General features: G+C 70.2%; 48 protein-coding genes and 1 pseudogene (2 of these 49 running past the window's edge). 18 read left to right on the forward strand and 31 right to left on the reverse strand.

What is annotated here, in order from left to right; genetic code table 11:
- Positions 1-328, forward strand: partial view of a ZIP family metal transporter gene (locus ACWD3H_RS28355; protein ID WP_451957131.1) — the 3' end only. 833 nt of this gene lie to the left of the window's left edge; the window shows 328 of its 1,161 coding nt (coding positions 834-1,161); its start codon lies beyond the left edge, outside the window; the stop codon is at positions 326-328.
- A 155-nt stretch (positions 329-483) separates the two neighbouring features.
- Here ACWD3H_RS28355 and ACWD3H_RS28360 read toward each other — a convergent pair whose 3' ends face one another.
- The 3 genes from ACWD3H_RS28360 to ACWD3H_RS28370 are packed head-to-tail and all read right to left on the reverse strand — an operon-like array spanning position 484 to position 1,301.
- Positions 484-684 (reverse strand): hypothetical protein, encoded by a 201-nt coding sequence (locus ACWD3H_RS28360; RefSeq protein WP_451957132.1) that lies wholly within the window; start codon positions 682-684, stop codon positions 484-486.
- On the reverse strand, positions 681-956 hold the full coding sequence (locus tag ACWD3H_RS28365) for a hypothetical protein (RefSeq protein ID WP_451957133.1): 276 nt from the start codon (positions 954-956) through the stop codon (positions 681-683). Before ACWD3H_RS28365 ends, ACWD3H_RS28360 begins: the two co-directional genes overlap by 4 nt.
- A gap of 27 nt (positions 957-983) precedes the next feature.
- A complete protein-coding gene (locus ACWD3H_RS28370) occupies positions 984-1,301 on the reverse strand; it encodes a hypothetical protein (protein WP_451957134.1) in 318 nt (105 codons plus the stop codon).
- A 370-nt stretch (positions 1,302-1,671) separates the two neighbouring features.
- On the opposite strand from ACWD3H_RS28370, the gene ACWD3H_RS28375 reads away from it, so the two are divergent.
- Together ACWD3H_RS28375 and ACWD3H_RS28380 are read left to right on the forward strand one after the other, a co-directional pair.
- The gene (locus ACWD3H_RS28375) at positions 1,672-1,848 is read left to right on the forward strand and encodes a hypothetical protein (RefSeq protein ID WP_451957135.1); all 177 of its coding nucleotides are present in this window, start codon (positions 1,672-1,674) and stop codon (positions 1,846-1,848) included.
- A gap of 205 nt (positions 1,849-2,053) precedes the next feature.
- On the forward strand, positions 2,054-2,584 hold the full coding sequence (locus ACWD3H_RS28380) for a pyridoxamine 5'-phosphate oxidase family protein (RefSeq protein WP_451957136.1): 531 nt from the start codon (positions 2,054-2,056) through the stop codon (positions 2,582-2,584).
- Positions 2,585-2,933: 349 nt separating this feature from the next.
- Here ACWD3H_RS28380 and tgmC read toward each other — a convergent pair whose 3' ends face one another.
- The 5 genes from tgmC to ACWD3H_RS28405 are packed head-to-tail and all read right to left on the reverse strand — an operon-like array spanning position 2,934 to position 6,635.
- Positions 2,934-4,061, reverse strand: coding sequence for an ATP-grasp peptide maturase system methyltransferase (gene tgmC, locus ACWD3H_RS28385; protein WP_451957137.1), 1,128 nt, complete (start codon positions 4,059-4,061; stop codon positions 2,934-2,936).
- Positions 4,058-5,047 carry an ATP-grasp ribosomal peptide maturase gene (tgmB, locus tag ACWD3H_RS28390; protein WP_451957138.1) on the reverse strand — a complete coding sequence of 330 codons (990 nt, stop codon included), beginning with the start codon at positions 5,045-5,047 and terminating at the stop codon, positions 4,058-4,060. The genes tgmC and tgmB overlap by 4 nt, the downstream gene beginning before the upstream one ends.
- Before the next feature lie 4 nt (positions 5,048-5,051).
- Positions 5,052-5,549 carry a putative ATP-grasp-modified RiPP gene (gene tgmA / locus ACWD3H_RS28395; RefSeq protein ID WP_451957139.1) on the reverse strand — a complete coding sequence of 166 codons (498 nt, stop codon included), beginning with the start codon at positions 5,547-5,549 and terminating at the stop codon, positions 5,052-5,054.
- Positions 5,550-5,562: 13 nt separating this feature from the next.
- Positions 5,563-5,775, reverse strand: a complete 213-nt coding sequence (locus tag ACWD3H_RS28400) for a DUF397 domain-containing protein (protein ID WP_451957140.1) — start codon at positions 5,773-5,775, stop codon at positions 5,563-5,565.
- A complete protein-coding gene (locus tag ACWD3H_RS28405) occupies positions 5,763-6,635 on the reverse strand; it encodes a helix-turn-helix domain-containing protein (RefSeq protein WP_451957141.1) in 873 nt (290 codons plus the stop codon). Before ACWD3H_RS28405 ends, ACWD3H_RS28400 begins: the two co-directional genes overlap by 13 nt.
- Positions 6,636-6,890: 255 nt before the next feature.
- Between ACWD3H_RS28405 and ACWD3H_RS28410 the strand changes: the two genes are divergently transcribed.
- Positions 6,891-7,415, forward strand: coding sequence for an ATP-binding protein (locus tag ACWD3H_RS28410; RefSeq protein ID WP_451957142.1), 525 nt, complete (start codon positions 6,891-6,893; stop codon positions 7,413-7,415).
- A gap of 302 nt (positions 7,416-7,717) precedes the next feature.
- Here ACWD3H_RS28410 and ACWD3H_RS28415 read toward each other — a convergent pair whose 3' ends face one another.
- From ACWD3H_RS28415 to ACWD3H_RS28425, 3 genes are all read right to left on the reverse strand, one after another.
- Positions 7,718-8,092, reverse strand: coding sequence for a nuclear transport factor 2 family protein (locus ACWD3H_RS28415; protein ID WP_355623772.1), 375 nt, complete (start codon positions 8,090-8,092; stop codon positions 7,718-7,720).
- Positions 8,093-8,313: 221 nt separating this feature from the next.
- Entirely contained in the window at positions 8,314-8,901 is a 588-nt protein-coding gene (locus ACWD3H_RS28420; RefSeq protein ID WP_451957143.1) for a hypothetical protein, read from the reverse strand.
- Positions 8,902-9,347: 446 nt separating this feature from the next.
- Complete coding sequence (locus ACWD3H_RS28425) at positions 9,348-10,262, reverse strand: LysR family transcriptional regulator (protein WP_451957144.1); 915 nt, start codon at positions 10,260-10,262, stop codon at positions 9,348-9,350.
- 240 nt (positions 10,263-10,502) lie between these two features.
- Between ACWD3H_RS28425 and ACWD3H_RS28430 the strand changes: the two genes are divergently transcribed.
- Complete coding sequence (locus tag ACWD3H_RS28430; RefSeq protein ID WP_451957145.1) at positions 10,503-10,898, forward strand: VOC family protein; 396 nt, start codon at positions 10,503-10,505, stop codon at positions 10,896-10,898.
- 26 nt (positions 10,899-10,924) lie between these two features.
- On the opposite strand, the pseudogene ACWD3H_RS28435 reads toward ACWD3H_RS28430, so the two are convergent.
- From ACWD3H_RS28435 to tdh, 3 genes and pseudogenes are all read right to left on the reverse strand, one after another.
- Positions 10,925-11,062, reverse strand: a pseudogene (locus ACWD3H_RS28435) (response regulator transcription factor); the annotation flags it as partial.
- A gap of 95 nt (positions 11,063-11,157) precedes the next feature.
- Entirely contained in the window at positions 11,158-12,330 is a 1,173-nt protein-coding gene (locus ACWD3H_RS28440) for a glycine C-acetyltransferase (protein ID WP_355557469.1), read from the reverse strand.
- A 76-nt stretch (positions 12,331-12,406) separates the two neighbouring features.
- Positions 12,407-13,435, reverse strand: coding sequence for an L-threonine 3-dehydrogenase (gene tdh, locus ACWD3H_RS28445; protein WP_451957146.1), 1,029 nt, complete (start codon positions 13,433-13,435; stop codon positions 12,407-12,409).
- Between the two features lie 338 nt (positions 13,436-13,773).
- On the opposite strand from tdh, the gene ACWD3H_RS28450 reads away from it, so the two are divergent.
- The gene (locus ACWD3H_RS28450; RefSeq protein WP_451957147.1) at positions 13,774-14,523 is read left to right on the forward strand and encodes a hypothetical protein; all 750 of its coding nucleotides are present in this window, start codon (positions 13,774-13,776) and stop codon (positions 14,521-14,523) included.
- Positions 14,524-14,738: 215 nt separating this feature from the next.
- Here the strand turns inward: ACWD3H_RS28450 and ACWD3H_RS28455 are convergent, their stop codons facing one another.
- The 7 genes from ACWD3H_RS28455 to ACWD3H_RS28485 form a co-directional block, all read right to left on the reverse strand.
- On the reverse strand, positions 14,739-15,815 hold the full coding sequence (locus tag ACWD3H_RS28455) for an SPFH domain-containing protein (RefSeq protein ID WP_355619963.1): 1,077 nt from the start codon (positions 15,813-15,815) through the stop codon (positions 14,739-14,741).
- Between the two features lie 3 nt (positions 15,816-15,818).
- Positions 15,819-16,256, reverse strand: a complete 438-nt coding sequence (locus tag ACWD3H_RS28460; RefSeq protein WP_350955183.1) for an NfeD family protein — start codon at positions 16,254-16,256, stop codon at positions 15,819-15,821.
- Positions 16,257-16,338: 82 nt separating this feature from the next.
- Positions 16,339-17,496 carry a fumarylacetoacetase gene (fahA, locus tag ACWD3H_RS28465; RefSeq protein WP_451957148.1) on the reverse strand — a complete coding sequence of 386 codons (1,158 nt, stop codon included), beginning with the start codon at positions 17,494-17,496 and terminating at the stop codon, positions 16,339-16,341.
- Complete coding sequence (locus tag ACWD3H_RS28470; protein ID WP_451957149.1) at positions 17,496-18,335, reverse strand: hypothetical protein; 840 nt, start codon at positions 18,333-18,335, stop codon at positions 17,496-17,498. The genes fahA and ACWD3H_RS28470 overlap by 1 nt, the downstream gene beginning before the upstream one ends.
- Positions 18,336-18,477: 142 nt before the next feature.
- Positions 18,478-19,647, reverse strand: a complete 1,170-nt coding sequence (locus ACWD3H_RS28475; RefSeq protein ID WP_350955240.1) for a homogentisate 1,2-dioxygenase — start codon at positions 19,645-19,647, stop codon at positions 18,478-18,480.
- A 319-nt stretch (positions 19,648-19,966) separates the two neighbouring features.
- Positions 19,967-20,794 carry an SAM-dependent methyltransferase gene (locus tag ACWD3H_RS28480; protein WP_451957150.1) on the reverse strand — a complete coding sequence of 276 codons (828 nt, stop codon included), beginning with the start codon at positions 20,792-20,794 and terminating at the stop codon, positions 19,967-19,969.
- Between the two features lie 244 nt (positions 20,795-21,038).
- Positions 21,039-21,671, reverse strand: a complete 633-nt coding sequence (locus ACWD3H_RS28485) for an IclR family transcriptional regulator (protein ID WP_451957151.1) — start codon at positions 21,669-21,671, stop codon at positions 21,039-21,041.
- A 384-nt stretch (positions 21,672-22,055) separates the two neighbouring features.
- Between ACWD3H_RS28485 and ACWD3H_RS28490 the strand changes: the two genes are divergently transcribed.
- From ACWD3H_RS28490 to ACWD3H_RS28510, 5 genes are all read left to right on the forward strand, one after another.
- Entirely contained in the window at positions 22,056-23,852 is a 1,797-nt protein-coding gene (locus ACWD3H_RS28490) for a fatty acyl-AMP ligase (protein ID WP_451957152.1), read from the forward strand.
- Positions 23,852-27,532: an MMPL family transporter gene (locus ACWD3H_RS28495; protein ID WP_451957153.1), complete on the forward strand. Its 3,681-nt coding sequence runs from the start codon at positions 23,852-23,854 to the stop codon at positions 27,530-27,532. The genes ACWD3H_RS28490 and ACWD3H_RS28495 overlap by 1 nt, the downstream gene beginning before the upstream one ends.
- 128 nt (positions 27,533-27,660) lie before the next feature.
- Positions 27,661-28,971, forward strand: coding sequence for an MFS transporter (locus ACWD3H_RS28500; protein WP_355557442.1), 1,311 nt, complete (start codon positions 27,661-27,663; stop codon positions 28,969-28,971).
- 49 nt (positions 28,972-29,020) lie between these two features.
- A complete protein-coding gene (locus tag ACWD3H_RS28505; RefSeq protein WP_451957154.1) occupies positions 29,021-30,238 on the forward strand; it encodes a glycosyltransferase in 1,218 nt (405 codons plus the stop codon).
- 171 nt (positions 30,239-30,409) lie between these two features.
- Entirely contained in the window at positions 30,410-30,802 is a 393-nt protein-coding gene (locus tag ACWD3H_RS28510; protein ID WP_451957155.1) for a response regulator transcription factor, read from the forward strand.
- A 122-nt stretch (positions 30,803-30,924) separates the two neighbouring features.
- Here ACWD3H_RS28510 and ACWD3H_RS28515 read toward each other — a convergent pair whose 3' ends face one another.
- Positions 30,925-31,590: a response regulator gene (locus ACWD3H_RS28515; protein ID WP_451957156.1), complete on the reverse strand. Its 666-nt coding sequence runs from the start codon at positions 31,588-31,590 to the stop codon at positions 30,925-30,927.
- Between the two features lie 167 nt (positions 31,591-31,757).
- On the opposite strand from ACWD3H_RS28515, the gene ACWD3H_RS28520 reads away from it, so the two are divergent.
- Positions 31,758-33,605 carry a sensor histidine kinase gene (locus tag ACWD3H_RS28520; protein WP_451957157.1) on the forward strand — a complete coding sequence of 616 codons (1,848 nt, stop codon included), beginning with the start codon at positions 31,758-31,760 and terminating at the stop codon, positions 33,603-33,605.
- A 196-nt stretch (positions 33,606-33,801) separates the two neighbouring features.
- Here ACWD3H_RS28520 and ACWD3H_RS28525 read toward each other — a convergent pair whose 3' ends face one another.
- Positions 33,802-34,626: a sensor histidine kinase gene (locus ACWD3H_RS28525; RefSeq protein ID WP_451957158.1), complete on the reverse strand. Its 825-nt coding sequence runs from the start codon at positions 34,624-34,626 to the stop codon at positions 33,802-33,804.
- Between the two features lie 360 nt (positions 34,627-34,986).
- Here ACWD3H_RS28525 and ACWD3H_RS28530 point away from each other — a divergent pair, with 360 nt between their 5' ends.
- Positions 34,987-36,297 carry a hypothetical protein gene (locus tag ACWD3H_RS28530; RefSeq protein ID WP_451957159.1) on the forward strand — a complete coding sequence of 437 codons (1,311 nt, stop codon included), beginning with the start codon at positions 34,987-34,989 and terminating at the stop codon, positions 36,295-36,297.
- A 152-nt stretch (positions 36,298-36,449) separates the two neighbouring features.
- On the opposite strand, the gene ACWD3H_RS28535 is transcribed toward ACWD3H_RS28530, so the two are convergent.
- On the reverse strand, positions 36,450-38,126 hold the full coding sequence (locus ACWD3H_RS28535) for a tRNA ligase subunit PheS family protein (RefSeq protein ID WP_451957160.1): 1,677 nt from the start codon (positions 38,124-38,126) through the stop codon (positions 36,450-36,452).
- Positions 38,127-38,558: 432 nt separating this feature from the next.
- On the reverse strand, positions 38,559-39,839 hold the full coding sequence (locus ACWD3H_RS28540; RefSeq protein WP_451957161.1) for an alpha/beta hydrolase-fold protein: 1,281 nt from the start codon (positions 39,837-39,839) through the stop codon (positions 38,559-38,561).
- A gap of 253 nt (positions 39,840-40,092) precedes the next feature.
- On the opposite strand from ACWD3H_RS28540, the gene ACWD3H_RS28545 reads away from it, so the two are divergent.
- Positions 40,093-46,437 carry an SDR family NAD(P)-dependent oxidoreductase gene (locus ACWD3H_RS28545; protein ID WP_451957162.1) on the forward strand — a complete coding sequence of 2,115 codons (6,345 nt, stop codon included), beginning with the start codon at positions 40,093-40,095 and terminating at the stop codon, positions 46,435-46,437.
- Positions 46,434-47,747: a crotonyl-CoA carboxylase/reductase gene (gene ccrA, locus ACWD3H_RS28550; RefSeq protein WP_355566561.1), complete on the forward strand. Its 1,314-nt coding sequence runs from the start codon at positions 46,434-46,436 to the stop codon at positions 47,745-47,747. The genes ACWD3H_RS28545 and ccrA overlap by 4 nt, the downstream gene beginning before the upstream one ends.
- Here ccrA and ACWD3H_RS28555 read toward each other — a convergent pair.
- Positions 47,725-48,171, reverse strand: a complete 447-nt coding sequence (locus ACWD3H_RS28555) for a DUF6223 family protein (RefSeq protein ID WP_451957163.1) — start codon at positions 48,169-48,171, stop codon at positions 47,725-47,727. The two genes, ccrA and ACWD3H_RS28555, sit on opposite strands and share 23 nt — an antisense overlap.
- A 218-nt stretch (positions 48,172-48,389) precedes the next feature.
- Here ACWD3H_RS28555 and ACWD3H_RS28560 point away from each other — a divergent pair, with 218 nt between their 5' ends.
- Positions 48,390-49,517 (forward strand): sensor histidine kinase, encoded by a 1,128-nt coding sequence (locus ACWD3H_RS28560; protein WP_451957164.1) that lies wholly within the window; start codon positions 48,390-48,392, stop codon positions 49,515-49,517.
- Complete coding sequence (locus tag ACWD3H_RS28565; RefSeq protein ID WP_350915792.1) at positions 49,514-50,176, forward strand: response regulator transcription factor; 663 nt, start codon at positions 49,514-49,516, stop codon at positions 50,174-50,176. Before ACWD3H_RS28560 ends, ACWD3H_RS28565 begins: the two co-directional genes overlap by 4 nt.
- Positions 50,177-50,395: 219 nt before the next feature.
- Here the strand turns inward: ACWD3H_RS28565 and ACWD3H_RS28570 are convergent, their stop codons facing one another.
- The 5 genes from ACWD3H_RS28570 to ACWD3H_RS28590 form a co-directional block, all read right to left on the reverse strand.
- Positions 50,396-51,649 (reverse strand): PucR family transcriptional regulator, encoded by a 1,254-nt coding sequence (locus ACWD3H_RS28570; RefSeq protein WP_451957165.1) that lies wholly within the window; start codon positions 51,647-51,649, stop codon positions 50,396-50,398.
- Positions 51,650-51,956: 307 nt separating this feature from the next.
- Positions 51,957-52,169 carry an EF-hand domain-containing protein gene (locus tag ACWD3H_RS28575; protein ID WP_355566567.1) on the reverse strand — a complete coding sequence of 71 codons (213 nt, stop codon included), beginning with the start codon at positions 52,167-52,169 and terminating at the stop codon, positions 51,957-51,959.
- A 204-nt stretch (positions 52,170-52,373) separates the two neighbouring features.
- Positions 52,374-52,730, reverse strand: coding sequence for a four-helix bundle copper-binding protein (locus ACWD3H_RS28580; RefSeq protein WP_355566570.1), 357 nt, complete (start codon positions 52,728-52,730; stop codon positions 52,374-52,376).
- Positions 52,731-52,988: 258 nt separating this feature from the next.
- Complete coding sequence (gene secD / locus ACWD3H_RS28585) at positions 52,989-55,265, reverse strand: protein translocase subunit SecD (RefSeq protein WP_451957166.1); 2,277 nt, start codon at positions 55,263-55,265, stop codon at positions 52,989-52,991.
- 197 nt (positions 55,266-55,462) lie between these two features.
- A complete protein-coding gene (locus ACWD3H_RS28590) occupies positions 55,463-55,846 on the reverse strand; it encodes a hypothetical protein (protein WP_451957167.1) in 384 nt (127 codons plus the stop codon).
- A gap of 120 nt (positions 55,847-55,966) precedes the next feature.
- On the opposite strand from ACWD3H_RS28590, the gene ACWD3H_RS28595 reads away from it, so the two are divergent.
- Positions 55,967-57,199: the 5' portion of an alpha-amylase family protein gene (locus tag ACWD3H_RS28595; RefSeq protein WP_451957168.1), read on the forward strand. Its footprint extends 426 nt past the window's final position; only the first 1,233 of its 1,659 coding nucleotides appear in the window; its start codon is at positions 55,967-55,969; its stop codon lies off the right edge, out of view.

The raw sequence follows: 57,199 nt of genomic DNA on the forward strand, positions 1-57,199 counted from the left end.
CGTCGTGGGCTTCGCGATCCACAACACTACCGAGGGCCTCGCCATCGTCGCGCCGGTCAGCGAAGAGCGCACCTCGCCGCTCCGGCTCTCCTTCCTGGGCCTGGTCGCTGGCGCCCCAGCCATCCTGGGCGCCTGGTTCGGCGCGGCCACCACCCAGCCCGCGCTCGCCGCGCTGCTGCTCGGGCTCGGCGTGGGCGCGATCGCGCAGGTCATCATCCAGATCGCCCCGTCGGTACGGGACCACGGGGGACGGCTGCTGCATCCGCTCGGCATCACCGGCATCCTCGCCGGAATGCTCCTCATGTACGCCACCGGGCTCCTGACCTGATTTCAGGCGCGTTCCGGGCCCTCGAGGGACGGCCCGGGACGCGACGGGTCCCGTTCAGGCGACGACAGGGCGCTTGTCCTTCGGCAGCGCCTCGATATGTCCACCCCCGCCAGGGGAGTGGCGATCGGCAGCTCCCGTTGGGTGACCTCGCGGGTTCAGCCGCCCCGCTCGACCCGGGTGTGCGCCATGGAGAAGGAGAACTTCATGTTGGGCACGGTGCCGTGGTCGGTCTCCGGCGGCGTGAGCAGGTCCGAATTCTGGAGATCAAGCTCGATGTTCCGGGGACCGGTGTCGGTGCCGCCCTGGCCGTCCCGCTGCGGGTGCGGGATGCGCTGCTGGGTGGGCTTCTCGGTCATATGAGATCTTCCTTCCGGATCGTGTCAGGTGGAAAGGGCCGCGGCGGCAGCAGGAAGAGCGCGCGTACGGCTGCCGGGCCACCCAGCACCGCCACGGCGGGCGGTATGGCGACACTCGTGAGGATCAGCACCAACGTGATCCATTCCGGAGAATCGGAAACCAACGCCAGTACGGCCAGCAGGATGAGGGCGAGCAGCTTGACGCGCGTGCCCGACACCGAGATCGGGAGGGGGATCCCGTGCTCCGAGCCAAGGTCGTCCAGTTTGCGCATCGGGAGGTCTCCTCAGGCATGGCTCGGTCACCCGAGCGGGGTGAGCGGGAGAGAACAGGCCGGCAGTGCGACCACCGTGCCGGCGTCGGCCGCGATCGCGGTGGTGAGCGGGGCGTTCATCAGCGGGCCCATGAGCGTGCGGTCCCGGCAGAAGCCGACGAGCAGGAACAGCACGACAACCCACACCAGCGTGTAGCCGAGGGGGGCACCGGCCGTGAGGTTGGTGGCGACGTTCCCCGGGTCCACGTACGCGATGGCGGCGACGAAGGCGGGCCCGAGCATGGGCGCGACCCGGGGCGGCCGGGTGACGCGTGTGGTGTACTGATCTGTGCTACGAACAGTCACTGACTTCCCTAGAATTACTCCAATGACATAGATCAGAGCATTTAAAGCTTGCTGCACCGGAGTTGCGATACACGACTATAAATACCCCTGTAAAGAGCGCCATGAAACGCGGGTTCCGCCATAACTTCCAGAGAAAGACTTATATCGAAAAACAGCTATCAATCATCACAAGACCACGTCATTCACATTTCCCACAAACTGGGACATTGCGGGCGCACGGCATGAACTATTCGTGATCCCACCCAGTGACCAGGGGGGCGTTCTGCTGAGAATCGAGCAGGAGCTTCCGGATGGCGGCGCACACCCGGTCGACGGCGACCCTTTCGAGCACCACGGGGGCCTTCACCGCGACCTCACGGGGAGCCCTGAGATGCCCCTGACCGAGATCCTGTTTCTGCTGCCGGCCCTGTCCACCGCGCTCAACATCGCGATCGCCGCCGGGCTGATCGCTCGCGCCGCCGGCGCGAGCACCGCCTGGGCGACCCTCACCGGCGCGGGCGCCATCAGCCTCGCCCTCTACTTCGCCGCCGTGGGCGCCTACCACTGATCCGGACCACACGCCGATCACCGATAAGAAACCGGCCCGCCCATCGCCGTCGCCGGGTGTGGCGTCCGCCTAGGCGGCCCGCCGCGGTCCGCGAGACGGGTGAAGAAATACGACACAAGGTGTCGGGTTTTGGGTCGAGCATGGTTTCATCGGTCGGCGTCGATGGCGGGCGTGGACCGGGCCCTATGGATAGATAAGGACTTCAATGCGCGAAACGCCAGAAGAGCTCAAAGAGCTCCAGGCCCTCCTCGACGCCTCCCTCTCCCGCTCCAACTCGCACCTCCGCTCGATCATCAACAGCGAGCGCACCCTGACCGCAGAGCAGCTCACCCAGGTCCTCACCGGCATGTGCACCCTCGCCCTGTCCACCGTGACGGCGAAGGGCGAGCCGCGGATCAGTGGTGTGGACGGGCACTTCCTGCACGGAAAGTGGCACTTCGGCACGGCGCGCGGCGCCGCCAAGGCCCGTCACCTCGCCGCCCGGCCCGCCGTCAGCGCCGCGCACATGCGCGGTGAGGAGCTGGGCGTGTTCACGCACGGCACGGTGGAGATCCTCAACCCCCAGGACGGCGAGTCGGCCGCGGACTGGCCGGACCTGCTCGCGTACTTCAAGGACTTCTACGGCGACGACTCCTTCGACTGGGACAACGACGTGGTCTACTACCGGCTGCATCCGCACTGGACGACCGTCTACGCCTCCGATGTCGCGAGGCTCACTGCGGCGTCCCGGTCCTGATCCGCAGCACAGCCCCTAGCGGGACCATGCCCCCTGTGTCCGAACGGGCCGGGTTGCCGACGGGGCCACCCTGAACCTCCGTCGCTAACGAGTCATCAGATTGGGCCGGCGGGAAACAGCACACGCGGTCCAGATCTAGCCGGGTGACCGGCGCCTGGTCCGGCGGTATCAGCTGATCACCCAGGTACCGTCCTGGCGCACCGTGTGGGTGATGTACGGGGAGATGGTGGCCAGGTGTCGGCGTCGGGTGAAAGGTCCGTCCACCCCGCGATTATGTCGGCCTCGCCCCGGCCTGACCGGGTCGAATCGCAAGAACAACGCCACCGCTCCCCAAGGGAGTTCTCAGTGACTAAGCGGGAAGATCCCAGCTTGGTCCGTCAGGCTCGCCCAGCCATACATGTTGGCGGTCTCTGGTAACCGTGAGCCCGAACGCCGACTGGTGTGGTGATCCGGCGTTTTGCCAGAGCAGGATGGCGTCCTCGACCGCATCCCACAGCCGCAGGGGGCCGTGCTGGTGCACGATCCAGCCTCCACCCGGGCTCGGCTTGGTGTCGGCCCGCGACCCGGTGCCGACATCCAACAGGATCGTCATGTCCTCACCCGATGCCCGCTGGGCGGCCGGCGCGGCGAGCTGGGCGACGAACAGGGCTGCCTCGTCATCCAGGATCGCCGGATCGATCCTGCTCTCCCTGGCATCTCCGATGCCGGTCACAACGGGTGGCCGCGGTGGAGGCAGGTGGGAGCGGGCGCGCATGAAGTAGAGGTCGTCCTTCAGGAGTCGTCCGCTCGCCTCGCCCTCGTCGGCGAGGGTGAGGTGTGCAAACGCGACTCCGCCCATCCAACCCCACATGGGAGTGGTGATGGTCCCTCCGGCGCGTAACTGGTCCAGCCATGCCGGGGGAATGGTCCGTACCGAGCAGGTGCCGATCAGCCTGTCGTAGTCGGCGTTTTCGTAGTAGCCATGCAGGCCGTCACCCACAACCAGAGTCGGTGTGTGCCCGGCTTTGGTGATGGCCTTCCTGGCGCGCTCGGCCACGGCAGGGTCGTACTCGACCGAGGTGACCGTACCGCTGCCGAGGCGCTGACACATCAGCGCGGTCGAGTAGCCGGTACCCGTGCCGATCTCCAGCACTCTGTCACCCTTACCGATCTCCGCTGCCTCCAGCATCCGCACGACCAGGCTCGGGGCCGTGGACGACGAGCTGGGCGATCCCATCACCGTCCCCGTCGTCTCTTCGGCCAGAACCCCGTCCACCTGGGTCACCCACGTCTCGTCGGTATAGACCAGGGCCAGCCAGCCGTCCTCACCTACCTCGGCGCGCCGGACGGGCATCCACAGATCACCTCGGGTCGTGTCAGCCAGGTAGACGGCATCTCCCACGAACAGCTCACGAGGCACCTCCTCCAGTGCCTCGCGCCAGCCGGGCGACCCCACGGTGTCCGCCAATGCATGGCGGAGCTTCATGGCCGCGGTCACGGCCACCACCCTTCCAGTAGTACGTCAGCGAAGGCGTGCGCCATCGCGGTGGCGTCAGGTAGCCAGGCCCATTGCCCGTTCGGGTTGCATTCGATGAAGGTCCAGGATTCGGAACTTCGCCCGCCGGTGGCTTCGAGCGCGAAGTCGAAACAGCCGAATACCAGCCCAAAATGGTCGAGGTAGGCGCGTAGGGCGCGTCTGATCGGTTCGGGCACGTCGATTGGATCGTGGGTTAGTTGCTCCCAGTCGCCACTGCGCCAGTCGAGAGCGTCATCGGGGGTGGTGATTCTGCTTGCGAACACACTTTTCCCGATTACGGTCACTCTGGCATCAGCAGCCTTATTCACCTCCTGCTGAAACAGGTGGGCAGTCACCGAAACCGAGTCGTCCAGATCTTCTGGGTTAACCCGCTGCGTCCAGATCGCAGCAACGCGACCATCCGGAGCGCGTGGGGCACCTCGGAAGGACTTGTAGATGATCGGACCGTGCTCAGCGGCAAACTTGCGCGCCTGTTCCACGTCATTGGTGATCAGGGTCGACGGGACGGTCAGTCCAAGCTGAGCGGCCGTCTGGAGCTGGGAGGGCTTGTAGTCGGCGCGGTTGTTCGCCGCAGGGTGGTTGACGTACACCGCGCCGTGTAGGTGGTTCAGGATGCCACCGAGCCCATGCTGAGCTTCAACCGCAGCGAATTTCCGATCCAGGGCGGGCAGGTGGGCGAATCGGGCGGAGAATGGGGCGGGGCGGTGGTAGTACACCGCCCCAACCTCCTCCAGTGCGATGTCACGACTCGGCGTACGAAGCCGGCCCGCCCACTCCTTTCGGCGGTCATCGCCGAGGTAAGCGCTGAATACCGGTTCGGCGCCGATATCGCCGGGATCGACGCGGGCGATCTGCACCTGGCGCTCGTTCAAAACCTCGATGACCAGGTTGGCAGTGACGTCCTCTGCCGATGTGACGACCAGAACGGTCTGTGGCGAGGGCCGCATGCCCCTACCCGTCGTTGTTGCTGTCGTCCGCTACCGAGGAACTTCCGCTTGAGCCATCGCTCCCGCCGCCTCTGGACTTGGTGACGGTGACCTTCTTACCCATGTCCACGATGGCGCCGGCCCCGTCGTAGAAGTGAGTGAGCTGAGTTACGGGATCTAATTCAGCCGTTTCGTACAACGACGGTTCCTCGGGAAGAGGCTCCGTCATCCGGCTAAGCCCCCAGGGAGTGACTGCTGTCATAGCGCCCTTCTTTCTTTTGCCGGTGCGGGGGTGAGTGGTGGTGCGGCCCTGGCAGGGAGAGCAGAGAGGATTACCTGCTGCGGGCACAGAGAGCCAGGCTCCTGAATCAGTGAACCCGAGAGACATGGGAGCATGATAATCCGCAATGGTCTCACCTGCTGAAATGTTGATTTGATCTGCCGCGTCGTCTCTTTTGTCATGTTGGGAGGCTTGTGTCGAGATGACGCATCCACTCGGAGGGTTTGCCGGATAGAAGGCCATATGAACGTTTTGGTCAGAGGAGGTCGCCGTTCTTGATAGTGGTGATGAAGGTGGCCCACTGGCGGGGGGTTAGGAGGAGGGTGGGGCCGGTGGGGTTTTTGCTGTCGCGGATGGCTCGGTGGTTGTTGGAGAGGTTGGCGATTTCGACGCAGTTGCTTGCGTCGTCGCCGGAGAGGGTGGATTTGCGCCAGTGGGCGGTGTGGAGTTCCCGGGTCAGGTCGTCCATCGCTGGATCGCCTCCTTGATCATGTCGCGTGAATCGCTCCGGGATAGAGCGTCCGCGCGGATCAGGTCGTATCTGAATTCTAGCCTTTTTACCTCTTCGGCCCGCTCGCTTACCCGATCCTCGGTGCTCTGGGAATCGATGTAGGCCACCGAAGGTGCGCTTCCTGGCATGTCGGCGATGGTGAAGCCCCCCAGCAGGCCGAGCACGTTGCGCGCGGTGTGGGGGAGCACCTGAAGAGAGAGCCATGGGCTCTTTGATATCTCCAGAAGATAGCGGAGTTGGCCCCTCATCACCTCTGGATCGGCGATGGGACGGTGCAGGACGCCTTCGTCCAGGATGGCCCAGAGCATCGGGGGGTCGAGTCGGTGAAGAATGTTCTTCCGGTCCATTCGGGCCACGACATTCTCCTTCACCTGCTCGGGGGTAACGCCGGGGTTGTGGCTGAGGATGGTTTCCGCGTACTGCTCGGTCTGGAGGAGGCCAGGCACCATCAGGGGTTCCCAGATGCGCTGGGAGACCGACAGGGGCTCGAACTCCAGCCAGGAGCGGAACCAGCGGGGGACCTGTGTGGCGATGCGGTCCAGGCGGTCCAGTAGGTCGACGAGCGTTGTGCCCAGGTCGAGGGCCTCGTCCAGCTGGTGGGCCAGTTTCCTGGTGGGAGCCCTGTGACCGTTCTCCAACATGCTCAGATGGCTTATGGCGATGGGGACCGCGATGCAGAGTTGCCTCTGGGTAAGTCCGGACAAAATCCGGTATTTCCGTAGCTCTCTGCCGAATTGAACGCGCGTGGATTCGTATGAATGCGTATCAAACTCTAGATCCGAGTCTGGCTCCGGCTCCGGCTCCGGGACGATGCTCATTTCGGTCTCCTCTCGTTGCCTCTTTAGGAGTCTCCTTCATTTTCATTGCCGAGGGAATGGATGCGAAGTTTTCGTGGGTTCACAGTGTTGCGAACTTACTTCGCAAACTGTGAACCCATGGTAAACGCGGGATTGGCTTCCGCTGTGCTCCGGTGTTTGGGACCGTGTGCCTGTCGAGCTATAGCTGTCACGGGATGTCAGTTAATGGCTCCGGTGACGGCAGGTCGGCTTAATTCGGTCGGAAGGGGCAATTCCATGAAACCGGAGACGTTCAGCGAGATATTTCTGACCAGTGGTCCCGAGGCCGCATCGAGCGCGCGGGAGGAGGTTCGTAAATGGCTGGGAGAGAGTCATCCGGCCTATGAGAACGCGCGGCTGGCCGTGTCCGAGCTGGTGACCAATGCCGTCCAGCACGCCCGGCACGGGGTCACCGGGCAGGCCGGGGCCGCCAATAACGATCCGCTGGTTCTGCGGCTGCTGGCGTACGGCGGGCTGCTGCGCGTCGAGGTCGTGGACGCGGGCCTGGGCGCCGAGGAACCCCGCCTCCGGGCGGCCCCGGCATGCCTTCTGATGGAGAACGGCCGAGGGCTGGCCATCGTCGGCATGCTCTCCGGCGGAAACTGGGGCTACCGCTCCCACGGCCGCGAACCCGGCCGGACCGTCTGGTGTGAGCTTCCCGCGAATCCGCCGCGCTCTGACGAGGGTCTCACCGAGCGATCAGCCCCGCCGTCTCCGGATGATCTCCTCCCCGGAGCGCCGACCTCCGCTCAGCCGGGGTGACGCGCCGCTCCCGGCACCCGCTGGGAGCCGACGAACCACCCCCGGCGGGTGGCGGCACACGGATTCGTCCCCCACGAAAGAACCTGCGTGCCGCTCCGGCTCCACCTCCCCCGTTGGAGCACCCCGCCGGGGGTCTCTCGTCCCAATGCCGGAGCCTGCTCACGAGCCTCGCCGCAGGGGAACGATGGCTGCCACGACGCTTCGTACAGACCGAACGCATCTTCGGTCATACCGAAGACCTTGCGGAGACGGGGCGCAACGCGGTCTGCCGGAGCGCGTCCAGCACTCGGGCGAGCCGGAACTCACTCCGGAGGGTCAGCGAAGATCACTATTTCGTCGATGTCGCCCTCGACGGTGACGTGCACCACGTCCATCCCGGTCAGCAGGCTCCGGCCGGAGGCGTCCTCGTAGCGCCACCCGAAACGCGCCCACTCTCCCGGTGCGTCCACCCGGGTGGTACGGACCATCAGGCAGGGGCCCGACGGGTGCCCCTGCACCACCTCGGTGATGAAGTCCTCGACCGCCTTGCGCCCGACACCTCGGCCCAGCGGCCCCCAGAAGACGACGTCGCCGGTAAGGGCACGGCTCAGCAGCGTGGCCCGCCGCGCCGGGTCATCGGCATTGGTCGCCGCGATGAAGGCGTCAATGGCGTGGTCATGGAGGGCGTCATCCGTCACGTCGCGATACTAGCCAGCGGATCTGCGTCGCGAAGATGCGAAGTCACCCAGATCATGGAAGTCACCGTTGCCGACTTCGTTTGACTGCCGATGCCTTCGGATCTTGGCACTTTCAGAACAGGCCAAGGTGGTCGAGGAGCTTGCCGGTGGCGTCGATCAGCGCGCGTGCGGCCGCTATCGCGCGGTCCGCTTCCACCGTGTCATGGGGCGGGTTTCTCCGATCAGGTGTGGATTTCGGCGGTCAGGTCGATCACGGGGGCTGACTTGATCTGCCTGATGAGGGCATCGGCCTCCGCGTTCCAGCGGTGGGTGGAGGCGAGGACGGGATTGACCGGCATGCCGATGCGCTCCTGAGCACGGTCGGCGGCGGCATAGAGGGCAGCCCGATCGACCTCACCGACGACGAGTACGTCAATGTCGTGGGGGACGGGTCCTGGATTTCCAGCATGACGGGCGGCCCACGAGCCGAAGATGAGCAGGCGCTCGGTGCCGGGGATACCGGCGAACTCCTCGCTGATGATCGTGTGAGGGCCGTACATGTAGTTCAGGATCTCGGTCACGGGCCGGAACAGCGGGTGGTCGGGATTGGCATGCAGGACCTGGGAGCGTCCGATCTCGACCGTAGTGATCAGCTGTGCGTCGATGAGGCGATGTACCTCGGCATGCAGGGTGGAAGGTGCCATGTCCAACTCTCGGGCGAGAGAGGCAAGGGTCCAGTTCCGCCGAGGCCGCAGATAGACGGCGGCCAGGATCTCCGCCTGCGTTCGGGTTTTGAAGATGGGAACGATGGGCGCCGCAACGCTTCGCATAGACCGAATATATCTTCGGTTATACCGAATGCCAATCCAGCGAAGACGGGGTCGGGGTCGTGTCGTTCTCCGGGTGGGCTCGGCAGGTCTCCTCGTGGAGAACGGGCTCGGGCGGAACCCGGTGTGGCCGGCTGGTGCGGGCTTCTCGGGGCTCTACGCCCCTGAACGGACACCTTGCCTGAGTGGAGATCGTCGGGGCTTCCCGTTCCAGCGGCCGGGCCCGGTTGGGTAAAGCTTTCTCGGCAAAACGCCCGCTCACGCGTCTGTCGGCCCTCCGGTTGTCGAAGAAGTCGTCAAATGGGACTTTTCGAGCAGGCGACAGGTATAGATCTTGTGTTTCATGCGGTGATCATAGGGATAGCCGCCACGGTCGCCTTGATGGCGACGGTCGGGGGCCGTTACTGGCATCGTCGGCGACGCCGTCGGTCCCGGCAGGGAAGAGCCCGCTAGGGTGACGAGGTCCGGTCCAGGGCCGTCGCGGTGTGCCGGAGGGCGTCCAGCAGGGGGATGAGCAGGGGGTGTCGTTCCGCGCCCCGGCGTACGGCGGTGAAGACCCGGCGTTCCGGACCCGCGACCCGGCGGATCTCGACGCCGGACAGGTCGGTGCCGCGCAGGGCCAGGCGGGGCACCATCGCCACCCCGGCCCCGGCGGCGGCCAGCGCGACCACCGCGCTGAAGTCGTCCGAGGAGTGGGCGAACTCGGGGGCGAAGCCCGCGTGCTCGCAGGCCAGTGCGATCACGTCGTGGCAGGGGTTGCCCGGATAGGGGCCGATCCAGGTCTCCCCGGCCAGATCCGCGACCGTCACCTCGCGCTCCGCGAGGGCGTGGTCCCGGGGGAGCACCACGTCGAACGGTTCGGAGTAGAGCGGGATGCGCGACAGGCGCCGGTCGTCCTCGGCGGGGGCTCCGCGATACTCCACGGCCACGGCCGCGTCCACCGCGCCGTCCAGGACCATGGTGAGGCTCTGGTCGCCCTCGGCGTCCAGGACCCGTACCCGGATGCCGGGCGCCTTTCCGTGGAGTACGCCGACGGCCGGGGCCACCAGGAGCCCGATCGCGGTGGCGAACGAGGCCACCTTCACCTCACCCGCCGTACCGGTCGTGTAGGCGGCGATGTCGGCCTCGGCCCGCTCAAGCTGGGCGAGGATCTCGTTGGTGTGGCCCAGGAGGATGCGGCCGACGGCGGTCAGCCGTACGCCCCGGCCGTCGCGGTCGAGCAGCCGGTGGCCCACCTCGTGTTCCAGGGCGGCGAGCTGCTGGGAGACCGCCGAGGGGGTCAGGTGCAGCGCGGCGGCGGCCGCGGTGACCGTGCGGTGGTCGGCCACCGCCCGCAGGGTCCTGAGCCGCCGTGTCTCTATCACCTCCATATTCTCGCCGAGGTCGTTCGTACGCAGTGCCTCCGGGGTCGCGCTCCCATCCCCTGACCGCGTCCGTTTCCTACAAGACCGCGGCGGGGAGGCAGGGCTAGGTTGAGCCGTACCAGGGGGGATCCACGGTTCGGTGTGCAGGCCGGTCACGCATGTCTCGCCGAGCTGAGGGCGGTCCGCGCCCCAGGACCCCTCACAACATCCCACCGCGAACCCGCGATCGGAGAATTCGATATGAAAGCCCAACTGGACGTCATCGGCATGGTCGTCGAGGACATGGGCCGCTCGCTGGCCTTCTACCGGCTGCTCGGCCTGGAGGTGCCGTCGGAGGCCGACGGGCAGCCGCACGTCGAGGCGGTCCTGCCCGGCGGCCTGCGCCTCGCCTGGGACACGGTCGAGACGATCCGCTCGTTCTACCCCGACTGGCGGCCCGGGAACGGGCAGGGGGTCTCGCTGGCGTTCCGGTTCGACACCCCGGCCGAGGTGGACGAGGCGTACGAGCAGCTGGTCCTTCTCGGGTACGAAGGGGACAAGGAGCCGTGGGACGCGTTCTGGGGGCAGCGGTACGCGGTGATCCACGACCCGGACGGCAACAGCGTCGACCTGTTCGCTCCGAACGCGGAGAGCTGACCGGAGGGCGGACGGCGCGCGGGTCGGTCTCGCGCGTCGTGGGCGAGCACGGCCAGCTGGATCCGGTTGTTCAGCCCGAGCTTGGTCAGCGCGCCGGAGATGTGCGCTTTCACCGCGCCCACCGACATGTACAGGCGTTCGGCTATCTCGGCGTTCGAGAGTCCCTTCGCCCTGCACCTGTCGCGGATCGCGGGCCGCTCCGAGTCTCGGTGATCCGCCGCGGCGATCCCGTCACGGCGACGGGGGCCGTGACGGGTGCTCAGCCGCGGGCGGTGGCGAACGCCGCCAGGGCTCGGTCCACGTCTTCGGTGGAGTGGGCCGCCGAGAGCTGGACCCGGATGCGGGCCTGGCCGTGCGGGACGACGGGGTAGGAGAAGCCGATCACGTAGACGCCCAGCTCCAGCAGGCGTTCGGCCATCGCGGCGGCCTCGGCGGCGTCGCCGATCATCACCGGGACGATGGGGTGGTCGCCGGGCAGGATGTCGAACCCGGCCTTGGTCATCTGAGTGCGGAACCGCTCGGTGTTGGCGCGCAGCCGCCGGCGGGCCTCGTCCGAGCCGCTGATCAGGTCGAGGACGCGCAGCGACGCGGCGGCGATCACCGGGGCCAGGGAGTTGGAGAACAGGTAGGGGCGTGAGCGCTGGCGGAGCAGCTCGCAGATCTCCTTGCGGGCCGCGACGTAGCCGCCGCTGGCCCCGCCGAGCGCCTTGCCGAGCGTGCCGGTGAGGATGTCGACCCGATCCCGCACCCCGTGCAGCTCGGGGGTGCCGCCGCCGTGCTCGCCGACGAAGCCGACGGCGTGCGAGTCGTCGACCATCACCATGGCCCCGTACCGTTCCGCCAGGTCACAGATCTCCCTCAGCGGCGCGACGTAGCCGTCCATGGAGAAGACGCCGTCGGTGACGATCAGCCTGCGCCGGGCGTCGGCGGACTCCTTGAGCCGTGCCTCCAGCTCGGCCAGGTCGCGGTTGGCGTAGCGCAGGCGCCGGGCCTTGGACAGGCGGATGCCGTCGATGACGCTCGCGTGGTTGAGCGCGTCGGAGATCACCGCGTCCCGGTCGTCGAGCAGGGTCTCGAAGACACCGCCGTTGGCGTCGAAGCACGAGCTGTAGAGAACGGTGTCCTCCTGGCCGAGGAAGGCCGACAGCCGCGCCTCCAGCTCCTTGTGCACCTCCTGGGTGCCGCAGATGAAGCGGACCGAGGCCATTCCGAAGCCCCAGCGGTCGAGGGCCTCCTTGGCGGCGGCGATCACCTCGGGGTGGTCGGCCAGGCCCAGGTAGTTGTTGGCGCAGAAGTTCAGCACCTCACCGCCGCCGGCCACGGCGATGTCGGCGCGCTGCGGGGTGGTGATGACCCGCTCCGGCTTGAGCAGCCCGGCGGATGCGATCTCGTTCAGGGTGGTACGGAAGTCGTCGCGGACGTTGTCGAACATCAGGCGGTCCAATCCAAGGTGATCTTGTCGATTCCGCCGCCGTCGGCGGTGTAGAAGTCGCGGTAGGAGCCGGACATCAGGCGGTCCAGTCCAGGATGACCTTGCCGGTCCTGCCGCCGGCGGCGGTGTCGAAGGCCGCGTCGAAGTCGCGGTAGGAGAAGCGGTCGGTGATCACGGGGGAGAGGTCGAGGCCCTTCTCCAGGAGCACGGACATGGCGTACCAGGTCTCGTACATCTCCCGGCCGTAGATGCCCTTGATGGTGATCATCGAGGTCACGATGGTCGCGAAGTCGACGGCGAACTCCTCGGCGGGCAGCCCGAGCATGGCGATCTTCCCGCCGTGCGACATGTTGGCGATCATGTCGCGGAGCGCCTGCGGGTTCCCGGACATCTCAAGACCCACGTCGAAGCCCTCCCGCATGCCGAGTTCACGCAGGCCGTCGGCGACGGACTTCTCGGCGACGTTCAGCGCCAGGGTGACGCCCAGCTTGTTCGCGATGGCCAGCCGTTCGTGGCTGACGTCGGTGATGACCACGTTGCGGGCGCCCACGTGGGTGGCCACCGCGGCGGCCATCAGCCCGATCGGCCCGGCCCCGGTGATCAGCACGTCCTCGCCGACCATCGGGAACGTCAGGGCGGTGTGCACCGCGTTGCCGAACGGGTCGAAGATCGCCGCCACGTCGAGGTCCACCGGGACCCGGTGCACCCAGACGTTGGAGGCGGGGAGCGTCAGGTACTCGGCGAAGGCGCCGTTCCGGTTGACCCCCAGCCCGATCGTGCTGTGGCACAGGTGCCGCCGTCCGGCCATGCAGTTGCGGCACTTGCCGCAGACCAGGTGCCCCTCGCCGCTGACCAGATCACCGGGGGCGATGTCCTCCACGCCCGGCGCCACCTCGACGACCTCGCCGCAGAACTCGTGCCCGACGACGAGCGGCGTCCGCAGGGTCTGCCGGGCCCAGGCGTCGAAGCTCCGGATGTGCAGATCCGTCCCGCAGATCCCGGTCCGCAGCACCCTGATCAGCACCTCTCCGGCGCCGACCGACGGCTCCGGTACGTCGATCAGCCACAGGCCGGGTTCGGCCCTCTCCTTGACCAGCGCTTTCATCGCGGATCCCCCTCAACTCCGAACCCTACGCACTGTGCCCGGCCGCCTTCGGGGGTGTCCATCGCGGTTTTCTTAACCCTGCCCACAGCGTTGCTTCACACCCGGCCCCCGAGAACTAACGATGTACCCGGGCATTTGACCTTAAATCGGACAGATGTCCAGCCTCTGTCGTCCGACGGGCGCTCCCGCCCCGGCGGTCGGCGACCGCCGAAGCCGGGAATTCGGCGCCCCTTTCTGGGCGATGCCTTTTCACTGGTTGCAGGCGGAATATATCGCTCGGTAATCGGTCGTACATCGCTCGCGCGGATGCTTGTGCGAACCACAGGGAAAGGCACGCCATGACCGATCAGCCGCACGTCGCCCTGCCCACGGTGGGCGACCAGGTTCCCACCACAGGCGTCAAGAAATGGGCTTTCGACGCCCGGACGCTGCTGGACGGATTCTTCAGGAAGATGACGATCCTGAACATGGAGAAGGACGGCGTCGAGCTTCTGATGAAGAGGCTGTCACGTCTGGAGCTTGCGATCATCGAGGGCACGAGCGAGGCGAGCGCGCGGGCGGCGTTCATCGACTGGGTGGAGGAGAACGACGGGGGCGGCTGGACCTACTACCTGACCAAGAAGGCCGAGGTGGACCGCCAGGAGGCCGAGACGCAGGCGAAGAGACGGCACGAGACGATCATCGCCAGTGCCCGGGAGGAGGCCGTCAGCCTGCGCAAGAAGTACCCCGGAGGGAAGGGGGCCACGGTCGGCACGGTGATCGTGGGCCTCGCCGACACGATCACGGGCAAGACCTACACCGGCACCAGTGGCACCTACGTCCACGCGGACAAGCAGCATTCGGTCATGGAGGAACTGCTGGCCGGCGTGCCCCAGGTGGAGGACTGGCCGGTGAACGCCTGCGCGGAGGTCGATGCCATGAACAAGCTCCTCATCGCCAGGAAAATCACGAAAAAGTCTGAAATCCAGGCGGAAACCCTCTACTTCCACGCCGAGACCTGGAACAGCACGGCCGGGAAATGGCAGGCGCGCAGCGCCTGTAAGAACTGTGGCGTGTGGTTGAAGAAGATCGGCGCCTGCCACATCTGAGGTTCGGCGTCCCCACCCGGACCGGAACTCTCACCGGCCCCGCGCCCAGCGACGATCGTCGCCGGAGGCACGGGGCCGGGCCGGTACCCGCCTGCGCCTGCCCGAACGGCCGAACGGTCGGCTGTTCGGGCGGGAGCGGGGCCCAGGGGGTGGTGTGGTGTTGCTCCCCGTACAGGCCAACGGCGTCAAACGCGGCCGCCCACCGGGAGCGGGACTCAGGGAGTGGTGCGGTGGTGCTCCTCCTGGGGGACCGAGAGGCCGTCGGTGGGCAGGGGGGACGGGGCCGCGTTGAGCTGGCGGGGACCCAGATCGGCCTCGGCGGCCTCGGCGACCGCCTCGGCGGCGGCCTGCTCGGCCTGGGCCGTCTCCCTGGCGGTGTCCTCGCTGATCGCGGGGGCCTCGCGGGTGGCGGCCGACTGCGGCAGCGCCTCGGTGAACGCCTTGGAGACGCCCTGGATGGCCGAGGTGACCTCGCTGGGGATCACCCAGAAGGTGTTGTTCGGGCCCTTGGCCAACTCCGGCAGCACCTGGAGATACTGGTACGCCAGCAGCTTGGGGTCGGGGTCGTTGCGGTGTACGGCCTGGAAGACCTCGTCGATGGCCTGGGACTGGCCCTGGGCCTTGAGGATCGCGGCGCTCCGGTCACCCTCGGCCCGCAGGATCGCGCTCTGCTTGTCACCCTCGGCGGTGAGGATCTGCGACTGCCGCTGGCCCTCGGCGTTGAGGATCGCCGCGCGCTTGTCGCGCTCGGCGCGCATCTGCTTCTCCATCGCCTCCTTGATGCTCTTCGGCGGGTCGATGGCCTTGATCTCCACCCGGTTGACCCGGATGCCCCACTTGCCGGTCGCCTCGTCGAGCACACCGCGGAGCTGGCTGTTGATCGTGTCGCGCGAGGTCAGCGTCATCTCCAGGTCCAGCGAGCCGACGACGTTGCGCAGCGTGGTGACCGTGAGCTGCTCGACGGCCTGGATGTAGTTGGCGATCTCGTACGCCGCCGCCCGGGGGTCGGTGACCTGGAAGTACAGGACCGTGTCGATCTCGACGACCAGGTTGTCCTCAGTGATCACCGGCTGGGGCTGGAAGGAGACGACCTGCTCGCGCAGGTCGATCATCGGATAGACCCGGTCGATGTACGGGATCACGAAGTTGAGGCCGGGCTTGAGCGTGCTGTGGTAGCGGCCGAGCCGCTCCACGTTGCGGGCCCGTGCCTGCGGGACGATGCGCACCGAGCGAACCACGGTGAACACCGCCAGCAGGACGATGAGAAGCCCGGCTATGAGCAGAGCGTCCATGAGTCACTCCCGGGGATACACGAGAGCGGTCGCGCCCTCGATCTCGATGACGTCGACGGTAGCCCCGGCGGGTATCACCAGGGTCTCGTCGTAGGCTCTGGCGGACCACTCCTCGCCGCCGATCCGCACCCGGCCGTCCTGACCGGTCACCTCGCGCAGCACGTACGCGGATTTGCCGACGATCGCCTGGATCCCGAACCGCTGGCTCCGGGGCTGCAGCCCCTTGAGATGGCGCCTGGCGATGGGCCGGATCGCGACCACCCCCGCGCCCAGGGAGGCGACGAAGACCAGGAACTGGAGCGGGAGCGGCAGTCCGAGGCCGGCGGCGACGGAGGCGATGAGGGCGGCACCCCCGAGCAGGCCGAGAGCGGTGGTCAGGGTGAAGATCTCGGCGACTACCAGCACGACCGCCAGAATCAGCCAGATGACCCAGTAATCCATGCTCCGGCCCTCCTGCCTTGTTCAACGGGTCGGACGTCGGGGAGGTTCCTTTCCCTACCGTATGTCTTCTGCTCGACACCTGTCAGGATCGATCACGATGCTCCTGCCTCGCGGGTGCGATCCTGCCCGACACCTCGCCCAGAGTGATCACGGTTCCGCCGGGCCCCGGAGCCGTCGCGGTGATCGTAACGGTGTCCCCGTCCTCCAGGAACGACCTGGTGGAGCCGTCGGGCAGCTTGAGCGGCTCGGTCCCGTTCCAGGTCAGCTCGATCAGCGAGCCGCGCTCGCCCGGCCCGGTGCCGGAGATCGTGCCGCTGGCGTAGAGATCGCCGGTGCGCAGCGCGGCGCCGTTGACGGTCATGTGGGCGAGCATCTGGTCCGGCGTCCAGTACATGTCCCGGTACGGGGGACGGGAGACGACCTCGCCGTTCACCGCGACCTCCAGCCGCAGGTCGAGCCCCCAGGGCTCCTCGCGGCGCAGGTAGCCGAGCGGCTCGGGATCCTGCGCCCTGCCCTCGACGCGGGCCTCGGACAGGGCGGCGAGCGGGGTGATCCACGGTGAGATCGAGGTGGCGAAGGACTTGCCGAGGAACGGGCCGAGCGGGACGTACTCCCAGGCCTGGATGTCGCGGGCGCTCCAGTCGTTCACCAGGGTCACGCCGAACACGTGGTCTTCGAAGCGTCCGGCCCGGTCGCCGAGGGCCGTCGGCGTGCCGACGACGAACCCCAGCTCCGCCTCGATGTCCAGCCTGACGGACGGGCCGAAGACCCCCGCGCCGCGCTGCCCGGACGGCCGGGTGATCGGGGTGCCGGAGGCGACGACGGTCCCGGCCCTGCCGTGGTAGCCGACCGGCAGGTGCCGCCAGTTCGGCTTGAGCGGCTCCTCGTCGGGGCGGAACATCCGGCCCAGGTTGGAGGCGTGCTCCAGCGAGCAGTAGAAGTCGACGTAGTCGGCCACCTCGATCGGCAGGTGCAGCGTCACCTCCTCCAGCGGGACGAGGTGCGGCTCGACCACCGGCAGGTCGGTGCGGAGCTTGTTCTGGATCAGGGTGCGGGTGTCGCGCCAGGCGACCGGGCCCCTGGCCATGAAGGCGTTGAGCGAACCGGTGGCGAACACCTCGTCGTGCAGGGCCCCGGCCAGGTCGACGATCTGATCGCCGTACCGGACGCCGACGCGAGGGGTCTCCCCCTCGTGGCGGGAGAAGACTCCGTAGGGCAGGTTCTCCAGGCCCCAAGCCATCACTTGCTCTCCTTCGTTGTGCGGGTGGTCGCGCTCGGGCGCCGGGCGACGAGGCCCAGGGCCGTCAGGTCCTCGATCGGGGTGCTCGTGCTGCATGATCCGTACGAGACCAGCAGCTTCCTGGCGCGCGTCGCGGTCTCCTGGGGCACGGCCCGCGCGAGCCGCACCAACTCGCCGACGTCCGTCAGCTTCAGCACCGGCACCGGATCGCGGCCTTCCGCGGCCGCGCAGACCGCGAGGACCAGGTTGAGGAAGCCGTGCCGGTCCACGCCCAGCGCGGAGTCGAAGTGGCGGACCGCGTTGTGCAGGCCCGCGGTCGCCTTGAACGGCACGCCGTACTCCGCGCAGTGCGCGATGAGGGCGCCCAGGTCGACGGCGCCGGGAAAGGCGTCGGCGGTCAGTCCGCCGCAGCGGAACTTCAGGCCGGGCCCCGAGCCGTCGCGCGGCAGGGGCCCACGGCCGTCGAGGGGCACCTCGACGAAGAGCCTGGCCCCGGCGGGCAGCCCGTCGGCCAGCCGCTCCGACACGGCCTGAGGCGTCTCGTCCGGCGCCTGCCGCACCTCGACCAGCTCGACGGCGAGGCCGTCGAGTGGCGGGAGGGCGGGGGTGTCCATGATCAGGCCGAGCCGGATCGGGAAGGTCAGGTGGTCGCGGAGCTCCGCCAGGCGGCCGGCCGGGCAGAGGAACCGGTGGGTGAGCACCGGATCGTTGCCGGCCAGGTCGTTCCTGTGCCGCTCCAGGGCCTCGGTCATCGGCAGCCCGGTCGGCGGGAACAGCCCGGCGTCGTCGACGAGCCCGCGGAAGAGCGTCGCCGTTCCCATTCCCAGGTCCGTGTTCATGTCTGTACCCATGGCCCTGCCCATACCCAGTGGCGATCCCGTGACCGTGCCCGCCCCGCACCTGTAACCGGGGTGGCCGAGGAGGCGGGGTCCGTGCTCGGGCCGACCGTGGCAGCCGAACCCGCCGCCGGGCACCCGCCCGTCAACGGGCCCACGTCCACGCGTAGCCGGGGTCCTCCACCGACAGGCCGGCGGGGCCGAGGTCGAGGGGACGGAAGGTGTCGACCATCACGGCCAGCTCGCTCGTCTGGGTGTGGCCCTGCCCGACCGCCTCGATGACCGCCTCGACGGCGCCCGGCTGCGGGCCGTGGGTGAACCCGGCCGGATGCAGCGAGACCGAGCCGACGTCGATGCCCGAGCCCCTGCGCGCGGTGTAGTCGCCGCCCGCGTAGAACATCAGCTCGTCGGAGTCGACGTTGTGGTGGTTGTACGGGATCGGGACCGCGTCGGGGTGGAAGTCGAGCGGCCGGGGGCAGAACGAGCAGATCACGAAGTTCGGACCCTCGAAGGTCTGGTGCACCGGCGGCGGGGCGTGGGTGCGCTTCACGATGGGCTCGAAGTCGTTGATGTTGAACGCGTACGGGTAGAGGCAGCCGTCCCAGCCGACCACGTCGAACGGGTGGTTGCGGTAGACCAGCCGGGTCAGCCCGCCGCGGGTGCGGACCAGCACCGGCACCTCCTCGCCCTCGACGATGAGGGGCTCGCCGGGGGAGCGCAGGTCGCGCTCGCAGTAGGGGGCGTGCTCCAGGAACTGGCCGTGGGTGGACAGGTAGCGCTTGGGAGGGCGGATGTGCCCCGCGGCCTCGATGGTGAACGCCGTGACGCGGCCCTGCGGCACCCAGCGGTGGATGGTCCCGGTGGGGATGACGACGTAGTCGCCCTCCCCGGCCTCGATCACCCCGTACGTCGACTCGAACCTGACCCGTCCGCTCGCGATGTAGACGCACTCGTCGCCCATGGAGTTGCGGTAGAGCTCGCTGGGCGTCTCGCTCGCGGCGTACGACATGCGGACGTCGGCGTTGCCGGCGAGCAGCCCGCGCCCGGTGACCAGGTCGCCTCCGACCGGCAGGTCCTGGGTGCGCAGGTGACGGGGGGAGAGAGGCAGGTTGGGGACGAGCCTGCCGGCCTCGGTGGGCTCGACGGCCTCGGCCTTGAGGATCGCCGTGGGGAGATGGCGGTGGTAGAGCAGCGACGAGTCGCTGGAGAACCCCTCCTCACCCATCAGCTCCTCGGCGTACAGCCCGCCGTCGGGCCGCCGGAACTGCACGTGCCGCTTGCGAGGTATCTCCCCCACGACCCGGTAGTACGGCATCCGCTTCTCCCGCTCTGTCCGTTTATCGGACACTCATGTCCTTTATACGAACAACCATCTGTCAGGGCGGGATGGATGTCAAACGTCGTCCGCCGGTTCCCGGCGTGCCGGACGGCTTGACGGCCGGGCGTAACGGCGGTGGAGAAGGAGAGCCCGGGGCCGCCGCGCGAGGGATCGGTGTTCCGCCGGCCGGTGCGGGGCCTGGAGAACCGCACCTCGGCCGTCAGGCGCGCGGCCCTGGGGGAGGCCGAACATGAAAGAAGGGCCCGCTGAGGAAGCGGGCCCCGGTTGCTCCGGCGACAGAGCGCCTCTCAGCGCATCAGGGCTTGCGGCCGACGGCGCAGAACTCGTCCACCTCGCGGAGGCCGCCGACGATCGACGGTCCGGGACGCCAGAGCGGGCACGAGACCACGCCGGGCTCCACCAGCTCCAGACCCTCGAAGTAGCTCGCGATCTGCTCGGGGCTGCGCAGGATGTACGGGACCGAGCCGGCCTCGTTCCAGATGGCGATGGCCTTCTCGAACTCCTCGCCGTTGATGACGTTGGTGCCGTCGGCGACCGCCAGGTAGCTGCCGGAGGGCAGGGCGGCCAGCAGGTGGCGCGCGATGGAGCGGCCCTCGTCGATGTCGGGGATGTGCCCCAGGATGTTCATCAGCATGAGCCCGACGGGCCTGTCGAAGTCCAGGGTGGCCTGGGCCGCCTTCAGGATCCTGTCGGGGTCGCGCAGGTCGGAGTCGATGTACTCGGTCGCGCCCTCGGCGGTGCCGGTCAGCAGGGCGCGGGCGTGCGTCAGCACCATGGGGTCGTTGTCGACGTAGACGATGCGCGCGTCCGGGGCCACCCGCTGGGCGACCTGGTGGGTGTTGTCGACGGTGGGCAGCCCGGTGCCGATGTCGAGGAACTGGCGGATCCCGCCCTCACCGGCCATGTACTCGACAGCGCGGGAGAGGAACGCTCTGGACGAGCGGGCAATATCCACGATTTCAGGAAATATCCCGACGAATTGGTCGCCGATCTCACGGTCGATGGCGTAGTTGTCCTTGCCGCCGAGCCAGTAGTTCCAGATTCGGGCGGAGTGGGCCACACCGGAGTCGATCGGGGTCGCCGACCGCCGGTCGGAGGCGTGCGGGGAGGTCTCGTCGGACACGGAGGCTCTTTCTCTGGCGTCAGTGGGGGAAGATCTCTATTTTGCCATCTTGTCGGTCCTATGCCGCTCTCGTCATTGTTTGTCGTTTATCGCCGTATTTAATATGCGGAACCGTCAGGTCAACAGGGGCGGACGGCTCGGGATGATGGATCTCGGGGCGAGGGGAAGGGGACCACGCCCACCGAACCGCCGGGCACATGGGCCGGACGGGGCGGAGCGGAAAGGGATCACGCCCGTCGGATCGTCAGGCGAGCGAGCCGGACAGTTCGGCGGCGGCGGCGGCCACCCGGGGGCCGACGGAGTCCTGGTCGAGGGGGGTGAAGGCGATCACGCCCACCGATGCCTCCAGCCAGGGGACGCCGGGCACCGGGGCGGCGACGCCCCGGGCGCCCTCCTGGAGCTGCCCCTCGGAGACCTGGTAGCCGGTGCGGCCCTCGCGCAGGGCGAGGATGGCCAGCCCGGCGGCGCCCCGGGTCAGCGGGTGGCGGGACCCCTCGCGGTAGGCGACGTGCATGTTCGTCCAGGAGGGCTCGACCACCGCCACCGCCAGGCCCTCGTCGCCCTCGGCCACCGTCAGGTGCGCGGTCGCGCCCACCTCCTCGGCCAGCCCGCGCAGGGTGGGCAGGGCGCCCTCCCGGAGCAGCGGCTGCACGGCACGGGCCAGGACGAGAACCCCGAAGCCCAGGTGGACCCGCCCGGCACTGTCCCGGCGGACGAAGCCCTCGCCCTGCAGGGTGGTGAGCAGGCGGTACACCGCCGGGCGGCTCAGCTCCAGCTCGGTCGCCAGCTCCGTGGGAGTACGCCCCCGGCGCCCGTCGGCGAGCAGGCGGAGCAGCCGCAGGCCGCGCTCCAGGGTCTGCGAGGATTCGGCCGGCATCTAGGACACCCACTGGGCTGGAACCATGCCCCGATTATCGCCGCCGCCCCGGCACCGGCCGGTACGTCCCCTGCCGAAGGCGGGCACGCTCCGGCCCCGGCGGAGTACGTCGCGGAGATCCTCGACGGCGCCGGGGAGCCCGAGCCCCGCTTCGGCCTGCACGAGCGGGTCCCCGCCAGGGGCCTGCGTTCGAGCGGTCGGACGGATCTGTGACAGGGGACCCGGGGTCCGGCCCGGTTCGCACGAGCGGTCAGATCGATTGGTGATCAGTTGTCATGCCGGTAATAACCGGCAGCCGGGAATGTGGAGTGCTTTGGCAAGAATTGCGAGATACCCCTGACGTAAGTTGCTAGGTCCCTGTACCTCGGCGAGGGGACCTTGAGCATGAGCGAGACGCTGATCGCCCAGGTTGAGCGGTGGGCACGGGAGATCCCTGACGCTCCGGCCTACACCTTTCTTGACTACTCCGCCGGGCGCGACGGGGTGCGGCACACGCTCTCCTGGGCGAAGGCCGACCTGCGGGCACGGGCGCTGGCCGTACGGCTGCGAGAGGTGATGCACCCGGGCGAGCGGGTGGCGATCCTGGCGCCGCAGGGGCTTGAGTACGTGGTCGCGATGCTCGGGGCGATGTACGCCCGGGTGATCGCGGTACCGCTCTTCGCGCCGGACCTGCCCGGTCACGCCGACCGGCTGATCCGCGCCTACGCCGACGCCGACCCGGTGTGCGTGCTCACCACGACGCCCGCCCTGGAGGGGGTGCACGCCTTCCTGGACGGCCGCTCCGCGCCCCGGCCCAAGCGGATCATCACCCTGGACACGGTCTCCGACCTGCTGGCCGACGAGTGGGACCCCGAACCGATCGGCCCCGACGACCTGGCGTACCTGCAGTACACCTCCGGCTCGACCCGTGCCCCGGCGGGGGTCGAGATCGGCCATGGCAACTTCACGGCCAACGCCAGGCAGTTGTGGACCGCGTTCCGTGCCACCCCCAGGGTGTCCACGGCCGCGCTCTGGCTGCCGCTCTTCCACGACATGGGCCTGATCGCCACCATCGCCGCGCCGATCGTGGGCGGCAACCAGTCGATGTTCATGGACCCGGTGGCGTTCGTCATGCACCCGGTGCGCTGGCTGCGGATGCTCTCCGGGCAGGAGGACGTGTTCACCGGCGGCCCCAACTTCGCCTACGAGTACACGGCGAGCCGGGTCACCGAGGCGGAGAAGGCCACGCTCGACCTGTCCGGGGTGTCGATCATGCTCAACGGCGCCGAGCCGCTCCGGGGCGGCACGATCGACCGTTTCTCCGAGGCGTTCGCCAGGTGCGGGCTGCGGCCCGAGGCGCACACCCCCGGCTACGGCCTGGCCGAGGCGACGGTGTTCGTCACCGCGATGGACCGGGACCTGCCCGCCCGCGTCACCCTGTTCGACCGCGACGCGCTGACCGCGGGGCGCGCGGTGCCGCACACGGGACGGGGCCGGGTCAGCGACCTCGTCTCCTGCGGGGTGCCGACAGGCCAGCGGGTGGTCATCGCCTCCGTGTCCGGCACGACGTCCGACACGACGTTCGATACGACGTCCGGCACGGCCAGACCTGACGGCGAGGTCGGCGAGATCTGGGTGCGGGGGCCCAACGTGGCGCGGGCCTACTGGCGGGACGCCGAGCGCAGCGCCGAGGTCTTCGGCAACGTCCTCGAAGGGGAGGAGGGCACCTGGCTGCGCACCGGTGACCTGGGCGTCATGCACGAGGGCGAGCTCTACATCACCGGACGGATCAAGGACCTGATCATCGTCGACGGGCGCAATCACTATCCACAGGATGTGGAGGTGACCGTGCAGGAGGCCGAGGAGGCCATCCGCAGGGACCATGTGGCCGCGTTCGCGGTGCCGGGGGAGGAGACCGAGCGGCTGGTGGTGGTGGCCGAGCGGTCACGGAAGGCCGACGGGCGGGACATCGACGAGATCGCGGCCAACGTCCGCGCCGCTGTCACGAAAAATCATGATCTGCGGCTGCATGACTTCGTACTGGTCGAGGCGGGGGCCGTGCCGCGCACGTCCAGCGGGAAGATCGCCAGACGTGCCTGTGCGCGGGCCTACCTGGACGGCGAGTTCCCGCCCGGCGCCTTCCCTGCCGACGGGCTTCCGGCCGATGGGTTCTCGGCCGATGGGCAAGGTGCCGACGTCTGATGTTCGAGTCGCTTGGGCGGGCCGTCTACCGAGGGCGCTGGTCCCTGCTGGTCCTGGGGACGGTGTTCGCGGTCCTCGCCGGCTACTTCGGGCTGGGGCTGTTCGGCAGGATGTCCGACGGCGGCTTCGAGGACCCGGGGGCCGAGTCGACCTCGGCCGCCGAGTGGAGCCAGAAGTGGTTCGGCGGCAACTCACCCGACGTGGTGGCCCTCTACACGCATCCCAGGTACGAGGCCGCCGACGAGCGGTTCGAAAAGGACGTGCGGGAAGCGCTCCGCGCACTGCCCGCCGAGCAGGTCGCGAGCACCACCACCTACTGGTCGACCAAGGCCGGGGAACTCGTCTCCGAGGACGGGCACTCCACCTACGCGCTGATCACCCTGCGCGGCGGGCAGCTGACCAAGCAGAGCGGGTACGAGAAGATCAGGGACGAGCTCCGCAGGGCGCCCGCCGGATACACGGTCAAGATCGGCGGCAGGATCCCGCTGCTCAAGGACCTCAACGCGCAGACCGGCGCCGACCTGCAGCAGGCCGAGGCCATCTCGATGCCGGTACTGCTCGTCCTGCTCGTCATGGTCTTCGGCAGCCTGGTGGCGGCGGGCCTGCCACTGGTCGTCGGGCTGCTCTCGGTGGCCGGGGCGCTGTTGCTGCTGAGGCTGCTCACCGAGGTCACGGACGTCTCGGTGTTCTCGCTGAACGTCGTGACGATGCTCGGGCTCGGCCTGGCCATCGACTACTCGCTCTTCGTGCTGAACGCCTTCAGGGAGGAGATCCACCGGGGGGCGTCCACCGAGGCGGCGGTCGTGCGGACCATCGCCACCGCCGGACGCACCGTCGCCTTCTCCGGGCTGACCGTGGCGACCTCGCTCAGCGGGCTGCTGCTCTTCCCGCAGATGTTCCTGCGGTCGATAGGGCTGGGCGCGGCGGCGGTGGTGCTGGTCGCGATGGTGTCCGCGATCGTGGTACTGCCCGCGCTGCTGGCCGTGCTCGGGCCGAAGGTGGACGCGATCAAGGTCATGCCCGACTTCGGCAGTCGCAGGGGCGGGACCTGGCACGCCATCGCGTCCAGCGTGATGCGCCGCCCGGTCGCGTACCTCCTCGGGGTCGGGCTGCTCCTCGTCGCGCTGGCCGCGCCCTTCGCGCACGCGCGGTTCGGCAGCGTGGACCATCGCGTACTGCCGGAGGGGTTCGAGAGCCGCCAGGTGGCCGAGGAGATCAACGCGAGGTTCGCCAAGAACGCCCTCGCGCCGATCGAGGTCATCGTGCTCGTCGAGCGCGACCTGGTCGGGCCGATGACCGCGTCGGCGCCCGGCGCGCTCACCTCCGAGGTCGGTACCCAGCGCGGCCCCATCGGCGTCGGAAACTCGGGGATCACCCCGGTCACCCCGGTCGGCCCGCTGGACGTCAAGGTCTTCGCCGAGCGGCTGGAGGCGCTCGACCACGTCACCGGCGTCGACGTCACCGGCGTCTCCCAGAACAGCGGCGCCGTGCGGCTGGCGGTCCGCTACGACAGGGACCCGATGTCGGACGAGGCCCGCGCGCTGGTCGACAGGATCCGCGAGCTGCCGCCCGAGCCGAACTTCCAGGACGTCGTCGTCGGCGGCCCCACCGCGGCTCAGCTGGACCTCCAGGCCAGCCTGCGGGCCACCCTGCCGTGGACCGCACTGGTGGTCTGTCTCATGACGGGCCTGCTGCTGTTCGCCGCGTTCGGCTCGATCCTGCTGCCGGTCAAGGCGATCCTGATGAACGTCGTGTCGCTGGGGGCGTCGTTCGGCGTGATCGTCTGGGCCTTCCAGGACGGCCACCTCGCGAGCGTCCTGGGCTTCACCCCGACGGGGAGCATCGAGGCGACGATCACGGTGCTGATCCTGGCCGTGGTGTTCGGGCTCTCCATGGACTACGAGCTGTTCCTGCTCAGCAGGGTCCGTGCGGAGTGGCTCAGAACCGGCGACAACACCGTGGCCGTGGCGGTCGGGCTGGAGCGGACCGGAGGGGTCATCACCAGCGCGGCCCTGCTGCTGCTGGTCGTCATCGGGGCGTTCTCCACGGCCGGGATCACGATCGTCAAGATGCTCGGCGTCGGCATGTTCGTGGCCATCGTGGTGGACGCCACCCTGGTCAGGGCGCTGCTGGTGCCCGCGACGATGCGACTGATGGGCGAGGCCAACTGGTGGCTGCCGAGCTTCCTGCGCGGCTTCCACCGGCGGATCGAGATCCGCGAGCACGCCACGGGCGAGCTTCCCGCCACGTACGTGATGGTGGAGCGCGCGGGTGCCCCCGGTGCCCACCGTGCCGCTCCCGCGCGCCGCCTCGCCCACTTCCCGCGGCTCCCGCAGATCGCCGCCGGAACCTCCCCTCAGGTTCCCGCCGGGCCTCCCCCGCCACCTCCCGCCGAACCGCTGCCGATCGCCCCCGCCGTTCCGGTACGCGTGATCAGGACCGGCCGGGACGGCGACTGGCAGTGGGCCGAGGAGTTTCCCCCGCCCCCCGCCTCACCTCTGGACCCGCATGTCCCGGTGCCGGATGTCCATGTGGCAGAGGGGGGATCCTGGGACTCGCCCATGGACCCGCAGGTCCCGGCGCCGGGTGTTCGCGCCACGGGGGAGGGGCCCTGGGGCGTACACCTGGACCCGCATGTTCCGGTGCCGGAGGTTCGCGCTGCGGGAGAGGAGTCCTGGGGGGCGCCCGTGGACCCGTATGTCCACGCTGCGGGGGCGCCTGCGGGCCCGCATGTCCCGGTGTCGAACGCCCGTGCGGCGCGGGAGGAGACCCGGGGCTCGCGCCCGGACCCGGCGGTACCGCGCAACGGGTCCCGCACCCCGTCTCCCGAGCCCGGTACGGCACGTCCCTGGCGGTCCCGGATCTCGGATGCCTCCTTCCGGCAGAACCGGTCGAATCCCTACCCCATGCCCGGGCTCGACACCGAGCCGCCCCCGCCCCCTCCCGCCCGGCCGGCGGCCAGGCCCGCCGCCGCGTCCACCGCACCGCCGGCGTCCGGACCCGGGCCGGCCGGGGGGAGGACCAGGAAGGTCATCAAGCCGAACCTGGACGGTCCCGGCTGGCACTGGGCCGAGGAGCAGGAGAAGCCGTCCCCGCCGGAGCCCCTGCTGACCGTGCGGGACGCGATGGAACAGTCTCCCCGTCACCCGGCCCCGGCGCCCGTACCTGAGGAGGTGGGGAGGCCGGAACCCGGGGAGGGGGCGGAGGACGCGTGCCGCGTACCGAGCCTGCCGCCGGTCAGCAGCCATCTGATCGACCAGTTGGAGCCACTGGTACGGCCGGTGGCCAGGGCGATCGAGCCGGGCCCTCCGGCGCTCCGGCAGGCGATCCCGGCATCCCCGCAGGCTCCCCCCTCCCCGCCTGCGGTTCCGCAGACCTCGACCCCGTCACCGTCGTCGCTTCCGGTCTCCCAGGTTCCGGCCTCCCAGGTTCCGGTACACCAGCTTCCGGCCTCCCAGGTTCCGCGACCTCCGGCGGGGGTGCAGCGGAGGGCGACGGTCCCCGCTTCCCCGCCCGCTGCCGTACCGCGTGGTGAGGGGGAGCACGTGGGCAGGGCGCCCGCGAGACGGGAGGCGGAGGAACCGACGGGAGGCTGGGTCGCCGTGGGCACCAGGACCACGCGGGTCGTACGCCCCAAGGCCGACGGATCCGGCTGGGAGTGGACAGAGGTGGACGAGTGAGCGATCGGGCCGTACCGGGCGCGCGGCCCAGGCCGGACGCACAGGTCGTACCGGCTCCGTCCGCCGCGTCGCCGTCAGGGGCGCCGTCAGGGGCGCCGGCGGGAGCGCCGGCAGCGCGGCGAGGGCTGTTGCTGCTGGTCATCGGGCTGGCTGGATTCGTGACGACCCTGGACAACACCGTCGTGACGGTCGCGCTGCCCACCCTGCAGGCGGAGCTGGGCGCGTCGCTGGCGGCGCTCGAATGGGTCGTCACCGGCTACGTCCTCACCTTCTCGGGCTTCATGCTCGCCGGTGGCAGGCTGGCCGACGTCTACGGCCGTCGCAGGGTGCTCGTCGCGGGACTGGCCGTCTTCACGGCGGCGTCCCTCGCGGCGGGGCTGGCCACCTCGGTGGGCGCGCTCGTCGCCGCCAGGCTGGTGCAGGGTTCCGGGTCGGCCCTGATCCTGCCCGCGATGCTGGCGATCGTCGCGGTCGGCAACGACGAGCGGCAGCGGTCCGCCGGGGTCGCCGTCTGGATGGCGTCAGGGGCGGGCGCGCTCGCCCTGGGGCCGGTCGTCGGCGGCTATCTCACCCAGCACTTCCACTGGAGCTGGATCTTCCTGCTCAATGTCCCGCTCGGCGTCCTCATCATCGCGCTCGCGACCGTCGCGATCCCGGAGTCGCGCGACGAGCGGGCCGCCCGGGTGGACGTCCCAGGGGTCGCGTCGTCGGTGGTCGTCCTGTCGGCGGGTACCTTCGCCCTGACCTTCGGGGCCGAGCTGGGCTGGACCTCGCCGCCGATCCTGGTCGCGGTGCTGTTCGCGGTGGCCGCCGCCCTGGTCTTCGCCGTCGCCGAGAGGCTCGGCGAGGACCCGATGGTGGACCTCGCGCTGTTCCGGTCGCGAACCTTCACCGGCGGGGTGATCGCCCAGGTGCTCTGGGGACTCGGGGTCAACGGGGTCTTCTTCTTCACCGCGCTGTTTTTGCAGGGCGTGCTCGGTTTCAGCCCCACCGCGTCCGGGCTGGCGTTCGTGCCGCTGGCGCTGCTGGTCGTCGTGGTCACGCCGCTGGTGCCGTTCGCGGAACGCCGGATCGGCGCCGCGCGCACCGTGGCGCTGGGGCTCGTCCTCGTCGCCGCGGGCATGGCCGCCGTCGCGTTCCTGCGCCCGGGGGACGGCTGGGCCGAACTGCTGCCATCGGTATGCGTGATCGGGATCGGCTCGGCGCTGACCATGCCGCTGGGGTCGGCGGTGCTGGGTGCCGTACCCGAGTCCAGGGCAGGGGTGGCCGGGGGTGTGTTCAGCGTGGCCCGGGAGATGTCGGGGCTGTTCGGCATCGCGATCATCGGAGTGATCGTCAACGGTTCCGCGAGCTTCACGGCCGGCTACTCGACGGGCCTGCTGGTGGCCGCGGGGCTGGTCGTCACGGGGGCGGCCATCAGCCTGGTGACGCTCCGATGAGCCGCCGGACCGGTGAGTTCCGGCGGGCAGTCGGTTCTGGGAGGCTCCGGTGAGGATCGCGGTCCTGGCGTTCGGCTCGCGGGGTGACACCCAGCCGTGCGTCGCGCTCGGCGCCGGGCTCGCCCGGCGGGGGCACCAGGTCATGATCGTGGCGGCGGGCCGCTACGGCGGGCTGGTCGAGGAGGCGGGGCTGGAGTTCAGCTCGATCAGCGTGGACCCGCTGAAGATCATGGAGTCCGAGGAGGGGCAGGCGTGGCTGCGGAGTGGCCCCGCCGGGTTCGCCAGGGGGTTTCGCATGATCGTGGAACCGCTCGCCGAGCGCCTGGTCGCCGAGGTGGACGCGGCCTGCGCCGGAGCCGACCTCGTCCTGTCGCCCGCGCTGGGCGGTTTCGGGCACCATCTCTCCGAGCGGTACGGCATGCCGTACGCGCTGCTGCACTTCCAGCCCAGCGAGCCCACCCGGGCCTTCCCCAACCCGCTGGTGCCGTTGCGCACGCTCGGCGGAGCCGGTAACCGGGCCAGCTACGCGCTGGTCGAGGGGTTGAGCTGGCTGCTGCTCGGCCGCATGGTGAACCGGCTGCGGGGCCGGGTGCTCAAGCTCGGGCCCATGCGGGGCAGCCCGTTCCGGCGGGCACGGGCCGATCGGGTGCCGGTGCTGTGCGGGGTCAGTCCCTGGATCGTCGGCCGCCCGCGGGACTGGCCGGACTACGTGCACCTGACCGGTTTCTGGTCGCTTGAGCGCGCGCTGCCTCCCCGCTCCGAGATCGTCGCGTTCCTCGACGCGGGGCCGCCGCCGGTCTTCGTGGGCTTCGGCAGCATGGTTCCGGCCAACCCGGTCGCGACGGCGGAGACGGTGGTGGCGGCGCTGCGCAGGGCCGGGGTGCGGGGGGTCCTTCAGGGCATGCCGTACGAGGGCGCCGACGACATGCTCGTCATCGGCGATATCGATCACGAGTGGCTCTTCCCGCGAATGGCCGCGGTGGTGCACCACGGCGGCGCCGGGACCACGGGGGCGGGCCTGCGGGCCGGGATACCGGGGGTGATCTGTCCCTTCTTCTCCGACCAGCCGTTCTGGGGAGCACGGGTGGCGTCGCTGGGGGCCGGGCCCGCGCCGCTGCCGATCGGAAGGGCCACCGTGGGAGCGCTGGCCGCACGGGTGGTACATGCCGTACGGGATCCGGGAACGCGGGCGGTGGCGGCGCGGCTGGGGGAGCGGCTGCGGGCCGAGGACGGGGTGGGACGCGCGTGCGAGGCGCTCGGAGCCTGACCCGAAGGCTCAGGCCGCCGGGCCGGGGATTCGGTGGTGCTCAGGCCGTTTGGGGCCTGACGGCGTGGTGTTCGCGGTGGCCTGCCGGAGGGGCTCCACTCATGCCAGCGACCTCCCGGGTTTCCCGCTAGCTGCAATGTGCCGACGCCGCTCCCCTGAGATCCTCGAGGTGTGGCCATAAGTTGTCTAATCGTCGATGATAGCGATCACTTCCGCTGTGCCGCCCGGGCGTTGCTTGAGCGGGAGGGGATCGCCGTGGTCGGCATGGCCTCCGCGGGCGAAGAGGCCCTTCGGCAGATCAGCGATTGCAGGCCGGACGTCGCGCTCGTCGACATCGATCTCGGTGAGGAGAGCGGTTTCGACGTCGCTCGGCGGCTCGCGCGGGTGCGCCCCGATAGCCACCCGCACATCATCATGATCTCGACCCACGCCGAGAGGGACTTCGTGGACATGATCGTGGCCGGTCCCGCTGTCGCGTTCCTGTCGAAGTCAGCCCTTTCCGGGGCGGCGATCCGCGACATTCTCCGGGAAGCCTGTGAGGAGGGGAAGCTGGGCTCCAGCTGACCCGGGGCGTGTTCCGCGGGTCTCCCACCGGATCGGCCCGCGACGCCAAGCCGCCTCATCGGTACCACCGGCCCCACTGGTCCTTCACGGCACGTCGGCCGTCCCCCGGGCGGTGCCCCCTGTCAGCGGGATTCGAGGAAGGCCAGCACGGCGAGGACACGGCGGTGGTCGTCCCCCGACCCCGGTATCCGCATCCTGGACAGGATGCTGTGCACGTGCTTCTCGACCGTGCCCTCGGTGATCCAGAGCTTGCTCGCTATGCCGGCATTGGAGCGTCCCTCGGCCATCAGGGCGAGGACCTCCTGCTCGCGCGTGGTGAGAAGTTCCAGCGGATCGTCCTTGCGGTGGGCCTTGATGAGTTCCCGCACCAGGCTCGGATCGACGATCGAGCCGCCCAGGGCGATGTGCTCAAGCGTCTCCATGAAGTCGCTCACCCCGGTCACCCGGCTCTTGAGCAGGTAGCCGACCCGGTGCCCGGTGGCGAGCAGCTCCATCGCCTCCTCCACCTCGATGTGCGCCGACAGCAGGAGGATCCCCATGTCCGGGAACTCCTCACGGATCACCCGGGCCGCGTCCAGCCCCTCGTTCGTATGGGTCGGGGGCATCCGGATGTCGAGGACGACGAGATCCGGCCGGTGCTCACGGACCAGAGGGAGGATCTCCGCCGCGTCTCCGGCCTGGCCGACGACCTCGAAGCCCGACCGGGTCAGCAGGCTCGACATCCCCTCGCGGAAAAGCACGTCGTCGTCCGCCACTGCTATGCGTATCCGGTTCTCGTGCACGATCATCGCCCTTTCGCGGTGTCTTTCCCGCCGGACCCATCATTAAAAGAATGGCCACTTCAGGGTTAAGTAATTCCCAATACTCTGGACAGTCGGCCGTAAGTCCGTCGGGCTGGGTACGGTCAGGGACGAAGTGTGAAATATCTAGTTGACATGCGAGTATCTTAGTATCCATGCGCGAGCGGCTGCCGTCGTCATTGACGCACACAGAGCGTCAATCTTTCGTGCTGGGGATCATATGCGGCGCCGTGTGCATCGCGGCGGAAGTTCTGCTGTCCCTTTTTCTGGACCGTTTGACGCCGGGCGGTTTCCTGGGCGGGATCTACCTGCTCGGCGTTCTGCTGATCTCGGTCCTCTGGGGCCTGTGGCCGGGACTGGTGGTGCTGCTGGCCAGCGCCTTCGCCTTCGACTACTTCGACCTTCCCCCGATGGGGATCGGCCTCGCCACGGAGCACTGGCTCTGGACCCCGCTTCCGATCTTCCTTCTCGTCGGGACGGTGACCTGTTTGATCGCGGCACGGGTGCGCTCACTGGGCATCCAGACGAGCGAACGTCGCCGTGAGGCGGACCTCAACGTGCAACTGGCCCACATCCTGCTGCGTACCGAGAACCTGAGCGCGGCGCTGCCGCTGGCCTCGCGCCTCCTGGCACGGGGTCTGAGGGCACCGAACCTGGAGATCCGGCTTGACGAGGTCTCCGCCGGCGAGCACGGCGAGGCTCTGCCGCTCATGGAGGACGGCAGCCGGATCGGCACGCTCGTCATTCCCGCCGGCGTGCCGGAGGACGTGCGGATACGCCTGCGCGACCGGATGCTGCCCTCCTTGGAGGCACTGTTGCGGGCGGCTCGCGATCGCGAGAGCGTCGGGGCGGTCCTGGCGTCCAGCCGTGACGAGCTCCGCAGGATCGCGCAGGAGCAGGCGACGTTGCGGCGTGTCGCGACCCTCGTGGCGCGGGGCATCTCCTCGACGGAGCTGTTCAACGCGGTCGCCTGCGAGATGGGCTCCCTCATGAAGGCGGACCACGTGTCGATCAGCCGCTACAACCACGACCACACGACGGTGGCGGGCTCGTGGAGCCTCCGGGGGGACGTGACGGAGGTGATGCCTCTCGGCTCGCAGTGGCCGATCAACGAGACGCTCGTCTCCGGCATGGTGCTGAGGACGGGAAGGCCGGCCCGGATAGCGAACTATGAGGAGGCCTCGGGAACGATCGTGAAGTGGGCCCGTGACATGGGCGTCACCTCCGCGCTCGGCTCTCCCGTGATCGTCGACGGCTCGCTGTGGGGCGTGGTGCTCGCCTTCTACAACCGCTGGGAGCCAAGGCTCGAAGGCGCCGAGGGGCGGATGAGGGACTTCACCGAGCTGATCGCGACCGCCATCTCGAACGCGCAGGCCCGTGCCGATCTCGCCGCCTCCCGTGCGCGCCTCGTCGCCGCGGCCGACGAGACCCGCCGGCGTATCGAGCGCGACCTGCACGACGGTGCCCAGCAGCGGCTGGTCTCGCTCGGGCTCGAACTGCGCGCGGTGGAGGCCGGGGTGCCGCCGGGGATGACCGAGCTCAGGGAGCAGCTGTCTCAGGCGGTCCAGGGGTTGACCGGGATCGTGGAGGATCTGCAGGAGCTCTCCAGGGGCATCCACCCGGCGATCCTCTCGAAGGGCGGTCTGGCACCCGCGCTGAAGACGCTCGCACGCCGCTCCGCCGTTCCGGTGGAACTCCAGCTGGGCTCCGTCTCGCGCCTGCCGGAACGTGTCGAGGTGGCTCTCTACTACACGGCGGCGGAGGCGCTGACCAACGTGGTGAAACACGCGCACGCCTCCGTGGTGCGCGTCACCCTCGGCGTGACCGGGGCGACGGTCCGGCTCTCGGTCAGCGACGACGGGACCGGGGGAGCCGAGTACGGCGGGGGGTCGGGGCTCATCGGGCTCAGGGACCGCGTCGAGGCGCTCGGCGGAAAGCTGACGATCACGAGTTCCGCGGAGGAGGGTACGTCGCTTCTGGTGATGGTGCCGATCGAGAACTGACGGCCGCGGCCGGCTCGCCGGGGTGAGCGGGGGATCTGCCCCACCGGCCGCCGGCCGGTGGGGCAGGCTCGCCCGGGAGGCCCTGGGCGAGCGGGCCGGAGAGGGAACTCGGTCGCCGGTCCGGGGGAGCTTGGACGGGCGGCCGTCCGGTCAGGGGGCGGGGGCTTGGTGGATCCCGTGGTCATCCGGACAGGTGTCAGGAGGCGGTCTCTTCATGGTCGTCCAGCCGTGCGGCGGTGGCGAGCGGAAGGCGGAGGACGAACCGTGCGCCGCCCAGGGGAGAGCCGTCCACCTTGATGGTTCCCAGGTGGGCTTCGGCGATGTCGCGGGCGATCGTGAGGCCGAGCCCGGTGCCTCCCCGGTTGCGGCAGCGGGCCGTGTCCAGCCGGGTGAACCGCTCGAAGACCCGTTCCCTGTCGGCGTCGGCGATGCCCTCCCCGTCGTCGGTGACGGTCAGCTCGCCGTATTCACCGTCCCTGCGCACCTCGACCAGCACCGTGCGCCTGGCATGGCGCTGCGCGTTGTCCAGGAGGTTGGAGAGGAGCCGGTCGATCTCCGCGTCGACGACGTTCGCCCTGACATCGGGGGCGAGCCGAAGTCGTACGGGGATGTCGTCCTCGCGCCGCGAGACCGTGGCGCGGGCCAGCTCGCCCAGGTCCGTGCTGACGAACGCGTCCGGCGGGTTCGTGCCGACCTTCGCCAGCATCAGCAGGTCGCTGACGATCTTCTGAAGCCGGCCGACGTTTCCCAGCGCGTCTGCCAGCAGCTCGCTCAGGTCCGTCTCCTCGGGATGCAGCCGGGCCTCTTCCAGGAGAGCCCTGAGCCCGGCGATCGGGGTGAACAGCTCGTGCGAGGCGTCGGACACGAATCGCCGCTGCTGGACCAGAGACCGGTCGATCCGGTTCCTGGCGCTCTCCATCCGCTTCAGCAGGTCGCTGGTCGCCAGGGCGAGACAAATGATCTCGTCCGACCCTGGGAGCCCGTGGAACCGGCTGCTCAGATCGTTGACGTGCGGCGACATTGAGGTCCGTTTCGGTCTGCACCAATCGGCGCGTTCTTCAAGGAGGGCGGTGGAGTCTCGTCATCGGCTCGACACCGCGGCGGAGGTTCCCCGTCTCCCCGGGCGGTTGCCCTCACCACCATGATGTTGTCCCCGCCGCCCGTCGTCTGCGCGGGCAGCCCCCGTTTGTCGCTTCACGCCAGCGGGATACCGGCATTCCGGCTACCTGCAATGCCCCGGGCTCCTGCCCGCGTGGGACGCCGGATCAGCCGGAAGGTATCAAAGTCCTGTGGGTCCTTGACTGGGGCTGTTGAGCCCATTGCGATCTGGGTAAAGTGTGGATCGATCGTTTTGACCAGCTTTACCCGGGGAGTTCAGGACATGCGACTTACTCTGCGCCGGGCCCTCGCCGTCGGCGCCGCGCTCGCGCTCGTCGGGATCATGACGCCCGGGGCCGCGTACTCGCAGGACGATCCCCGCAGCTGCAACGATCTGATGGGGGCCGACGCCCCGGCCTACGTCGTGTGTCACTGGCTGGCCAAGCCGGAAGAGGCCCTCGGCGTCGCGCTCTTCTGGGGCAGCGACGACGCGGCCCACCTCAAGGAGGCCGGCCCGGTCGACGGCAAGTTCATCGACTGCTCGGCCGGCGCCTGCCCCGAGCCGCCCGGCGGCGGCGCCGAGGGCGACGAGAACTCCCCCCTCCCCGAGGGGGCGGGAGAGGACGGCGCGCCCGAGTGCGAGGCGGGCCAGCAGTGCTCGATCGACGGGCACGATGAGGGCGGCGACGGCACCGTCAACGGATCCGAACTGACCGGTGCCGCCAAGCCGACCTCCACGAGCACCCAGGATCCCGCCGTCGCGGCGGCCACGCGGACTCCGGCCGGCCAGGCGATCACCGCGGCGAAGGCCCAGCAGCTGCGGGTCTGGATCGACACCGAACTGGCCGACGACTGGAAGGCGGGCACCGAGACCTTCACCGCCGCCGTCAAGCGCATCGGCGCGCTTGCCGCGCGTCCGGAGGTCGCGGGCATCCGGTTCACCTCCCAGCTGGGCTACAACAGCACGTTCAAGACGGACGCGGAGATCACCGCGTTCGTCACCGCGGCCTCCGACGCCCTCCGCCAGGCCGCGCCCGGCAAGCGGCTGGGCGTGCACACCGTGGTCCCCGAGCTCGCCTGCGGCGCCAACGACACCTGCAAGGCGGAGATGCGCAAGCGGTACCCGCTGCTCGCCCCCGAGAAGATCGAGTCCCCGCTGATCGCGGGCCGCGTCGACCAGCTCTCCCTGGACACCGGCCTGCTGTACGGCGGCTACGACACCTGGAAGATCGACGCCGAGCAGGCCCACCGCAACCAGTGGATCCAGGTCCGTGCCCGGTCGTGGGACGTCCTGACCCAGATCGCCGCGGAGGAGACCGGTCTCGTCGGCCAGGTGACCGATGAGCAGATCGCCTCCCGGCTGTCGGTGCCCGTCAAGGACGGCGCCGCCCAGCAGGTGAACGTCTGGACCCGCGTCCAGGACGCCCAGGGCGCGGTGAACCGGCTGACCGCCTGGGACCAGCTGAAGAAGCTCACCCCGATCCAGCGTCGCCTGGCCGCCGTCTACGACCCGGCCAACCCCGAGGTGGACGTGACCACCGACCTCAAGAAGCTCGCCGAGGCCTTCGGCCAGATCTATCTCGCGGCCGTCTGACGCACTCCCGCGATCTCCCGGTGAAGCGGCTCAGGCCGGTTTCACCGGGACCGTGAACCGGCAGACCCGGCCGGCGGGCGGGGCGAGCGGTGGAGTCCCCGGCCTCCTGGCTTTCCGGGTGCCGACGGCCACCGGGCCGGGCGGGGAGGACGTCACGCGGCTCCGTGATCGGTGAGATGTTCCAGCGCGGTGAGGTCGATCTCCATGACGCTCGTCCCCGGTGGCAGGCCCAGGGCCTGGACCGTGGCGGTGTGCAACTCGCCGGCGTGGCCGAGCACCGCCTCGCCGACGAGCAGCTCCAGGCAGCGTCCAGGGCGCCAGGGCGCGTACTCGGTGGGGCGCGTGATCAGGCCGGCCCCCATGACGTGCGCGGCCGTCCGCGCGGTGTCGACGGCGCGGGCCCACGACGACTCGCCGGTCAGAGCGATGGCGAGATGGCTGGGCTGGGCGGGGACGGTGGCGTTCAGCGCGTCGAGCCGGCTCGCGGTGGGGCGGTGGTCCGCCAGGGGCGAGAGGGTGGGGACGGCGCCCGTGCGGGGTGCGAAGACCACTCCCTGCTCGAAGAGCGCCGGGTAGTGATTTCCCAGGGCGAGGTTGAGCCCCAGCGCGGCCAGCAGCCCGGGGAGGAGCGTGGTGCGCAGCGACGGCTCGCGCGGGCTGATCGGGTTCGTGAGCGTCAGCGTGGCGCGGCGCGGGTCGTCGGGCGCCAGGCCGAAGGCGTCCCATGCGGCGTCGCAGACGAAGGGGAAGCGCGGCGTCTCGACGTACCCCGCCCCCGCCAGCGCGTGCCCGATCCGCCGTCGCAGGCTCTGCGAGCGGGTGAGCCCTCCGCCGGCCTCCCGTCCCCGCGGGCCTCTCCTGCCGGGGCCGCCTCGGGTCAACGGGATGATCTCCAGATCGGGTACGGCCCGTGCGGCCGGTACGGCGCGTGTGGTGGCCGTGGTCCGGGGGCGGGGAGTGGGCCTGGGCCTGCCGCCGGGGGCGAACTCGTCCATCCCGAGCGGGAAGCGGATGTCGCCGCCGACGATGTCGCTGATGTCCTTCAGGCCGTGCCGGAGCATCAGGGTGCGCTCGACGCCCACGCCGAAGGCGAACGCGCCGTACCTGTGCGGATCGACGCCGCAGGTGGTCAGCACCAGGGGGCGGACCGTGCCGCACCAGCCCCACTCGATCCATCCCCCGCCGCCGCACGTCCCGCACGGGCCCGCGGAGGCGTCCTCGGAGGCGTCCTCGGAGGCGTCCTCGGAGACGTCCTCCCGGACGCCGTGGCAGACCGCGCACTCCACGTACACCTTCGCCGACGGGTCGGTGTAGGCGGCCCGGTGGGTGCGGAGCCGGGTCACCGTGCCCCTGCCGAACACGGCGGCGGCGAAGTGGTCGAGGGTCTTCTTCAGGTCCACCATGGTGAGCCCCAGGTCGACGGCGAGGCCCTCGACCTGGTTGAACACCGGGCTGTGGATGGTGTCGGCCGCGTCGGGACGGAAGGCGCGGCCCGCGCAGACCAGGCGGAGCGGCGGGGTCCTGCCGAGCATCGCCCGTACCTGCGCCGGTGAGGTGCGGGTACGCAGCACGAGGCCCGACCTCCCGCCGGGCTCCGCGGGGTCTTCGAGGTGGAAGGCCCGGTCGGGGGTGCGGCCGGGGTGGTCGTCGTCCATGTTGAGCGCGTCAAAGGCGAACCACTCGGCCTCGACCTCGGGTCCCTCGACGATGCGGTAACCAAGATCGAGAAAGACGTCGGTCATCTGCTCGGTCATGACGGTCACCGGATGCCGGGCCCCGCGCGAGTCGTGCGGCGCGCTCCCGGCACGTCCGCTGGATGCGCTCCTCATTGACTGTGCTGCCTCTTCCTGTGTGAGCGCGCTTCCCCGAGACGGTCAGGCGAGAGCCGCGGGTCACCCTTCGCGGGGATACGACGGCACGCGACCGGACGACCTCGCACGTGAGACCGGAGGTCGCCTTCGGGAAGGGGATCCGCGTCCGACGTCCGTTACGGAACGCCGGGGTTCACGCGCGACCTCGAACGTTCGCCACGCTGGGTGTTGAAACAACTACTCAAAGTTATTATCTGGTCAACGGTGAGTCAACACGCCACCGGGTCGGCGATGAGGGTTCGAGAGGACGGCCGTTCCGTCAGGGGCAGGTCATCGGCGCGTGTCCGCTTCTTTGGGAAGCGGATTCCCCGGGCCCGCCGAACGCCGCCGGGTGATGTCGACGGCAGTGGATCGTCGGGCCGGGACCGGCGACCGCCGCGCATCCGGCTCTCACATTCCGCCGAGCAGGTTCCAGACGTTCTCCTGCTCCCGGGGTGCGGAGGCGTCGTCCTGGGCGGCCTTCAGGCCCAGGGCGGACAGGATCATCGGGAAGGACCTGCGGAACTCGCGCTCCCAGTAGGGCCAGCTGTGGGTGCCGTCCCGGTACAGGTGCACCACGGGCTTGATGCCGTGGAAGCGGAGCTTGGCGATCAGGTCCCTGGCCGTGTAGGCGGAGATCGGCTCGCCGAGATGGGCCGGGCTCCAGGGGACTCCCGGCGGGTCGAGTTCGCCCAGCCTGCTGGTCGTGCCGCTGGAGATGTAGATGCTCACGCCGCGCAGGTTCCTGGCGTGGGCCGCGGGGTCGTTGGCCCTCCAGACGTTCCGGTTCCTGAGCGGATCGCCCCACAGCGCCTGCGGATCCTGTCCCTCGGAGGCCTGTGCGTTCATGATGAGCTCGGGGATGCCCGGCAGGCGGGTGGACATGACGCCGCTGTAGGCGCCCACGAAGCGGAACATCCCCCGGTGCAGCGCGGCGTACTTCATCGCGCCGTACGCGCCCATGGAGAGCCCCGCGACGGCGCGGCGGCTCCCCGCGCGGTAGCCGGTCTCCAGCAGGCGGCGCACCTCGGACGTGTGGAAGGTCTCCCAACCGGGTGCGCCTCCCTTGCCCTTGTTGTACCAGTTCGAGTAGTTACCCGCCCGGCCCGCCTCGGGCATCACGATGATCGCGTCCAGGTCCTCGGTCATGCTCGCGATGTCGGTCATCCGGGTCCACGAGGTGTAGTCGTCGGCGCCGCCGTGCAGCAGGTACAGGACCGGCCAGGTGCGGCGCGCGCCCTTCGACCAGCCCTGGGGCACCAGCACGCGGACCGGCAGGGTCGCGTTGACCGCGGGCGACGAGATCTGGAGGTCGAGCATGCGCGGGCCGAGCCAGGTCTCCTTGACCACGCGCGCGGCGCCCGGCCTGGCGGCAGGCCAGGGCCCCCATGGGCTCCTGCCTCCCTTGCCGGCGGAGGGGCTCGGGCTCGGCTGTGGTTTCACCGCCGGTTTCACCGCCGAGGCGGTCCTGCCCGCCGATCTCGTGATCAGGGCGTTGCTCTCCGCGGGCTTCTCCTTCCGGGCGGTCCCTCCCGCCGGGTTCACCTCCGGAGCGGTCCGGGCCGCCGCGCCTGCCTCGCCGCTCCTGTCACCGAGTGCCGACGCCCAGGCCGGGTCGGCGTGCGCGGTCGAGGGGAGTCCGACGACAAGCGCGGTCGCCAGCGCCAGAAGTCCGCGTCGAGCAGGTCGCATGGTCGTTCCTCCGCCCGGCCTGGAGACAGTGGCCGTGGCAGGCGACCCTAGGCGGGGTGATCGCCTCTCAGCTATGAGCGTTCGCAACGAAATGACGCGGTCACTTGCGCTTTAACCACAAATCTCATCAGATATCGCGCATTATCACGTTCGTTATAAAACGCCGAGATGGATTGTGGTCTGCCATGGCTCCCTTATCCCGATATGTCTGGGTAAGTTTGCCGACCACCTCGGGTGTTCTTGGAGCTGCCACGTGGACCTGTTCGGTGAAGACGAGATTCGCCGCTTCCTCACGGGGCGTATCGCGGCCCGTTGTCGCCTGTCCCTCGCGGACGTCGACCCCGACCGTCCCCTGGAGGAGTTCGGGCTCTCCTCCCGCGACGCCGTCGCGGTGGCGGGGGAGTTGGAGGTGCTCCTCGGCCGCGAGCTGGGACCCACGCTGGTCTGGGAGTATCCCACGATCAACCGCCTGGCCAGGGGGCTCGCACCCCGCGCGCGGACCGCCCCGGAGAAGGCCGGACCGGCCGTCTCCGACGAGCCGATCGCGGTGATCGGCGTCGGGTGCCGCCTCCCCGGCTCCGTACGCGGCCCCGGAGACTTCTGGCGGCTGCTCATGGCGGGCGGCGACGCCGTCGGCCAGGTGCCCGAGGGCCGGTGGGAGCCCTTCGACGACGGATCTCCCCGCACCGCCGAGGCTCTGGCCAGGACGACCAGGCACGGCGGCTTCCTGGAGGACATCGCCGGGTTCGACGCGGAGTTCTTCGGGATCGTCCCCGGCGAGGCCGAGACCATGGACCCGCAGCAGCGGCTGCTGCTGGAGACGGCCTGGGAGGCGCTGGAGCACGCGGGCGTCGCGCCCCGGTCGTTGCGCGGCAGCCGTACCGGCGCGTTCGTCGGCATATCCGGCAACGAGTACGCCCACCTGACCACGGCCGACACCGCGAGGGTGGACGCCTGGACGGCGACGGGCGCGGCGTTCAGCATCGCCGCCAACCGGCTCTCCTACCTGCTGGACCTGCGCGGGCCCAGCCTGGCGGTCGACACCGCGTGCTCGTCCTCGCTGGTCGCCACGCACCTCGCCGCAGGCAGCCTCAGGTCGGGGGAGAGCGACCTGGCCATCGCCGCCGGGGTCAACCTGCTGCTCTCACCCGTGATCACCATGGCGTTCGACCAGGGCGGCGGCACCGCGCCCGACGGGCGCTGCAAGAGTTTCGACGCCTCGGCGGACGGGATGGTCAGGGCCGAAGGCTGCGGAGTCGTCGTGCTCAAGAGGCTGTCCGACGCCCAGCGGGACGGCGACCGGGTCATGGCGGTGCTCCGCGCCACCGCGGTGAACCAGGACGGCCGGTCGAACGGGCTGGTCGCGCCCAACCCCGAGGCTCAGGAGGAGCTCCTGCGCGGCGTCTACTCGGGTCTGGGCAGTCCCGGCTACATCGAGGCGCACGGCACCGGCACCTTCCTGGGCGATCCGATCGAGGCCCGCGCCGTCGCCGCCGCCCTCTGCGAGGGCCGTACCGCGCCGCTGCTCCTCGGCTCCGCGAAGAGCAACCTCGGCCACCTGGAGGCCGCCGCCGGGATCACCGGCCTGATCAAGACGGTCCTCGCCCTCCACCACGGCGTGATCCCGCCCAGCGTCCACTTCCACCGGCCCAACCCGCACATTCCCTGGGAACATCTCCAGGTCGTCACCGCCCCAACCCCCTGGCCGGACGGGTACCCCCTGGCGGGTGTCTCCTCCTTCGGCTTCGGCGGCACCAACGCCCACGCCGTCCTGGAGCCCGCTCCGCAGTGGCGGGAACCGGAGCGCGAGGGGCCGGCAGCGAAGATCTTCCTGCTCACGGACGTGTCTCCCGAGCGGGTCAGGGATCATGCCGGGACGCTCGCGAACTGGGCCGACGCCGAACTCGCCGAGCCCGCCCAGCCCGATGCCGCCTCCCCGGACGCGTCCGCCGCCGGGAGCACCCCCGCCGCGGGGGCTCGGCGGCAGGTCTCGCTCGGCGATGTCGCGCACACCCTCGCCCGGCGGGCGGGGCGGGGCAGGGCAGGGGCCGCGGTCGTGGCCGCGAACCGGGAGGAACTGGTCGCCGGGCTGCGGGCCGTACGGGACGGGACGGGCGTCACCGGAGCGGCGCCGGCCGGGGGGCGCGGGCCGGTCTGGGTGTTCTCCGGCTACGGATCGCAGTGGGCGGGCATGGGAGCCCGCCTCTACGCGGAAGAGCCGATATTCGCCCGGACCATCGACGAGCTGGACCAGATGCTCGCCGAGGAGGCGGACATCCGGCTGCGCGAGATCATCGCCGAGGGGGCGGACGTGCCGGGGGTGGCCATCGCGCAGCCGGTGATCTTCGCGGTGCAGGTGGCGCTGGCCCGGCTCTGGACGGCGTACGGGACGCGGCCGGCGGCGGTCGTCGGGCACTCCATGGGGGAGGTCGCGGCCGCCGTGGTCGCGGGCGGGATCGGGCTGCGGGACGCGGTACGGGTGATCTGCCGCCGGGCCGCGCTGCTCGGCACCATCGGCGGTGGCGGGGCCATGGCGGTGCTTGAGGTGCCCGCCGAGGAGGTGCCCGGTGACCTGCACGTCGCGGTGTACTCCTCGCCCAGGCAGTGCGTCGTCACCGGCGACCCCGACCGGCTGGCCGCCTTCGCCGCCGAGGTCGAGGCCCGCGGCCTGCTCGCGCGGGTGCTGACCGCCGAGGGTGCCGGGCACTCGCCACAGGTCAAGCCGCTCCTGCCCAGGCTCCGCGAGGCCCTGGAGGGCATCGCGGGCGGCAAGCCGGAGCTCCCGTTCTACTCGACGGTCTTCGACGACCCCCGCGAGGTGCCGACCTTCGAGCCCGCCTACTGGGCGGCGGGGGTCCGCCGCCCGGTCCGCCTGCTCGACGCGATCAGGGCCGCCGCGGCGGACGGTCATACCCTCTTCACCGAGATCAGCCCGCACCCGGTCCTGGCCGGAGCGCTGCGCGAGAGCCTTCCTGCGGGAACGGTGATCACCCACTCCCTGCGCCGGGGCCACGACGAGGAGATCCGCGCCCAGCTCGCCGCGACCGTGGTCGCGATGCCCTCGCTGCTGCTGCCGTCCTCCTCCGGCACGCTCGCCGACGTTCCACCGTCACCCTGGCGGCACGAACGCCACTGGGTCTCCGCCGCCAGGTCGTCCGCGCTCCCGCCGGGCACCCATCCGCTGCTCGGGGTGCACGTCGAGAGCCCGGCGGGGCACGTGTGGACGACCAGGCTGGACGACCTGTCCGACGTCCCCTGGCGGCTGGAGCCCGCGGTGTGGCAGCCGCACGGCCTGCCGGTCATGCCGCTGGCCGCGGTCGCGGCCCTGGCCCAGGCGGCGGCCCTCGCCGTGTACGGTCAGGCCGAGCTGGCCGACGTCACCCTGAACGGCTTCCTGCCGCTGCCCGCCACGGTCACCACCACCCTCACCCCTTCGGGCGAGGTCGAGATCGACGCCAGGAACGCCGCCGGGGTCTGGGTCCGGTACGGCACCGCGAGGATCGTCGCGGACTCGCCCGTCGTCGCCGCCGTACCGAGCCCGGCCGAGCTGGCCGGACGGCTACGCGTGCCGGCGGGGACGCCGGTCGAGATCGAGGTGCTGGAGCCGGACGGCACCCCGGTCGGGCTGCTGGCCAGGGACGTCCCGGCCGGCGCGCTACCGGTGCCCCTGGCGGGCAAGCTGGTGCGGCGCCTCTGGGCCACCGAGGCGGGGACCGACGCCCGGCCCGCGGAGCGGGGACTCGACTCCCTCCGGGCCCGTGGCTGGCTCATCCTGGCCGGAGACGAGAACCCGCGGGCCGAGCGCCTGGCCACCGAGCTCGCCGCCGCCGGGCACGCCGCCCGCACGCTCACGATGCCCTGCCTCTCCACGCCTCCTGCCGCGGCCTCGTCCCTGGTGCCGGCCCAGCGACCCGCCCCGCACACCGCGACCCGCCCCGTACCATCGCCCCCGGCCGGACTACCGGCGAGTGACGAGGTCGTGCTGCTCGTCCCCGCGGGGCTGACCCCGGCGGGGAGCGAGGCGCTGCTCCTCGCGGTGACCGCGATCGTCCGCGAACTCGTGGGGCCGCGGGCCGGTGAGGGGCCCGGCGGCGGTGCCGGCACCCGCCTGAGGATCGTCACCGACCGGGCACAGGCCGTACTGGACGGGGAGCCGGGTGACCCGGGGGCCGCCGCGCTGCGCGGGCTGGTCCGGGTCCTGGCCTTCGAGCATCCGGAGCTGCGAGCCTGCCTGGTGGACGTCGACGACACGGAGTCGCTCCTGACGGAGCTGGCGGCCGACGAGCCGGACGACGAGGTCGCCTGGCGCTTCGGCATCCGGTACACCGCCCGTCTCGCCGCCGTACCCGACCTGGCGGGCGGCCCTGATCCCGGCGCCGGTGCCGGCGCGGCCCACGGGTCCGGCACGGTCGGGCGGCGCAGGGCGACGCCGGTGGTACGGCGCGGCGGGGGATACCTGATCACCGGAGGGTACGGCGGCCTGGGGCTGGTCGTGGCCCGCTGGCTGGCCGAGCGGGGCGCGGGGCGGATCGTGCTCGGCGGGCGGTCGGGGCCGTCCGCCGAGGGGGCCGCCGAGATCGAGCGGCTGCGCGAGCTGGGCGTCGACGTCCAGGTGGTGACCGGCGACCTGGCCGCGCCGGGGGTCGCCGTACGGCTGGTCAGGGCCGTGATCGACGGAGGGGTGTGGCTCCGTGGCGTGGTGCACGCGGCGGGCGTGCTGGACGACCGCCTCGTCGTCGACGTGGGCTCGCCGGACCTGCACCGGGTCTGGTCGGCCAAGGTCCACGGTGGCCTGGCACTGCACCAGGCGACCAGGCACGCGAGCCTGGACTGGTGGGTGGCGTTCTCCTCGGCGGCCGCGCTGCTCGGCTCGCCCGGACAGGCCGCCTACGCGGCGGCGAACGCCTGGCTGGACGCGCTCTGCGACCTGCGCAGGTCCGAGGGACTGCCGGGAACGACGATCAACTGGGGCACCTGGGCCGAGGTCGGCGGGGCGAGCCAGGCGGCGCCGCCCGCCGTCTCGCCCATCACCCCCGGCGAGGGAGTCGAGGCGCTGGAGGCGCTTCTCGCCGCCGAGGCGGACGCGGCGGGCGTGCTGCGGCTGGACGTGGCGACCGCCGTCGAGCTGTTCCCCGGCATCGCGCGCATGCCGTACTTCGCCGACCTGGCGGGCGCGGGGGCGAGCGCCGGAGGCTGGGCGGGTGCCGAGGCCCTGGCCGGCATGGAGCCGGACAGGGCCGTCGAGATCGTGGTCGACAAGATCAGGGAGCGGACGGCGGCGGTGCTGGGGTTCGACGTCGCCTGGCTCCAGGAGGACACGGTGCTCACCGAGGCGGGCCTCGACTCGCTGGCGGCCACCCGGCTGCGCGGCACGATCGAGCACGACTTCGGGGTGGTGGTGCCCGCCGCGCCGATGCTGCAGGGGGCGACCCTCGGGGACGTGGCCATGGCCGTCGCCGCGGAGCTCGGCCTGCGCGGCACGGCGGCCCCGGCCCGCCAGGTGGAGCCGAGGGACGCGGCGGAGCGGCAGGTCGTCGCCGCGCTCACCCGGATACTCGGGCGCGAGCCGGGGGTGACCGAGGAGATTCCCGAGGACGTCCTGCCGGTCCTGCTCGACGTCCTCGGCCGGGAGACGGGCCGTGCGCTCGCCGAGGGCGAGGGCGAGGGTGAACAGGCCGGTCTGCGGACCGGTGCCCAGCTGGCCGACCTAATACGGGGGATCGACGAGGAGGAGGCAGCCCGTGGCCTCGTCCGCCCGCTCACCCCCGCCGCCCACGCCTACCTGGCGGCCCGCCCTACGGAGGCGGGGGAGCGGGTGCCGCTCTTCCTGGGGCATCCGGCGGGTGGGACCACGGGGGTGTACTCGCTGCTGGCGGGGCTGCTCGGCGCCGAGCAGGTGGTGTTCGGGCTGGAGCGGCCGACGGACATGGGCGTGTTCGGCCCCGAGGCCGGGGTCGAGGAGCGGGCCGCCCGGTACGTGGAGGAGATCAGGAAGGTGTGTCCCTCCGGCCCCTACCGGCTGGGGGGTTGGTCGTTCGGTGGAATCCTGGCGTTCGAGATCGCGCGGCGGCTCGGGGCGGAGAACGTGGAACTGGTCGCGATGATCGACTCGGGTCTGCCCGACGAGGTCGAGGCGGCGGAGCGGGCGGAGATCGTCGCGCGGCGGTACACGGACTTCGTCGCCTATCTCGACGAGACCTACGGGGTGCGGGTCCGCCTCGCCGGCGAGGAGCTGGTGGCCCTGGACGAGGCCGGGCAGCTCGCGCTGGTGGAGGCGCGCGTCGCCGAGTCGGGGGTGCTGGACCTGCTTGGGAAGGCCATCCTGCGGCACCAGATCACCTCGCACGAGGACACCCGGGCGCTGGAGGCGTACCGGGCGGGGAGCTACCCGGGGCGGGTGCTGCTCTACCGCTCGACGGAACCGACCCCGTGGGCCGTGGAGGACGTCCGCTACGCCCATGCCGACGACCCCTCCCGGGGGTTCGGCCCGTTCAGCCCGGCACTGGAGATCGTCACGATCCCCGGTTCGCACCACCTCAACCTGCTCGATCCGCCGCACGTCGAAGTCATCGCCGCTCACCTTGGAGGCCAGGAATGACCCTCGCACAGGCCGTCGTCGACGGCGCCGATCCCGAAGAGCTCGCGCGGCTCGACGTTCCCACGACCTTCAGGGCCGCGCACACCCGCAAGGGTGAGGTGGGCATGTTCGGCCGGAGCAGGCACGGCGTGAACGGCGTCGACAAGGACATCACCAGATCCGTCCACGTGGGCGAGGTGCCCATGCCGGAGCTCGGCCCCAACGAGGTGCTGGTCGCCGTCATGGCGAGCGCGATCAACTTCAACACCGTGTGGACGGCCATGTTCGAGCCGATCCCCACCTTCGCCTTCCTGGAGCGGTTCGGGCGCGAGGACCCCCGGCACGACAAGGACTTCCACGTGCTCGGCTCGGACGCCTCCGGGGTGATCGTCCGGATGGGCGCCGCGGTACGGCACTGGAAGATCGGTGACCGGGTCGTCGTCTCGCCCGCCTACGTCGACGAGCAGGACCCGATCAGCCACTCCGACTCCATGCTCGGCTCCGACCTGCGGGCCTGGGGGTTCGAGACCAACTACGGCGGGCTGGCCGAGTTCGCGGTGGTCAAGTCCACCCAGCTGCTGGCCAAGCCCAGGCACCTGACCTGGGAGGAGGCCGCCTGCAACATGCTGTGCGCGTCCACCGCCTACCGCATGCTGGTCAGCGAGCGCGGATCCCGGATGAAGCAGGGCGACGTCGTGCTCATCTGGGGGGCGACCGGCGGGCTCGGCGCGTACGGCGTGCAGCTGGTGAGGAACGGCGGCGGTATCCCGGTGGGCGTCGTCAGCTCCGCGGAGAAGGCGGAGCTGCTCCGCAGGATGGGCTGCGAACACGTGGTGGACCGCTCGCAGTTCGAGCATCTCGACGATGAGAAGGCCTGGCGGAGGTTCGGCGCCGAGGTCCGCCGCCAGGTCGGCGAGGACCCGCACATCGTCTTCGAGCACACCGGTCAGGACACCTTCGGCGCCTCCGTCTACGTCGCGCGGCGCGGTGGCTCGGTCGTCACGTGCGGGTCGTCCAGCGGCTACGACCACGCTTACGACAACCGGCACCTGTGGATGAAGCTCAAGCGGATCGTCGGCTCCCACGGCGCGAACTACCAGGAGTGCCACGAGGTCAACCGGCTGCTCTCGCTGGGCCTGCTGCATCCCACCCTGTCGGCCGTCTACCCGCTCGCCGAGACCGGCGACGCCGCCCGTGCCGTGCAGCTCAACGAGCACGTCGGCAAGGTAGGCGTGCTCGCCCTGGCGCCCACCGAGGACCTCGGCGTCGAGGACCACGCGCTCAGGGAGCGCATCGGCGAGGACCGGCTCAGGCTGTTCCGGGGCCGGTAGGGGCGCCGGTGCGGTGGGAGCGGGCCAGAGCCAGCCCGCCGAGGACCACGGCGATCAGCCCGACCACCAGGGCCACGTAGCCCCCGACTATGCCGTAGCCGGTGCCGGGGCCACCGTCGGCGGCGGCCACCACCAGCCCGCCGACGACCGCGCCGGCCAGCCCCGCCACCAGGGCCACGATGGCCCCCCTTCGCCCGTTGCCGGTGCCGATACGACCGGCGGAGCGGGCCAGGGCCAGCCCGCCGACGACCACGCCGGCCAGCCCCAGCAGCGCGGCCACCAAGGACCAGAGACGCCCGGCGGTCAAGGTGTAAGCACCGGCGGGGTCCGGCTGGACCAAGACGTGTGCGGCCGCCGGTGCGGCAAGCTCGAAACCTTCGATCAGGGCGGCTCCGGCCACCGCAAGCACAGATCGGACTGACATGAGGTGCTCCTTCTCCTGCTGCGAGTGGACGTCGCCTGATCATGCCCGCCGGACCCACCGCCGGTCGTCCAGCGGACGCAGGCGATTCGCGCTGCCGCCGATGCCGCAGCCGGCTACCGCGGACGCCGCAGGAGCCGCGAAGGTACCGCGTGTGCGGTAGCCGGCCGATCATCCGCGCGCAGGAGTCGCCCGCGCGGACATCCGGCTAAGGTGCGCGCATGGGTACGGGACGGTCCGGTATCCGGGCCGGTGTCAAAGATGGGGCGATCGCCGTCTGCGTGGCGGCGACGCTGCTGGTCACCGGGCTGTCCGGGCAGAACTCCGCCACGAACTTAGACCTGTTCGGCTACGCGCTGCTGGCGGCCGGCGGCCTGGTGCTGGCCGCGCGCCGCCGGGCTCCGGTTCCCGTCCTGGCCGTCACCGGGCTGTGCGCGGTGGGTTACCAGGCGGCCGGTTTCGACGTGCCTGCCGTTGCGTACCTGTGCGCGGTGTACGCGGCCGTACGGGCGGGACACCGCACCATCACGGTGGCGGTGAGCGTGCTCATGCTGGCCGCTCTCCCCCTCGCGGCCCTGGCCGCGGGTCTGCACGACACGGGCGAGGCGCTCGCGCAGGCCCGAGGCGCCCTGGAGATAGCCTGGCTGATCGCCGCGGGCGCCGCGGGTGAGGCACTGCGGCAGGCCGAGCGGCGGGCGGAGGAAGCCGAGCGCACCCGGGAGGAGACCGCGCGGCGCCGCGCCGATGAGGAGCGGCTGCACATCGCGCGGGAACTGCACGATTCGCTCACCCACCAGATCTCGATCATCAAGGTGCAGGCCGAAGTCGCCGTCCACGTGGCCCGCAGGCGTGGCGAACAGGTGCCGGAGGCCCTGCTGGCGATCCAGCAGGCCGGACGCGAGGCGACCCGGGAGCTGCGCGCGACCCTGCAGGCGCTGCGCGAGGACGACACGACCCCGCCGCGTGGGCTCGACCACGTCCCGGAACTGGTGGAACGGGCCCGTACCATCGGCCTGGACGCGACGTTGACGATCGAAGGGCAACGACACGACGTGCCGGCCGCGGTGAGCCGGACCGTCTACCGGATCGTTCAGGAGTCGCTCACCAACATCGCCCGCCATGCCGCCGCCGCTACCGCGTCGGTCCGGATCGACTGCCGTCCGGACGCGCTCGCGATACGCATCGATGACGACGGCAAGGCCACGCCGGACACCGCCCCGGTGCCCGGCGTCGGGCTGCTCGGGATGCGCGAACGAGTCACCGCCCTCGGCGGCCGGCTGCGCGCGGAGCCGCGCAGCGAGGGAGGCTTCACCGTCCAGGCTGAACTTCCCGTGGACCGAACGTCATGATCCGTGTCCTGCTGGTCGACGACCAGCCGCTCCTGCGCAGCGGATTCCGCGCGCTCCTCGACCTCGAGGACGACATCGAGGTGGTGGCCGAGGCCGGCGACGGGATGGAGGGCCTGGCCCTGGCCAGGGAACATCTGCCCGACATCGCTCTCATCGACATCCAGATGCCGGTCGTCGACGGCATCGAGGCGACCCGGCGCATCGCTGCGGACCCGGCCCTGGCCGGGGTGCACGTCGTCATCCTGACCAACTACGGCTTCGACGAATACGTCTTCAACGCGCTGCGCGCCGGCGCAGCCGGATTCCTCGTCAAGGACATCCAGCCGGAAGACTTCCTGCACGCCGTACGCGTCGCCGCGCGCGGCGACGCGCTGCTCGCCCCGTCGATCACCCGTAGGCTCATCGACAGGTACGTCACCCAGCCGCTCGACACCGGTACCGGCACGGGGCTGAAAGAACTGACCAACCGCGAACGCGAGGCCGTCGTCCTGGTCGCGCGGGGCCTGTCCAACGACCAGATCGCCGAGCGTATGGTGATCAGCCCGCAGACTGCGAAAACCCACATCAACCGAGCCATGGCCAAGCTCCACGCCCGTGACCGCGCTCAACTCGTGATCCTCGCCTACGAATCCGGACTGGTAGCCCCGCGCGGCTCCTGACCTCTCCTCCCATCACCCCGCGCCGAACTTTCCGAGTTCGAAACGCCCACTGAGGACCGGCCAGGCAAGACCGGCCATGGCGACGCCGGTCACCCGGAGCTCATGGACAGCCCGGCTGCCGGGTATCCGCCTGGTATCTGCCGGTTCAGCCACCGCGGTCGGTCGTTTCCGGTCTGCGGTGATCAGACCGTTTCCGGCTTCCCGGGGCGTCCGCGGTGATCAGGCCGTTCCGGCGGCGGCGGACTGGCGGGCCCGCAGGACGATCTCCAGCTCGAACCGGACGTCCGGGTCGCTGAGCTGGTCGCCGTACAGCTCCTCCAGTTGCCGCAGGCGATAGCGCACGGTCTGCGGGTGCACGTGGAGCCTGGCGGCGACCTCCCCGGCACCCCGGCCGTGCCTCAACCACGCCAGCAGCGTCTCCGCCAGCCGGTCCTGCTGGTTGGGCCGCAGGTGGGCCAGGGGCGCCAGCCGCACCTTGGTGAGCGCGGTGACCAGCTCCTCATCCTTGAACACGATCAGCGTGGCCATGTGGTCGGAGCAGCGGAGCAGGCCGCGCTGCTCGGTGAGCACGCCGCGCCTGTGCAGGTTGAGCGCCTCGCGGGCCCAGCGCAGTGAGGTCGCGGCGGCGGCCAGCGGGACTGCGGGACCCACGGCCGCCTTCCAGCCGCGCAGGCTTTTCTCCAGGGTCTGGGCCTGCCCTGGGCCGTCGGGGTCGGGCACGATCAGGCAGGGCCCCGGCCGGTCGAGGCCGGCCAGCACGTCCGGCGGCAGTGAGGGGGGACGGTAACCACCGGGATGCTCCTCCAGCGCGACCCCGGCCACGGTCTTGGGCAGCCGCCATCCGGCGGTCTTGGCCAGGTCGGCGATCGCGTCGGGGGACGCGGCCGGCTGGCTGAGCAGCAGGTCCATCAGCCGGTGGCGGCGGCGCTCGATCTCCCCGGCCGCGCGGGCCCTGGCCTCCTCGAACCCTTCGGCCGCGGCGTCGGCCAGCTGGTCGAGATAGACGAAGATGGCCTCCCCCAGGTCGTAGAGGTGCTGCGGGGTGAGGCCGAGTTGCTCGGACTGCTCGGTGAGCCGCCGCCAGGCGACCCGGGCGCCCAGGCGCATCGCGGTCTGCAGGGGGTCAAGGTTGCGGCCCTCGTTGGCCTCGCCGCGCCCGATCGTCCGGAAGACGTCGGGCTCCCACGGCGCGTTGGGGTTCTCGATCCGGTCGACGAACTGGCGCAGGGCCTCGTCCACGGCCAGCCTGATGACCTTGATGTAGTTCGTGTCGGCCGGCCGGGCATACTCGGGGATCCGCGCCGTGATCTCGTCGATCACCTGGTGCGCGACCTGGGCCAGGCCCGGCCTCAGGAGCCTGGCGACGTTGGCCGGAGCCGAACGCCACAGCCGCTGGTCGGGCAGGTCGTGAGATCTCGCTCTTCGGCCGTTCAAGCCGGGGACAGCGATCCGGGTGTGTTCCTTTGTCGCCATGGACCCTCCTGTCGGAGTGCGCCTCAGATTCTCACCTAATTGACACTTTGGACAATTAGCAAACGCTTGTTCTTGTCTCAAATGCAACATGTGATGTCTTCGACGGGAGGGACTGATCGGGGCTGAGCGGTCCCGTGCCTGGCCAAGGGGTACGGGAGGCGGCCGTGAGACCGGTTGCCGGCGGAACCCGAGCCGGCGGGGCGGGCCGGTGACGAGGCCGAGATCGGTCGGGCGCCGGCGGTGGTGGGACCGGACCTGATCGGGGTGCCCGGTTCAGGGTCCGGGCGCCCCGATCGGATCAGGTCGGTCAGCCCCTGGTCTGGGCGAGATAGCCGGCGAACTCATCCAGGGAGATGAGGCCGTCACCGTCCTGGTCGATCCTGACGACGGCCGCCGCGGCCGCCTCGGGGGTGATCGGCTGGCCGAGCACCTCCATGAGCCTGGTCAGCTCGGGGACCGAGATGAGGCCGTCACCGTCAACATCGACGATCTTGAAAGTTGTCGCGTAGTCGTCCGCCACGATCGCATCCGCCTTAGGCAGCAGGGAAATCAGACGGCAAGCACACTAGCGGCATTCAGGGTGCCCTTCTCGGCCGAACCCGGAGGATTACCTCTGTCCGGGTACCGCACGGGCAGGGGCGCCGCCGATTCGATCGGCGGCGCCCCTTTTTCCGCGCCCTATGGCTGGAGGATCCGTGAGTGGTGTTGAGAGCCGGTCGACGGCTCAGGACCGCGCGTTCGCCATCGTCCGGCACGCCTCGGCCCATGACCGGCACGCGTCGGCGCACTCCTTCATCATCGGGTCGTTCTCCATGGACATGCACGCGTCGGCGCACTTGTTCGCGGCCTTCGCGCACATCGTGGCCATCTCCTTCGCCATCGGCGACTGGCGCATCATCATGTCCGCGCAGAGGCGGGTCATGTCGGCGCAGTCCATGAGCGGGCCTATCAGCGCCATGTCGGCGTACCGACCCCCCTGCATGAGGCAGTAGGTCATGGTCTGCTCGCAACGGCTGTGGCTCTCCAGGCACATGTCAATGCTCTTCTGTACCTGAGGGTTCATCTTCACCGCATGGCTCATGCTTGCTCCCCGTGTTCGTGACCGCTCTGCTTTAACGGCCGAAGATCTCGCACCAGTGTTGTGCCCCGCCGGGCGCCTCGGCCTCCCAGAAAAAAGCGGCTTTAATTCCCCATCGAAATAGTTTTGTGTATAAATTCACCTATCATCTGTAGGGTTAGTGGGAAAGTCATGGAGGTGGACGGCTCCTCCCAGATCCTGCGAGGAGCCGCCCACCGGACACCGGGCCGGAACGCGTTCCGGCCCGGTGTTCCCCGCCACTCAGAGCACGGCGCCCGAACCCTGGCGGGCGGGAGCCGGGCCCTTCCGCTTGGGCCGTGGCGGCGCGCCGGGCTTGCGCTTCTCCAGCTCGATCGCCGCCGGCCCCGCGACCAGCGCGGAGGAGAGCGTGCCGACGATGATCCCGATCAGCAGCGCCACCGCGAAGTCGGTCAGCGAGTCGCCACCGAGCACCGCCAGCGCGGCCAGGATGAACAGCGCGCCCAGACCGGTGTTGACGGTACGGGGCACGGTCTGCAGGATCGAGGTGTTGACCACCTCGGCGAACGAGCTCTTCGGCCGCGCACCCCACAGCTCGCGGACCCGGTCGAAGACCACGACCTTGTCGTTGACCGAGTAGCCGATCACGGTGAGCATCGAGGCCAGGAACACCCCGTCCACCGGCTTGCCCAGCCAGGCGAACGCGCCGATCACGACCGCCGCGTCGGCGACCAGGGCCACCACCGTGGCCAGGCCGAACGTCCAGCGGAACCGGAAGGCGAGGTAGGCGAGCTGTGCGGCGAGCGCGACGCCCAGCGCGATCAGCGCGTTGCGGCGCAGCTCGTCCCCGAGGCTCGGCCCGATGAGCTCGTCGCGCTCCTTGGTGACCTGGCCACCCTCGCTCTCCAGCGCCTCCTCGATCTTCACTACCTCGGCGGGAGTGATCTGACCCGTCCGTACGGAGATGTCCTCATTGGAGGCCTGCACCACCGCGTTGGGGAACCCGGCCTTGCTGACCAGCTCGCGGGCGGCGTCGGCGCTCATCGGGGTGGTCGTGGAGTACTCCACGAGCCTGCCCCCGGTGAACTCCACCCCGAAGTTGAGCCCCCGCACCGCCACCCCGGCCACGGACGCGGCCACCAGCAGGCCGGTGATCGCGAAGTACCCGGCGCGGCGGCTCATCAGGTCCGGTTTGCGGATGTTCAGCCAAGTGCGGACCCGCCCGATGTTGGACAGGCCGGTGATCTGCGGTCGTGCGGACACCACCTTGAACCTCACCGCCCACTGGGCCAGGACGCGGGTGATGACCATCGCGGTGATCAGCGAGGCGATCACACCGATGCTCAGCGTGACGCCGAAGCCGCGTACCGGGCCGGAGGCCAGGAAGAACAGCAGCCCGGCGGCGAGCAGGGTGGTGATGTTGGAGTCGGCCACCGCGCTCCACGCGTTGCGGAACCCCTTCTCCAGCGAGCCTCCGAGGTTGGGCGTCTCGGCGTACTCCTCGCGTGCCCGTTCGAAGACCAGCACGTTGGCGTCGACGGCCATGCCGATCGCCAGCACGAAGCCCGCCAGTCCCGGCAGGGTGAGCGTGGCGCCGAGCCCCACCAGTGCCGCGTACGAGATGAGGGCGTAGCAGGCCAGGGCGATGGCGGCGAGGAAGCCCGCCAGCCGGTAGATCACGATGATGAACAGCGCGGTGAGCGCGATGCCGATGACCGCGGCCCAGGCACTGGCCTTGATCGCGGCGGCGCCGAGCGTCGGGCCGACGGTCCGCTGCTCGACGATCTCGACGGGCACCGGCAGCGAGCCGCCCTTGATCAGCAAGGCCAGGTCCGAGGCCTCCTCGGCGGTGAAGGCGCCGGTGATCTGGGTGGTGTTACCCGGCAGGCCGACCTTGCAGCCCACGTCCTCGTTCACCTGGGGGGAGACGATCACCTTGGAGTCGAGCACGATGGCGATCCTGCGCCTGGGGTCGCCCGGCTCGTTGCAGGCCGCCTCGCCGGTCAGCTTGGCCCACGCCGCCCGTCCCTGATCGCGGAAGTCGACGGTGACGAACCAGCCACTGCCCAGCTGGGCGTCGATCCCGGCCTCGGCACCGCCGACGCCGTCACCGGTGAGGGCGGCCGGCCCGATGTGCAGCGGGGCGCCGCGATCGTCGGGCAGGATCTGCTCTCCCTTGCCCGGCTTGGTCTCCGCTCCCGGGTCGGGGGCGCCGAGGACGGGGTGGAAGGTGAGCTGCGCGGTCTTGCCGATGACCTCGGCGGCCTTGGTCGGGTCCTGCACACCCGGCAGTTCCACGATGATGCGCCGCTCGCCGGAGCGGGCCAGCGGCGCGTCCGCCACGCCCAGGCCGTCGGCCCGGCGGCGGAGCACCTCAAGGGTGCGGTCGGTGGCCGCGGCGTCGGCCTTGACCGTCGGCGAGTCCTTGGTCTCCAGTACGAGTTGGGTGCCGCCGCGCAGGTCGAGACCGAGGCGCGGCGACATTGTCAGGGCTATGTACAACGAGGTGGCGATGACGGCGAGCGCCGCTATCGCGCGTACCACCGGGGCACGCGACATGGAAGCCTCCACAGGCTGGGGGAGTTGTCCTCGGTCACGCCGAAGGAGCGTTCAGGGACGGCGGCACGCTTCGCGTACGGCAAGAACGCCTTTCGGCTGGGGAGAAGGCGTTCTCCGGGTACGGGAAAAGACGTCTTCGCTCGCGGCGGAGGCGTTTTCACGTACGGCGAAGAGACCCGGAGCGGTTCCGGGGTGTTTCAGCCGGCTGTGGAGGCGGGCGGTGCGCGCCCCGGCCTGACGAGCAGGGCCGCGAGCGGGCGGGTGTCCTCGTCACCCGCCGGGCGGGTGAGCGGGCCGGCGGCGAGGAACAGGTGCCGGAGGTCGGTGGGCGGGGTCGTGAGCGGGTGGCCGCCCCCGCCGCCCAGGCCGGACCCGGTGCCGGCGAATCCGGAGACCAGGGAGTGCCGCTGCACGCCGTCCAGGAGCGGGCGCGACAGCGGCTGATGCTCGCCGACGGCCTGGACGACCGCGGTGTGCCGGGCGAGGGCGGCGGTTCCCCCGCCCAGCCCTCCGGAGACCAGCAGCGGCAGCAGCAGGGTCAGCAACCAGCCGAAGGGCGCGCCGCGCCTCAGCTGTCGCATGATCTCCTCCTGGCCGTCATCGCTGTCCACCGTAGCCCTTCGGAGCCGCTGCGATCCCCCTCAGGTCAACTCCGGGGTGCATTACCCCATAAACGCGCAAAGAGAGGGTAGTGCGGACGCATGCGACTCACCCATACAGCCGACCTGTGGTGGAAGAACGCGGTCGTCTACTGCCTGGACGTGGAGACCTACAAGGACGGGAACGGTGACGGCATCGGTGATTTCCGTGGCCTCACCCAGCAGGTCGATCACCTGGAGCGGCTCGGGGTGACCTGCGTCTGGCTGATGCCGTTCTTTCCCAGCCCCAGCCGCGACGACGGCTACGACATCAGCGACTTCTACTCGGTCGACCCCCGCCTGGGCAGCCTGGGGGACTTCGTGGAGTTCGTCAGGACGGCCAGGGACCGCGGCATGCGGGTGATCGCCGACCTGGTGGTCAACCACACCTCCGACGAGCACCCCTGGTTCGCCGAGGCCCGCTCCAGCCGGGACTCCGCCAAGCGCGACTGGTACATCTGGCGGGACGAGCCAGGTCCGGTGGACCCCGGCGCGATCGTCTTCCCCGACAAGGAGGACAGTCTCTGGGAGCTGGACGAGGAGACCGGCCAGTACTACTACCACAGCTTCTACCGGTTCCAGCCCGACCTGAACACCGGCAACCCGGAGGTCCGCGACGAGATCGCACGCATCCTCGGCTTCTGGATGGAGCTCGGCCTGTCCGGCTTCCGGGTGGACGCGGTGCCGTTCCTGATCGAGGACATCGGCGGTGACCCGCACGAGTTCCTCGCCGACCTGCGCGCCTTCATGAACCGCCGGGACGGCACCTCGATCCTGCTGGGCGAGGTCAACCTGCCCTACCCGGATCTGATGACGTTCTTCGGCGACAGCGGAAACGGCGACGAGGTCACCATGTGCTTCGACTTCATCGCCATGCAGCGGTTCCACCTGTCGATGGCCCGCCAGAACCCCGAACTCCTCGCCGACGCCCTGCGCGAGCGGCCCGAGCCGCCCGACGACTCCCAGTGGGCCATGTTCCTCCGTAACCACGACGAGCTGACCCTGGACAAGCTCACCGAGTCGCAGAAGCAGGAGGTCTTCGACGCCTTCGGACCCCAGAAGACCATGCAGGTCTACGACCGGGGCCTGCGCCGCCGCCTCCCGCCGATGCTCGACGGGGACATGCGGAGACTCAAACTGGCCTACAGCGTGCTGTTCTCCATGCCGGGCACGCCGGTGCTCTTCTACGGTGAGGAGATCGGCCTCGGCGAGAACCTGGAGGCCGAGGGGCGGATGGCCGTCCGGGTCCCGATGCAGTGGTCGGCCGGTGGGGGTTTCTCGGCAGACCCGAAGACC

It is taken from the genome of Streptosporangium sp. NPDC002607 (assembly GCF_053592655.1).

Coding starts and splice junctions, on each gene's coding strand:
- ACWD3H_RS28360 (WP_451957132.1), bottom strand. CDS start 684: ATGACCGAGAAGCCCACCCAGCAGCGCATCCCGCACCCGCAGCGGGAC.
- ACWD3H_RS28365 (WP_451957133.1), bottom strand. CDS start 956: ATGCGCAAACTGGACGACCTTGGCTCGGAGCACGGGATCCCCCTCCCG.
- ACWD3H_RS28375 (WP_451957135.1), top strand. CDS start 1,672: ATGCCCCTGACCGAGATCCTGTTTCTGCTGCCGGCCCTGTCCACCGCG.
- ACWD3H_RS28380 (WP_451957136.1), top strand. CDS start 2,054: ATGCGCGAAACGCCAGAAGAGCTCAAAGAGCTCCAGGCCCTCCTCGAC.
- tgmB (WP_451957138.1), bottom strand. CDS start 5,047: ATGCGGCCCTCGCCACAGACCGTTCTGGTCGTCACATCGGCAGAGGAC.
- tgmA (WP_451957139.1), bottom strand. CDS start 5,549: ATGGCCTTCTATCCGGCAAACCCTCCGAGTGGATGCGTCATCTCGACA.
- ACWD3H_RS28400 (WP_451957140.1), bottom strand. CDS start 5,775: ATGGACGACCTGACCCGGGAACTCCACACCGCCCACTGGCGCAAATCC.
- ACWD3H_RS28405 (WP_451957141.1), bottom strand. CDS start 6,635: ATGAGCATCGTCCCGGAGCCGGAGCCGGAGCCAGACTCGGATCTAGAG.
- ACWD3H_RS28410 (WP_451957142.1), top strand. CDS start 6,891: ATGAAACCGGAGACGTTCAGCGAGATATTTCTGACCAGTGGTCCCGAG.
- ACWD3H_RS28420 (WP_451957143.1), bottom strand. CDS start 8,901: ATGCGAAGCGTTGCGGCGCCCATCGTTCCCATCTTCAAAACCCGAACG.
- ACWD3H_RS28430 (WP_451957145.1), top strand. CDS start 10,503: ATGAAAGCCCAACTGGACGTCATCGGCATGGTCGTCGAGGACATGGGC.
- ACWD3H_RS28440 (WP_355557469.1), bottom strand. CDS start 12,330: ATGTTCGACAACGTCCGCGACGACTTCCGTACCACCCTGAACGAGATC.
- tdh (WP_451957146.1), bottom strand. CDS start 13,435: ATGAAAGCGCTGGTCAAGGAGAGGGCCGAACCCGGCCTGTGGCTGATC.
- ACWD3H_RS28450 (WP_451957147.1), top strand. CDS start 13,774: ATGACCGATCAGCCGCACGTCGCCCTGCCCACGGTGGGCGACCAGGTT.
- ACWD3H_RS28455 (WP_355619963.1), bottom strand. CDS start 15,815: ATGGACGCTCTGCTCATAGCCGGGCTTCTCATCGTCCTGCTGGCGGTG.
- ACWD3H_RS28460 (WP_350955183.1), bottom strand. CDS start 16,256: ATGGATTACTGGGTCATCTGGCTGATTCTGGCGGTCGTGCTGGTAGTC.
- fahA (WP_451957148.1), bottom strand. CDS start 17,496: ATGGCTTGGGGCCTGGAGAACCTGCCCTACGGAGTCTTCTCCCGCCAC.
- ACWD3H_RS28470 (WP_451957149.1), bottom strand. CDS start 18,335: ATGAACACGGACCTGGGAATGGGAACGGCGACGCTCTTCCGCGGGCTC.
- ACWD3H_RS28475 (WP_350955240.1), bottom strand. CDS start 19,647: ATGCCGTACTACCGGGTCGTGGGGGAGATACCTCGCAAGCGGCACGTG.
- ACWD3H_RS28485 (WP_451957151.1), bottom strand. CDS start 21,671: ATGCCGGCCGAATCCTCGCAGACCCTGGAGCGCGGCCTGCGGCTGCTC.
- ACWD3H_RS28490 (WP_451957152.1), top strand. CDS start 22,056: ATGAGCGAGACGCTGATCGCCCAGGTTGAGCGGTGGGCACGGGAGATC.
- ACWD3H_RS28495 (WP_451957153.1), top strand. CDS start 23,852: ATGTTCGAGTCGCTTGGGCGGGCCGTCTACCGAGGGCGCTGGTCCCTG.
- ACWD3H_RS28515 (WP_451957156.1), bottom strand. CDS start 31,590: ATGATCGTGCACGAGAACCGGATACGCATAGCAGTGGCGGACGACGAC.
- ACWD3H_RS28520 (WP_451957157.1), top strand. CDS start 31,758: ATGCGCGAGCGGCTGCCGTCGTCATTGACGCACACAGAGCGTCAATCT.
- ACWD3H_RS28525 (WP_451957158.1), bottom strand. CDS start 34,626: ATGTCGCCGCACGTCAACGATCTGAGCAGCCGGTTCCACGGGCTCCCA.
- ACWD3H_RS28530 (WP_451957159.1), top strand. CDS start 34,987: ATGCGACTTACTCTGCGCCGGGCCCTCGCCGTCGGCGCCGCGCTCGCG.
- ACWD3H_RS28535 (WP_451957160.1), bottom strand. CDS start 38,126: ATGAGGAGCGCATCCAGCGGACGTGCCGGGAGCGCGCCGCACGACTCG.
- ACWD3H_RS28540 (WP_451957161.1), bottom strand. CDS start 39,839: ATGCGACCTGCTCGACGCGGACTTCTGGCGCTGGCGACCGCGCTTGTC.
- ccrA (WP_355566561.1), top strand. CDS start 46,434: ATGACCCTCGCACAGGCCGTCGTCGACGGCGCCGATCCCGAAGAGCTC.
- ACWD3H_RS28555 (WP_451957163.1), bottom strand. CDS start 48,171: ATGTCAGTCCGATCTGTGCTTGCGGTGGCCGGAGCCGCCCTGATCGAA.
- ACWD3H_RS28560 (WP_451957164.1), top strand. CDS start 48,390: ATGGGTACGGGACGGTCCGGTATCCGGGCCGGTGTCAAAGATGGGGCG.
- ACWD3H_RS28565 (WP_350915792.1), top strand. CDS start 49,514: ATGATCCGTGTCCTGCTGGTCGACGACCAGCCGCTCCTGCGCAGCGGA.
- ACWD3H_RS28570 (WP_451957165.1), bottom strand. CDS start 51,649: ATGGCGACAAAGGAACACACCCGGATCGCTGTCCCCGGCTTGAACGGC.
- ACWD3H_RS28580 (WP_355566570.1), bottom strand. CDS start 52,730: ATGAGCCATGCGGTGAAGATGAACCCTCAGGTACAGAAGAGCATTGAC.
- secD (WP_451957166.1), bottom strand. CDS start 55,265: ATGTCGCGTGCCCCGGTGGTACGCGCGATAGCGGCGCTCGCCGTCATC.
- ACWD3H_RS28590 (WP_451957167.1), bottom strand. CDS start 55,846: ATGCGACAGCTGAGGCGCGGCGCGCCCTTCGGCTGGTTGCTGACCCTG.